Below are 56440 nucleotides of genomic sequence, written 5' to 3'. Positions count from 1 at the left end.
GCGCGCATGGGCCAGCCGCTGCCGGGCGTGGTGATCAGCGCCGATGCCCGACCGGAACTGGTCGCCGCGGTCCACGCCGCCGGCCTCGACTACCTGGCCAAGCCGGTCAAGCCGGCCGCCCTGCGCGCCCTGATCAGCCGCCACCTGCCCCTGAACTTACCGTAGGGCGGGTGAAACCCGCGAGCCTCGTGCTGCTCCCCTTCCTATATGGAGTGCAGGCTTCACCCGCCATACCAATCCAATAACAGGATAGATAGAAGCGGATTTTTGCGCTTTTTATCGCAACATAGTCGATAGATCATGCGTCCATCCCCGGCGGCGCATTCCAGCGCCGCCGGCAACGGAGTTTTCACCATGATCGAAGTACGCCCCTTCGCCACCCTCGGCCATGCCGACCACGGCTGGCTGAACGCCCGCCACCACTTCTCCTTCGCCGGCTACCACGACCCCGAGCGCGTCAACTGGGGCCGCCTGCGGGTATGGAACGACGACGAGATCGCCGCCGGCAGCGGCTTCCCGCCGCATCCGCACAATGACATGGAGATCATCACCTACGTCCGCGAAGGCGCCATCAGCCATCGCGACAATCTGGGCAACCAGGGCCGCACCGAGGCGGGCGACGTGCAGGTGATGAGCGCCGGCACCGGCATCGCCCACTCGGAGTACAACCGGGAGGACGTGACCGCGCGCATCTTCCAGATCTGGATCCTCCCCGACCAGCAGGGCGAGGCGCCGTCCTGGGGCGCCAGGCCTTTTCCCAAGGGTGAGCGCGCCGGCCGGTTCGTGGTCCTGGCCAGTGGCCGCGCCGGCGACGAGGACGCCCTGCGCATCCGCGCCGACGCCCGTCTCGCCGCCGCCACCCTGGCCGCCGGGCAGAGCGCCGAGTATCCGCTGGGCCACCTGCGCAAGGGCTACCTGGTGGCCGCCAGGGGTCGCATCGAGGTCAACGGCGTGACGGCCGAGGCGCGCGACGGCGTGGCCGTGGCCGACGAGGACCTGGTGCGCGTCACCGCCCTCGAGGACAGCGAGGTGATCCTGGTCGACGTGGCTTGATCCAGCGCAGCCGGAGGCGCTCCCGCCGGTCTAGAATGGCGGCACCCAGCCCTTGCGGACACCGCCATGCCCCCAGCCGCCGAACTCGCCCTGGACCTCGCCACCGCGCTCGCCGTCGGCCTGCTGATCGGTGCCGAGCGCGGCTGGCGCGCCCGCGACGGTGACGACGACCAGTTGATCGCCGGGGTCCGCACCTTCGGCCTGGTCGGCCTGCTCGGCGGGCTGGCCGCCCTGCTCGGCGAGCGCTTCGGCGTCGCCGCCTGGGTCGGCCTGCTGATGCTGGTCGGCGCACTGGTCCTGGCCGGCTACCTGAGCGAGGCGCTGCGCAGCGGCGACCTCGGCCTGACCAGCGAGATCGCGCTGATCCTCACCTTCGTCTTCGGCAGCCTGGTGTTCAGCCACGGCCGCGCGGTGGCCGCCGGCGGCGCCGTGGCAGTGGCCCTGCTGCTGAGCCTCAAGGAACCACTGCACCAGGGCCTGCGCCGGCTCTCGGCAGCGGAACTGTCCGGCGCGCTGAAACTGCTGTTCATCTCCCTGGTCCTGCTGCCGGTGCTGCCGGACCGGGGCTACGGCCCCTGGCAGGCCTTCAACCCCTACACCACCTGGTGGATGGTGGTGCTGATCGCCGCCATCGGCTTCGCCGCCTACATCGCCGTGCGCCTGGTTGGCACCCGCCACGGCCTGCTGGTCACGGCCCTGCTCGGCGGCATCGTCTCCTCCACCGCCATGACCATGACCCTGTCGCGCCTGCACGACAACCGCGCGCTGCACGCCCTGCTCGCCTGCGCCCTGCTGGCCACCTCGGCGCTGATGTTCCCGCGGGTGCTGCTGGAGGTCGGCCTGGTCAACCGCGCGCTGCTGCCGGAACTGGTCCTGCCGCTGTCGCTGGCGGCACTGGTGTACGCGGGCGGCGCGCTGGCCTGCTACCTGCGCGCCGGGCGCGAGGTCACCGAAGGCCTGGAGCCGCCGCTGAGGAACCCCTTCGAGCTGGGCCCGGCGCTGCGCTTCGGCGCCCTGCTGGTGCTGATCCTGTTCCTCATCGAGGGCGCACGGGAGACCTTTGGCAACGCCGGCATCTATGGCGTGTCGATCCTCTCCGGCCTGACCGACGTGGACGCCATCACCCTGTCACTGGCACGCAGCGCCCACAGCGACCTGGCGCCGGAACTGGCGGTGCGCGGCATCTACCTGGCGGCGCTGAGCAACAGCCTGGTCAAGGCACTGCTGATCGTGCTGATCGGCGGCCGCGCACTGGCCCTGCATACGGTACCGGTGATGCTGCTGGGCCTGCTGGTCGGCCTCGGCGCGCTACTGCTGTAGCGGCTGCTCGTCGGCGTCGGCCTCGTCGAGCAGCGACAGGCCGGAAGCGCGCTCGATCAGCTCGGGCGGCAGGCTCTTGCTGGCGCGGGCGCCGAGCAGCTTGAGAGTCTCAACCCGGTTGATCAGATTGCCGCGGCCCTCGCAGAGCTTGTTGCGCGCGGCGTCGTAGGCCTTGTCGAGCTGCTTGAGGCGGTTGCCCACCTCGTCCAGGTCGGCGATGAAGGCGACGAACTTGTCGTACAGCTGCCCGGCGCGCTCGGCGATGTCGCGGGCGTTCTGGCTCTGCCGCTCCTGGCGCCAGAGGCTGTCGATCACCCGCAGGGTCGCCAGCAGGGTGGTCGGGCTGACGATCACGATGTGCTGCTCGTAGGCCTCCTGGAACAGGCCGGGGTCGGCCTGCAGGGCGGCGGCGAAGGCAGCCTCGATGGGCACGAACAGCAGCACGAAGTCCAGGCTGTGCAGGCCCTCCAGGCGCTGGTAGTCCTTCACCGAGAGGCCGCGCAGGTGGCTGCGCAGGCTCACCACGTGTTGCTTCAGGGCATGGGCGCGGACCGCCTCGTCCTCGGCGGCGATCATCGCCTGGTAGGCGGTCAGGCTGACCTTGGCATCGACGACCACCTGCTTGTCGCCGGGCAGTTGGATCAGCACGTCCGGCTGGAAGCGCACGCCATCGGCGCCCTTGAGGCTGACCTGGGTCTGGTACTCGCGCCCCTTCTCCAGGCCGGCGTGCTCCAGCACCCGCTCCAGCACCAGCTCGCCCCAGTTGCCCTGGGTCTTCTGGCCGCGCAGCGCCTGGGTCAGATTGGTGGCCTCCTCGCCCAGGCGCTGGTTGAGCTGCTGCAGGCGCTCCAGTTCCTTGCCCAGGGAGAAGCGCTCGCGCGCCTCGTTCTGGTAGCTCTCCTCCACCCGCTTCTCGAAGGCCTGGATGCGCTCCTTGAGCGGGTCGAGCAACTGACCCAGGCGCTGCTGGCTGGTCTCGGCGAAGCGCTGCTCGCGCTCGTCGAAGATCTTCCCGGCCAGCTCGGCGAACTGCGCGCGCAGCTCATCGCGGGCGGCCTGCAGGTCGCTCAGGCGCTGCTGGTGGTTTTCCTGCTGCTCGCGCAGCTCGGCGGACAGGGCGGCGCGCTGGCTCTCCAGTTCGCGCAGCTGACTCTCCTTGCGCTCGCGCTCGACGCCCCACGCCTGCGCCGCCGCCTGGGCGGACTCGCGCTCGCGGCCTAGCAGCTCGCTTTCCCGGCGCAGGGCAGCCAACTCGGCCTGCTGGCGGGTGCTCTCCTGCTGCTGGCCACGCAGATCGTCGAGGGTGCCGTCGAGCTGGGCGCTCAGCCCCTCCTGGGCCAGGCGCGCCTGGCTCAGCCTTTCCTCCAGCAGTAGCCGCTCGGCGGCCTGCGCAGCCAGCCCGCGCTGCTGGCGCCAGAGCAGCAGCGCCAGCGGCACGGCGCCCAGCAAAAGGCCGAGCAGCAGGTTGGTCGGGTCGAGGGCGAAAGGAAGAGGCACGGGCGGGCTCGCTGTCGGTTCGGAATGCCCGGCAGTATACCCGCGCGGTCGTCAGGGGTTGAGGCGCTGCAGCAGGCGCGCGGCCTCTTGCGAGCCCTGGGCGGCGGCCAGTCCCAGCCAGTGACGCGCCTGCTGCGGCTGGCAGTGCAGACGCCCCAGTTCCAGCTGGGCACGCGCATCGCCGGCGCGCGCGGCCTGGCGCAGCAGTTCGAGGCCAATGCGACGATCACGGGCATTGCCGCAGTCGCGGCACAGCAACTGGCCGAGCCGGCTCTGGGCAGCCACCACGCCCTGGCGGGCCGGTTGCTTGAGCAGGCGGCCGGCGAAGTGCTTGATGCTGGAGTGATGCCCCAGTCGGGGACGATCCAGGAGCCAGAATGCCAGGCGAACCGGCAGGCGATTGCCAGAACCGGGCTGATGCTGAGCGGCAATTGAAACACGAGACTTCATGGAGGCAGGGGGCTGGCTTCGAGGCGCGCCACTCTACTCTCTTTTTTCGCCGGGTAAAGACTTGCCAAACACGCGGAAAAACGCTCTAGAACAATGACTCTAGAAATCCACAGAAGCTGTGGATAACTACGTGGACAAGTTGGTGGAAACCTTTCTCATCCCCCACTGTCCGTGGCTCTTCCTCAAACTGATGCTTTTTTCACCAATTAAAAATACCTTATTTTTCATATAGTTGAAAAATGATCACGAAGAATCAAGCAGTTACGAGATATTGTGACAGCAGTCTGACAAGGTGCATCATAGCTGTGCACAACCGCCAGCCTGGGTGCTGGCTTAGGGGGCGAGACGAGTCGAAGCGCCGGGGGAACGGGATATCGTTACCTGAAGCCGGTCTGGCGGAAGAAGTATGGCGTGGTCGCCGTCCTGAAAACCTCGTTCTGGTACAAGGCTGGAGGCGACTGGAGAAATACAGCTGAGGGGAATTGGTTGCGGGAGCCGGATTTGAACCGACGACCTTCGGGTTATGAGCCCGACGAGCTACCAGACTGCTCCATCCCGCGGCCGCCATTCTACTCACTGATAGAGTTCTGTCAATCGATTTTGTTGATTTGATCAGGAAATCAAATCGACAGAAAACAAAAAGGCCACTCCTTCGAGTGGCCTTTCAAATTGGTTGCGGGAGCCGGATTTGAACCGACGACCTTCGGGTTATGAGCCCGACGAGCTACCAGACTGCTCCATCCCGCGGCCGCCATTCTACTCAAAGAGGAAGGGCTGTCAACCTTTTACTCTGAAAAAATGTTTCTCCGTCAGATGTTTACAGCCGTGGGCTCATTCCGGAACGAACCTGCAGGCCGAAAACCCGGCGAACACCGGACATGGATTCTGGAAACCCGAACTCCAGCCTCTCCCAGATCGCACACAGCAAAAAGACCCCGAATATCGGGGTCTTTTTGCCAGCGCGCTCGCTACAGCTTGCTGCTGAAGTCGCGCACTTCCTGCTGGGCACGTTCCTTGGTCCAGCCGTAGCGCTCCTGCAGCTTCCCTTCCAGGTATTCGCTATGGCCCTCGACGATATCCAAGTCGTCGTTGGTCAGGTTGCCCCAGCGCTCCTGGATACGACCCGAGAGCTGCTTCCATTTGCCTTTGATGACATCGGAATTCATGAAATTGCCTCCAGATCACTGCCAGACCGGCAGCTCAGTAGGTTATTCGGTGGATTTCAGGCCATCGGCGGAAACGGCTTTCACGCCTTTGATGGTCTTGGCTTTTTCCACGGCCAGGTCACGCTCGGCATCGGTCGGCACCACACCGGAGAGCGATACCACGCCCTGGTTGGTCTCTACCTTGATGTCGAGGCCGCTGATGCTGTCATCGGCCAGGAAGCTGGCTTTCACCTTGCTGGTGATCCAGGTGTCGGTGACCGCCTCTTCCGCGTCATTGACGGTCTCATTGGCCGCCAGCTGCAGCGGCTGCGGCGCAGCGGGTTCTTCTGCAAAGGCGGCGTTGCCCAGCGGCAGGCCCATGGCGGCGGCAGTAACAGCGGCAAGAGTCCACTTGTTGAACGACTTTTTCATGGCGATCCACTCCTGATTGCTTCTTCTGAAGTATTCGCAGCCAACTCCTGGCTGCGCTTGCACAAGGGATATCGCAAGCGCTGTGCCAGCCTGATCTTAAAATTTTTCCCTTATTTATCAGTCAGTTAAAAAATACATGCGCTCAATCTGGCATGCAAAATGCCGCAAGCGGCCAAATCGGCCGTGCAGATTGCAAGGATCGGTGCCGTGCCATTGCGGCTCTGATGCCAAGCGGACTCCCAGAAACGAAAAAAGGGCCCCGTAGGGCCCTTTTCTCGCTGCGAGCTTAAGGCTTAAACGCCGGAAGCCTCGGCGGCGGCAACGTCCTTGATCGACAGCTTGATGCGGCCGCGGTTGTCCACGTCCAGCACCAGAACCTTCACTTCCTGGCCTTCCTGCAGCACGTCGGTGACTTTCTCGACGCGCTGATCGCTCAGCATCGAGATATGCACCAGGCCGTCCTTGCCCGGCAGGATGTTGACGAAGGCGCCGAAGTCGACGATGCGCTCGACGCGGCCGACGTAGATCTTGCCGATCTCGGCCTCGGCGGTGATCGCCAGCACGCGCTGCTTGGCAGCCTCGGCCGCTTCCTTGGTCTCGCCGAAGATCTTGATCGAACCGTCGTCCTCGATGTCGATGGAGGCCTTGGTCTCTTCGCAGATACCACGGATGGTGGCGCCACCCTTGCCGATGACGTCGCGGATCTTGTCCTGGTCGATCTTCATCGCCAGCATGGTCGGGGCGTTGGCCGACAGCTCGGTACGCGACTGGGCGATGACCTTGTTCATCTGGCCGAGGATGTTCAGGCGCGCTTCCAGGGCCTGATTCAGGGCGATCTCCATGATCTCTTCGGTGATGCCCTGGATCTTGATGTCCATCTGCAGCGCGGTCACACCGTTGGCGGTACCGGCAACCTTGAAGTCCATGTCGCCCAGGTGGTCTTCGTCACCGAGGATGTCGGTCAGTACGGCGAACTTGTCACCTTCCTTGACCAGGCCCATGGCGATACCGGCAACCGGCGCCTTCATCGGCACACCAGCGTCCATCAGGGCCAGGGAAGCGCCGCAGACCGAAGCCATGGAGGACGAGCCGTTGGACTCGGTGATTTCCGAGACGATACGGATGGTGTACGGGAACTCGTCGGCAGCCGGCAGCATGGCGGCTACGCCACGACGGGCCAGACGACCGTGGCCGATCTCGCGGCGGCCAGTGGCACCCATGCGACCACACTCGCCGACCGAGTATGGCGGGAAGTTGTAGTGCAGCATGAAGGGGTCTTTCTTCTCGCCCTCCAGGGTGTCGAGCAGCTGCGCGTCGCGGGCGGTGCCGAGGGTGGCAACCACCAGGGCCTGGGTTTCGCCACGGGTGAACAGGGCCGAGCCGTGGGTCTTGTCGAGCACGCCAACTTCGATGTTCAGGCCACGTACGGTGCGGGTGTCGCGACCGTCGATACGCGGCTTGCCGTTGACGATGTTCTCGCGCACGGTGCGGTATTCGATCAGGCCGAAGGCGTCTTTGACTTCGCCGGAGGACGGCTGGCCTTCTTCGCCGGAGAACTTGGCGACGACTTGGTCGCGCAGCTCGTCGAGACGGCTGTAGCGGTCCTGCTTGATGGTGATGGTGTAGGCCTGGGAGATGGCCTCGCCGAACTCGGCCTTGATGGCGCTGAGCAGAGCGGTGTTCTCGGCCGGGGCGGTCCAGTTCCAGCGCGGCTTGCCGGTTTCGGCAGCCAGTTCGCCAACGGCCTTGATCACGGCCTGGAACTCGTCATGGGCGAACAGCACGGCGCCCAGCATCTGGTCTTCGGTCAGCTCTTTGGCTTCGGATTCAACCATCAGCACAGCGTCCTTGGTACCGGCCACGACCATGTCCAGGCTGGAAGCCTTGAGCTGCTCGTAGGTCGGGTTCAGCAGGTAGCCGGTTTCCGGGTGGAAGGCCACGCGCGCGGCGCCGATCGGGCCGTCGAACGGGATGCCGGAGATGGCCAGGGCGGCCGAGGTGCCGATCATCGCGGCGATGTCCGGGTCGGTCTTCTTGCTGGTGGAGACCACGGTGCAGATGACCTGCACTTCGTTGAGGAAGCCTTCCGGGAACAGCGGGCGGATCGGACGGTCGATCAGGCGCGAGGTCAGGGTCTCTTTCTCGGAAGGACGCGCTTCACGCTTGAAGAAGCCGCCAGGGATCTTGCCGGCAGCGTAGGTCTTTTCCTGGTAGTGCACGGACAGCGGGAAGAAGCCCTTGCCCGGATCGGCTTGCTTGGCGCCAACCACGGTGCACAGCACGCTGACATCGTTGTCCACGGTAACCAGAACGGCACCGGAGGCCTGACGGGCGATGCGCCCGGTTTCGAGGGTGACGGTCGACTGACCGAACTGGAACTTTTTAATAACCGGAGTCACGGTATTTTCCTTCTCTTTGTTGCCTTGGGGGAAACTGCTGCAACAGGGGTCTACTGCCCCTGAAACCTGTTCAGAACTCGGCTCGTCGGAACCGGTTTTTGAACGGGTTTCAAATTCCGCTCTGTAGAAAGCCAGAAGCTGGAAGGCCGAAGCCACGGGCCGGTATCAACCGACCTGCGACTCCGAGCTTCCAGCTTCTCACTTCAGGTGTACGTCTTAGCGACGCAGACCCAGGCGACCGATGAGGGCGCTGTAACGACTGGTGTCCTTACCCTTCAGGTAGTCCAGCAGCTTGCGGCGCTGGTTGACCATGCGGATCAGGCCACGACGCGAGTGGTGGTCTTTGCCGTTGGCCTTGAAGTGGTCCTGCAGCTTGTTGATGTTGGCGGTCAGCAGGGCAACCTGCACTTCCGGAGAACCGGTATCGCCTTCAGCTTGCTTGTAGTCGTTAACGATCTGGGCTTTTTCTTCAACGCTCAGTGCCATGGTAATGGGCTCCTAGAGTGAACAGGCCGGGAGCGACTCCCGTGTTTTAAATGGAGGTATGACCGCGCCTGTTGACAGCCACCCTCTTGGCCGCGCCCGAACGAATTCGCCCGCGGTTCCGGTCATTCGACCGAATCAGTTGCCCAAGACCAGAGCCCGGGACTTTCCAACGGCATCAGGTGCCGGTGTAGATCAATCGCTTCGGCGCGATGCGCCCGTCTTCGCTCACTTCACCGATGCCGATGAAGCGACCGTTGTGATCCTGCACCCGGACCATGCCGAACTTCGGCGCTTCCGGGGCGCGTACCGGCTGGCCATGCAGCCAGTAGTACGAGCTGTGCTCGCTGAACTGCAGCAGTGGCCAGTGTTCCAGGCCACTGTCCGACGGCAGCAGGAAGCGATCCAGCGCCTCGTTGCCGCCTTCGGCGTGCACGCGCTCCAGTTCTTCCAGCGTCACCGTCTGTGCCAGGTCGAACGGCCCGGCCTGGGTGCGACGCAGCTCGGCGACATGGGCGCCACAGCCCAGCTCGCGACCCAGATCCTCCACCAGGGTACGGATATAGGTGCCCTTGCTGCAGGCAACGGAGAGACGCAGCTGCGCATTCTCCAGTCCCAGCAAATCCAGGCGCGCGATAGTAACAGATCGCGCCTCGCGCTCCACTACTTCGCCGGCCCGTGCCAGCTTGTACAGCGGCTGGCCGTCCTTCTTCAGGGCCGAATACATCGGCGGTATCTGCTTGATTTCACCACGGAAACGCGGCAGCTGCGCCTCCACGGCGTCCCGACCGACGGTCACCTCGCGGCGTTCGAGCACCTCACCCTCGGCATCGCCGGTGGTGGTGGTGACGCCCAGCTGGGCCACGGTCTCGTAGCCCTTGTCGGCATCCAGCAGGTACTGGGAGAACTTGGTGGCCTCGCCGAAGCACAGCGGCAGCACGCCGGTGGCCAGCGGATCGAGGCTGCCGGTGTGCCCGGCCTTCTCGGCATTGAGCAAACAGCGCACCTTCTGCAGGGCCTGGTTGGAACTCATGCCGCGCGGCTTGTCGAGGACCAGGATGCCGCTGACATTGCGGCGGATACGTTTTACCTGGGCCACGCTCAATCGTCCTGGTGCTTGCTGTCTTCGGAAACCGCACGCTCGATCAGCGCCGACAGATGGGCGCCGCGCGAGATACTCTCGTCGTAATGGAAATGCAGCTGCGGCACGCTGCGCAGCTTCATCGCCTTGCCCAGCAGCATGCGCAGGTAGCCGGCGGCATCGTTGAGCACTTCCAGGTTGAGCTTGATCTTGTCGGAGTCGTTCTCGCCCATCAGGGTGACGAACACCTTGGCGTGGCCGACATCACGGCTGACATCGACGGCGGTGATGGTGACGAAGCCCAGGCGCGGGTCCTTGACCTCGCGCGGGATCAACTGCGCCAGCTCGCGTTGCATCTGATCGCCGATGCGCTGGGTGCGGCTATATTCTTTGGCCATTTTTCCTACCTCTCCCACCGACACGGCCAGCGGGCTCAAAAGCGGCAAACGCCCGGCCGCGCTGATGCGGGGCCGGGCGTCCGGTGTTGCGGGCCGTCCCTTACAGGGTACGAGCCACCTGGACCTTCTCGAACACTTCGATCTTGTCCCCGACCTTGACGTCGTTGTAGCTCTTCACGCCGATACCGCACTCCATGCCGTTACGCACTTCGGCGACGTCGTCCTTGAAGCGACGCAGCGACTCCAGCTCGCCCTCGAAGATCACCACGTCGTCGCGCAGTACGCGGATCGGACGGTTGCGGTGAACGGTACCCTCGATGACCATGCAGCCGGCGACCGCGCCGAACTTCGGCGAACGGAACACGTCACGCACTTCGGCGGTGCCCAGGATGTTCTCGCGAACATCGCTGCCGAGCATGCCGGTCAAGGCTTTCTTGACGTCTTCGATGATGTCGTAGATCACGTTGTAGTAACGCATGTCCAGGCCTTCGGCCTCGACGATCTTGCGCGCGCCGGCATCGGCACGCACGTTGAAGCCGAAAAGCACCGCGTTGGAGGCCAGCGCCAGGTTGGCATCGGATTCGGTGATACCACCGACGCCGCCACCGACCACGCGCACCTGCACTTCGTCGTTGCCCAGGCCGCTGAGCGAGCCCTGCAGCGCTTCCAGGGAGCCACGGACGTCGGATTTGAGGACGATGTTGAGCGTCTTCTTCTCTTCCTGGCCCATGTTCTCGAAGATGTTTTCCAGCTTGCCGGCGTGAGCGCGGGCCAGCTTCACTTCGCGGAACTTGCCCTGACGGAACAGGGCCACTTCGCGGGCCTTCTTCTCGTCGGCCACCACGGTCACCTCGTCACCGGCATCCGGTGTGCCGTCCAGGCCGAGGATCTCGACCGGGATGGACGGACCGGCTTCCTTGATGGCCTTGCCGTTCTCGTCGAGCATGGCGCGCACGCGGCCATAGTTGACGCCGACCAGGACCATGTCGCCCTGACGCAGGGTACCGTCCTGGACCAGCACGGTGGCCACCGGGCCACGGCCCTTGTCCAGGCGCGACTCGACCACGACACCACGACCCGGGGCCGACGGAGTAGCGGTGAGTTCGAGCACTTCGGCCTGCAGCAGCACGGCCTCCAGCAACTCATCGATACCGGTACCGGCCTTCGCCGAGACACCCACGAACGGCGCGTCGCCGCCCCAATCTTCCGGAATCACATCCAGAGCGGCCAGGCCGTTCTTGATGTTGTCCGGGTTGGCTTCCGGCTTGTCCATCTTGTTCACCGCGACCACGATCGGCACGCCAGCCGCTTTCGCGTGCTGCACGGCTTCCTGGGTCTGCGGCATGACGCCGTCGTCGGCCGCCACCACCAGAATCACGATGTCGGTCGCCTGGGCTCCACGAGCACGCATCTGGGTAAATGCGGCGTGACCGGGGGTATCGAGGAAGGTGACCATGCCGCGGTCGGTTTCCACGTGGTAGGCACCGATGTGCTGGGTGATGCCGCCGGCTTCGCCCGCCGCCACCTTGGCACGACGGATGTAGTCGAGCAGGGAAGTCTTGCCATGGTCGACGTGGCCCATCACGGTCACGACCGGCGCACGGGAGAAGGCCTCGCCTTCGAACTTCAGCGATTCGGCCAGCTGCTCTTCGAGCGCATTCTCGCTGACCAGCTTGACCTTGTGGCCCATTTCCTCGGCGACCAGCTGCGCGGTCTCGCGGTCCAGGACCTGGTTGATGGTCACCGGGGAGCCCATCTTGAACATGAACTTGACCACTTCGGCGCCCTTGACCGACATCTGGGCAGCCAGGTCGCCAACGGTAATGGTCTCGCCGATCGCTACTTCACGCACAATAGGTCCTGTCGGGCTCTGGAACCCGTGCTGATTACGCTTCTTCGGCTTCATGCGACCGCCGCGACGACGATAGTCGTCGACTTCTTCGTCGGTGCTGCGCGGAGCGACGCGAGGAGTCGGGGCCTTGTCCTTGAGAGTCGGGCGATGCTGGGCATGCTTGCGATCGCGACGTTCGTCGTCGTCACTGCGTGCCGGCTTCTCTTTCTCTTTCTCGACGCGGCGAGGCTCTTCCTTCTTGGCGGCGGCAGGAGCGGCTTCGGCAGCCACGGCTGCGCCCGGGGACGCTTCCGCCGCGGGAGCAACGGATGCCAGGGCAGCGGCGTCCTGCTGCTTGCGGGCTTCGACCTCGGCCTGCTTGCGGGCCTCTTCCTCGGCCTTCAGACGGGCAGCCTCTTCGGCGGCACGCTGCTCTTCCAGCTCGCGCTGCTTCTCGGCCTCGATCTCGGCCGGGCTGCGCTTGACGTAGGTCTTCTTCTTGCGCACTTCCACACTGATGGTCTTGCTACCGGCAACCTTCAGGGTAGTGGTGGTCTTGCGCTGCAGAGTGATCTTGCGAGGCTCTTCCAGCTTTTCGCCGTGGCTACCCTTGAGGTGAGCCAGCAGGGCCTGCTTCTCGTTGTCGGTTACCACCTGTTCGGCGCTGGTGTGGGGCAAACCTGCCTCGCGCATCTGCTGCAGCAGGCGCTCCACTGGCGTATCGACCACTTGGGCCAGTTCTTTCACCGTGACTTGCGTCATGCATTTCTCTCCTCAGGCCGCTACCGCTTTACTCGAACCAGTGGGCTCGAGCGGCCATGATCAGCTTGCCGGCACGCTCTTCATCCATGCCGTCGATGTCGAGCAGGTCGTCGATGGACTGCTCGGCCAGGTCTTCGCGATTCACCACGCCACGAACCGCCAGCTCCTGGGCCAGGGTCTTGTCCATGCCATCCAGGGACAGCAGGTCTTCGGCGGGCTGGGCATCAGCCAGCTTCTCTTCGGTGGCGATGGCCTTGGTCAGCAGACGGTCCTTGGCGCGGGCGCGCAGCTCGTTGACGATGTCCTCGTCGAAACCGTCGATGCTGAGCATCTCTTCCATCGGCACGTAGGCGATTTCTTCCAGACTGGTGAAACCTTCCTCGACCAGCACCTGGGCCAGTTCTTCATCCACATCCAGCTCGTCGATGAAGTTCTGCAGGATGTCACCGGTCTCGGCCTGCTGCTTGGCCTGGATGTCGGCCTCGGTCATCACGTTCAGCGTCCAGCCGGTCAGCTGGCTGGCCAGGCGCACGTTCTGGCCGCCGCGACCGATGGCCTGGGCGAGATTGTCCTCGGCCACGGCGATGTCCATGGCATGCGTATCTTCATCGACGATGATCGCGGCCACTTCGGCCGGTGCCATCGCGTTGATCACGAACTGGGCGACGTTCTCGTCCCACAGCACGATGTCCACGCGCTCACCACCGATCTCGCCGGAGACGGCCTGGACACGCGAACCGCGCATGCCGATGCAGGCGCCCTGCGGGTCGATGCGCTTGTCCTTGGAACGCACGGCGATCTTGGCGCGCGATCCCGGATCGCGGGAGGCGGCCATCACTTCGATCAGGCCCTCGGCGATTTCCGGCACTTCGATGGTGAACAGCTCGATCAGCATCTGCGGCGCGGTGCGCGACAGGATCAGCTGCGGACCACGGTTCTCGGTGCGGATTTCCTTGAGCAGGGCACGCATGCGGGCACCGACGCGGAAGGTCTCGCGCGGGATGATGTCTTCGCGGGCCAGCAGCGCTTCGGCGTTGTTGCCGAGGTCGACGATCACGCTGTCGCGGGTGACCTTCTTCACGGTGCCGGAGATGATTTCGCCCACGCGTTCGCGATAGGCGTCGACCACCTGGGCCCGCTCGGCCTCGCGTACCTTCTGCACGATGACCTGCTTCGCAGTCTGCGCGGCGATACGGCCGAACTCGATGGACTCGACCGGCTCCTCGACGAAATCGCCGAGCTTGGCACCGGGCTCGCGTGCCTGGGCCTCTTCAACAGTCAGCTGGGCTGCCGGGTTTTCCAGATCCTCCTCGGCAACCACCTCCCAACGACGGAAAGTCTCGTAGTTGCCGGTCTGGCGATTGATCGCCACACGCAGCTCGACTTCATCGTCGAAGCGTTTCTTCGTCGCAGTCGCCAGAGCCAGCTCCAGCGCCTCGAAAATTACAGCGGCCGGCACACCCTTTTCATTGGAGACCGACTCTACAACCAGCAGTACTTCTTTACTCATCGTACGCCTCGCCTTTCGCAATCCATTGGATCCGCGGGATCCGCGTCTCAGTCAAAACGGGGAATAATGTTGGCCTTGTCGATCAGATCGATCGGCAACAGGAATTCGTGGTCATCCACCAGCACCACCACGTCCTGCTCCTCCACACCACGGAGGAGGCCTTGGAAATTGCGTCGCCCCTCGAAGGGCGAGCGCAGCTTGATCTTCACCTGCTCGCCGACATGCCCGGCGAACTGCTCGAGGGTGAACAGCGGCCGGTCCATGCCGGGCGACGACACCTCGAGGGTGTACTCGCTGCTGATCGGATCCTCGACATCCAGCACGGCACTGACCTGGCGGCTGACCGCCTCGCAGTCGTCGATCAGGATGCCGTTGGCATGATCGATATAGACGCGCAGGAGGGAATGCCTCCCCTGGGAGATGAATTCGATTCCCCAGCATTGGTAGCCGAGAGACTCGACCACCGGGGCCAACATGGCCTGCAACTGTTCCAGCTTGCTCGACACCCGAAGCCCTCCGCGCATGCCGTAGAAATAAAAAATGGGCGAAACGCCCATCCATCGAGCCACCCGAACCGGATGGCGGACTGTCAGCTAGCAAAAAGCCCCTGATAAGGGGCTTTTTTACTACTGGCACGGTGCCGGTGAACCAGCATCGATCAGAGAGCCCGAAAAGCTGTCGGACCGTCACCCCGCGCCAAAGCTGGGCCAAGAGTATACGGGCCTTGAGCACTAGGGTCAACCGAACCCCTGGAAACGACGAGGCCCGCAGAACCTGCGGGCCTCACCGAAATATGGTACCGAGGAGGGGACTCGAACCCCTACAGCCTATGGCCACTACCACCTCAAGGTAGCGTGTCTACCAATTCCACCACCTCGGCAAAGAGGGTATTACTGCTGCTCTGGAACCTGAGGTACGTCAGCCTTGTCGGCTGCCGGTTTTTGTTCTTCGAGCACTGGAACATCTTCTACCGCCGGCTTCTCCTGCTGCACTTCCAGAACCGCCGGATCCGGCAGACCAGCCTGCGTCAGATTATCAGCTTTTTCTTTAGCAAAGTAGGCTAAACCCAAGCTGGTAATGAAAAAAACCGCAGCGAGTATAGCAGTAAAGCGACTCATAAAGGTAGCGGAACCTTGGCTGCCGAATACGGTGCCCGAGGCGCCAGCGCCGAAGGAGGCTCCAGCATCCGCGCCCTTGCCCTGCTGCAGCAACACCAGGCCGACGACACCGATGGCGCCCAACAGATGTACGACGATTACGACTGTTTCCAGCATTTATCAGTTTCCTGCGGCACGACAGATCGCGCCAAACTCATCTGCGTTCAAGGAGGCCCCACCAATGAGCCCCCCGTCGATATCCGGCATGCCGAACAACTCGGCAGCATTGGCGGCCTTGACACTGCCGCCATACAGAATTCTTACGCCACGCGCCACTTCGGCATTCTCCGCCGCCAGTTGAGCGCGGATGGCTGCATGTACTTCCTGGGCCTGCTGCGACGAAGCGGTCAGACCGGTACCGATGGCCCAGACCGGCTCGTAAGCCACCACAGCCCGAGCGAAGGCACCTACGCCCAGCTCTTCGATCACACTGCCCAACTGGGCAGCGACCACTTCGAGCGTCTTGCCGGCCTGACGCTGCTCCAGCGACTCACCGATGCACAGCACCGGAACCAGGCCACAGGACTGAGCCGCGGCGAACTTGCGGCTAATCTGCTCGTCACGCTCGCCAAGGATCAGGCGACGCTCCGAATGCCCGACCAGCACCATGCTGCAACCCGCATCGGCCAACTGGCTCGGCGCGATCTCGCCGGTCAGCGCACCCTGCATGGGCTCGACCGCGCTATTCTGCGCGCCCACCGTAATGGCCTTGCCTTCCAACCCGGTCAGGACCTGAGTGATGTACAGACAGGGCGGCATCACCGCCACCTCGACACCACTCGGCAACGCCAGTTGACGAAGGCCCTTGATCAGCTCTGCGACGCTGGCGCGGGTACCGTGCATTTTCCAGTTACCAGCTACCAGGGGGCGACGCATGCCAGACCTCGTCGTTCAAAGTGGGCGCAGATGTTACCCAAGAGCTTATGCACTAGCAAGCCGAATCAGGCACAGACTTCGGCGACGACCTTGGCCAGTTCCTCGGCGTAGCCACGGACCTGCGCCTCGTCGTCGCCCTCCACCATCACCCTCACCAGAGGCTCGGTGCCGGACTTGCGCAGCAGCACGCGACCGCGCCCCGCCATACGCTCGGTGACATGCGAGCAGGCATCCTGCACGGCTACGTGACTCACCGGATCGACGTCACCGCTGAAGCGCACATTGATCAGCACCTGCGGGCACTTGCGCAGCGCCAGGCGCGCCTCGGCCAGGGTCTTGTCCGAGCGCTTGAGCGCCATCAACACCTGCAGCGCGGCGATGATCGCATCGCCGGTGGTGGTGTGCTGGCAGCAGACCAGATGCCCGGAATTCTCACCACCAAGCTGCCAGCCACGCCCCTGCAGCTCGGCCATCACATAGCGGTCGCCGACCTTGGCACGCACGAAGGGAATACCCAGCTCGCCGAGCGCCAGCTCCAGCCCCAGGTTGCTCATCAGTGTGCCGACCACGCCGCCCTGGAGCTTGCCGCGCTCGTGCAGATCACGGGCGATGATGTACAGCAGTTCATCACCATCGACCACGGCGCCAGTGTGGTCGACCATCAGCACCCGGTCGCCATCACCGTCGAAGGCGATTCCCAGGTCGGCCTGCTGGGCCAGCACCTCGGCCTGCAACGCCTCGACATGGGTCGAGCCGCAGGCGTCGTTGATGTTCAGGCCATTGGGTTGGGCGGAGATCACCGAAACCTGCGCGCCCAGCTCGCGGAACACGCTGGGCGCCACCTTGTAGGTCGCGCCATGTGCGCAATCGAGCACCACCTTGATGCCGGCGAAACTGGTGTGGTTGGGCACGCTGGACTTGCAGAACTCGATGTAGCGGCCAGCCGCGTCGTTGATGCGGGTGACCTTGCCGAGCTGCTCCGACTCGACCACGGTCATCGGCTGGTCGAGCAGCTCCTCAATCATCAGCTCGATCTCGTCCGGCAGCTTGGTGCCGAGCCCCGAGAAGAACTTGAAGCCGTTGTCATGGTGCGGATTGTGCGAAGCGCTGATGACGATGCCCGCCTCCGCCTGGAAGGTTCGGGTGAGGTAGGCGATGGCCGGCGTCGGCATGGGGCCGAGCAACATCACGTCGGCGCCTGCGGCCAGCAGGCCGGATTCGAGCGCGGACTCGAACAGGTAGCCGGAAATCCGGGTGTCCTTGCCGATCAGGATGCGGCACTTGCCCTGCTTCCTGAACGCCATCCCGGCAGCCCAGCCCAGCTTGAGGATGAACTCCGGAGTGATGGGGAACTGGCCGACATGGCCGCGGATACCATCGGTACCGAAATACTTTCTGCTCATGATCACTCCAACTACTTATTCTGCTGCCTGCACTGCGGCGATCATACGCACCGCATCAACGGTTTCCGCGACGTCGTGGACGCGCAGGATACAGGCGCCATTTGCCACCGCCAGGGCCGCCAGGGCGATGCCGCCGTACAGGCGCTCATGCACCTCACGCCCCAAGGCCTGACCGATCATGCTCTTGCGCGACACGCCGACCAGCAACGGCCGACCAAGCGCGCGCACCACGTCCAGATGCTTGAACAGGCTCAGGTTGTGATCGAGAGTCTTGGCGAAACCGAATCCGGGATCAAGAACGATCCGCTCGCGCGCGACACCAGCCTCGACACAGGCAGCCATGCGCTGCTCGAGAAAGGCGCATACCTCGCCCACCACGTCGTCGTAGCGAGGGTCCTGCTGCATGGTCCCAGGCTCGCCGAGCATGTGCATCAGGCAAACCGGCAGACCAGTGTCGGCCGCCGCCTCGAGAGCACCGTCACGACGCAGGGCGCGCACGTCATTGATCAGCCCCGCTCCCAGCCGAGCGCCCTCGCGCATGACGGCGGGCGTCGAGGTATCCAGGGAAATGACCACGTCCAGCTCCGCGGCGAGCGCCTCGACCACCGGCGCGACACGCTCCAGCTCTTCGACCGGAGAAACAAGCCGAGCACCGGGGCGGGTGGACTCCCCCCCGACATCGATCAGCGTCGCGCCGGCCGCGACCATCCGCTCGGCATGGCGCAAGGCTGCGTCACGCGCAGCGAAACGGCCGCCGTCGGAGAAGGAATCGGGAGTGACGTTGAGAATGCCCATGACATGGGACACGGAAAGGTCGAGAACCCGACTGCCACAGGACAGTCGGGTCGGGTACTGCGCAACGGTCATCGGTGAACCTTAGTGTTCGCCCGCCGGACCGCCGATCGGAGTTTCGGGACGCTCGACCTGCTCCTTCGGCGTCGGGGTGCCGGAGCCACCCTGCCAGTCGCGCGGCTCGCGAGGCGCACGCCCAGACATGATGTCGTCGATCTGCTCGGAGTCGATAGTCTCGTACTTCATCAGCGCGTCGGCCATCATGTCCAGCTTGTCGCGGTTCTCTTCCAGCAGGCGCTTCGCCGTGGAGTAGCTCTCGTCGATGATCCGGCGCACTTCCTGGTCGATCTGCTTGGCGGTCTCGCCGGACACGTTGGTGTGCTGACTGCCGGCGCTGCGACCGAGGAACACCTCGCCCTCCTCCTCCGCGTACATCAGCGGACCGAGTTTCTCGGACAGGCCCCACTTGGTCACCATATTCCGGGCGATCTGGGTAGCGCGCATGATGTCGTTGGACGCACCGGTGGTGACACCATCGAAGCCCAGGGTCATCTCCTCGGCGATGCGACCGCCGAACAGCGAGCAGATCTGACTTTCCAGAGCACGCTTGGACAGGCTGTAGCGATCTTCCTCTGGCAGGAACATCGTCACGCCCAAGGCGCGACCGCGCGGAATGATCGACACCTTGTAGACCGGGTCATGCTCCGGCACCAGGCGACCGACGATGGCATGACCGGCCTCGTGGTAGGCGGTATTGAGCTTCTCCTTCTCGGACATGACCATGGACTTGCGCTCGGCGCCCATCATGATCTTGTCCTTGGCCAGCTCGAATTCCTTCATTTCCACCAGGCGCTTGCTGGCGCGGGCGGCGAACAGAGACGCCTCGTTGACCAGGTTGGCAAGATCGGCACCGGAGAAGCCCGGAGTGCCGCGGGCAATGACCGCGGGCTCGACGTTGTCGCCTACCGGCACCTTGCGCATATGCACCTTCAGGATCTGCTCGCGACCGCGGATATCCGGCAGACCGACCACTACCTGGCGGTCGAAGCGGCCGGGACGCAGCAGGGCCGGGTCCAGCACGTCCGGACGGTTGGTGGCGGCGATGACGATGATGCCGTCATTCATCTCGAAACCGTCCATCTCCACCAGCAACTGGTTGAGGGTCTGCTCGCGCTCGTCGTGACCGCCACCCAGGCCGGCGCCACGATGGCGACCGACGGCGTCGATCTCGTCAATGAAGATGATGCAGGGAGCGTGCTTCTTGGCCTGCTCGAACATGTCACGCACACGGCTGGCGCCGACACCGACGAACATCTCGACGAAGTCGGAACCGGAAATGGTGAAGAACGGCACCTTGGCCTCGCCAGCGATGGCCTTGGCCAGCAACGTCTTGCCGGTGCCGGGCGGGCCAACCATCAGCACGCCGCGCGGGATGCGACCGCCCAGGCGCTGGAACTTGCCCGGGTCACGCAGGAACTCGACCAGCTCGCCGACTTCTTCCTTGGCCTCGTCGCAGCCAGCGACATCGGCCAGCGTGGTCTTGACCTGGTCTTCGGAGAGCAGGCGCGCCTTGGACTTGCCGAAGCTCATCGGACCACCGCGGCCACCGCCACCGCCCTGCATCTGGCGCATGAAGAACATGAACACGGCGATGATCACCAGGATCGGGAAGCTGGCCACCAGCAGCTGGGTCCAGATGCTCTGGCGCTCCGGCTGCTTGCCGACGATCTCGACGTTGTTGTCGATCAGGTCCTTGATCAGACCGCGGTCTTCGATGGCCGGGCGGACGGTCTCGAAGGTGGTGCCGTCGAGATTCTTGCCGCTGATGATGTAGCCATCGACAGTGACTTGCCTGACCTTGCCTTCCTGGACCTGCTGGATGAATTCGGAGTAGTTCAGCTTGCCGGCTTCGCTGGGGCTGGAGAAGTTGTTCATCACCGTGACCAGGACGGCTGCGATGATCAGCCACAGGATCAGGTTCTTTGCCATGTCGTTCAATTCGCTACCCTCTGAAGCGAGCCCCGTCCTGAAACGCGCTCCGCATGACGGCTGGTGGATTTACCAACCTAACTTACTACACAACCCCTGCTCCGGGGCAGGAACCGTCTGTAACCCTTTATGAGACCTCGATCATCGGACCGGGCCTCGTCCCCGCCAGTTCAAGTCTAGGCGCCGCGATAGCCACGGGCCAGCAGGCACTGCTCGCGTCGGCCGTACTCACACCACTCATATGGGGGCCACGCGGGAAAACACAAGGCCCACCGGATTGCCGCCGATCGCCTTACAAGCGGCACCAGCGAAGTCGCCCTGGCCCGGGAGTCTGCACGCCTCCAGGATGTTCTCTTTCAGCCGGCACGGGCTAGTCTTGGAACGGGTCACCGAGGCCCTCACCCGAATAGAAACGGGCGCGCCCGAGTCGGCTCGGGTAGACTACGCCGCTTTTCGACCGGCGCACCGGCATCGGAGTGGGCAGTGGCTCCAGCCGCCCCATCGAGCGGAACCGGCTTTCCTAGCAACAGGGTCAGATTATGGCGCTTACCAACGAACAGAAGAAACACTTCAAATCTATCGGCCACCACCTGAAACCGGTATTGACCGTGGCCGAGAATGGCCTGACCGAGGGCGTACTGGCCGAACTGGAGCGCGCGCTCAACGACCACGAGCTGATCAAGGTGCAGTTCCGCCTGACCGAGCGCGACGACCGCCGTGCCCTGATCGACGAACTGGCCGCCGCCGGCCGCTGCGAACTGGTCCAGGTGATCGGCAAGATGGCCCTGGTCTACCGCCGGAACCCCAAGCCGAACAAGAACCTGTCCAACATCCACCGCTATCAGGCCTGATAGCGGTATCGGCTCAATCGCTACGCCGCCCCGGCAGCGGCTGCAGCACCAGGACCAGGCCGCAGACGGCCATCACCAGATAGCTGAACAGCATCCAGCGCTCGGCGCCCAGTTCCCAGTGGCGCACGGCGAAGAACGCCACGGCCATGGCCAGCGAGAGCAGCAGCACCTGGCCACGCAGGTCCCGCCACAGACTGTTCAGCCCCTCGGCCTGCACCACCACCGCGCCCTGCAGCAGCACGCAGAAACCGGCGAAGCCGATCAGCAGCGGGCTCAGCGCCGCATTGACCTCCTGGATCAACAGCGGCGCAAAGCCCATCTTCTCCAGCGCGGGTAACACGACGAAGTGAAACAGCCAGAGGCCACCGACCCAGAAGGTCTGGGCCAGCTGCCAGATGGCCATGCCCGCGCGCGGCAGACGCTTAGATATGGCGGACTTCGACAATCTCGTACTCGACCAGGCCACTGGGGGTCTTCACCGCCACCACGTCACCCTCTTCCTTGCCCACCAGGGCGCGGGCGATGGGCGAGCTGACCGACAATTTGCCGATCTTGATGTCGGCCTCGTCCTCGCCAACGATCTGGTAGGTCACGGTCTCGTCGGTATCGCAGTTGGCGATGTCGACGGTGGTACCAAAGATCACCTTGCCGGTACGCGGCACGGTGGTGACGTCGATGATGTGAGCGTTCGACAGCTTGGCCTCAATGTCGCGGATGCGCGCCTCAGCCAGCCCCTGCTGCTCACGCGCGGCGTGGTATTCGGCGTTTTCCTTGAGATCGCCCAGTTCTCTCGCCTCGGCGATGGCCTGGCTGATCTTCGGGCGTTCGATCTTGAGGTTCTTCAGTTCTTCTTCCAGGGCGCGCGCGCCCTGGACGGTCATGGGGAACTTGCTCATGCCTTGATTCCTGCATGCAGATCCTGCAGCCGGCGCACGGTCTTCTCGGGACCGAACTTGAGCGCCTCACAGATCGCCTGCCCCGCCGCAATGGTGGTGGTGCAGTAGATCTTGTGCTGCAGGGCGTTACGACGGATGGAGTAGGAGTCGGCGATGGACTGGCGACCCTCGGTGGTGTTGATGATCAGGGTGACCTCGTCATTCTTGATCATGTCGACCACGTGCGGACGGCCTTCCGTCACCTTGTTGACGCGGCGCACCGGCAGGCCGACAGCCTCGATCACCTTGGCGGTGCCGGCGGTGGCGACCACCTCGAAGCCCAGAGCGACCAGGTCGCGAGCCACCTCGACGGCCTGCGCCTTGTCATCCTCGCGGACGCTGATGAAGGCGACACCCGCGTTCGGCAGGATCTCGCTGGCGCCCAGCTGGGCCTTGGCGAAGGCCTCGCCGAAGCTGTCGCCGACACCCATCACCTCGCCGGTGGATTTCATCTCCGGGCCGAGGATCGGGTCGACGCCCGGGAACTTGGCGAACGGGAACACCGCCTCCTTGACGCTGAAGAACGGCGGGATGATCTCCCGGGTGAAGCCCAGCTCGGCCAGGCTCTTGCCGGCCATGACGCGGGCGGCCACCTTGGCCAGCGACTCACCGATGCACTTGGAGACGAACGGCACCGTCCGCGAGGCGCGCGGGTTCACTTCGATGACGAAGATGTCCTCGCCCTGCACGGCCATCTGCACGTTCATCAGGCCGACCACACCGAGCTCCAGAGCCATCTTCTTGACCTGCTCGCGGATCTCGTCCTGGATGTGCCCCGGCAGCGAGTACGGCGGCAGCGAGCAGGCGGAGTCACCGGAGTGCACGCCGGCCTGTTCGATGTGCTGCATGATCGCGCCGATCACCACGGTCTCGCCGTCGCACACCGCGTCCACGTCCACTTCGATGGCGCAGTTGAGGAAGTGGTCGAGCAGCACCGGGCTGTCGTTGGAGACCTTCACGGCCTCGCGCATGTAGCGCTTGAGTTCTTCTTCCTGGTAGACGATCTCCATCGCGCGGCCGCCCAGCACGTAGGACGGGCGCACCACCAGCGGATAGCCGATGGCCTTGGAGTGAGCCAGGGCCTCGTCCTCGCTGCGCGCGGTGCCGTTGGCCGGCTGGCGCAGGTTGAGGCGCTGCACCATCTGCTGGAAGCGCTCGCGGTCTTCGGCGCGGTCGATGGCGTCCGGACTGGTGCCGATGATCGGCACGCCGGCCTCCTCCAGGGCGCGGCAGAGCTTCAACGGAGTCTGGCCGCCGTACTGCACGATCACGCCCTTGGGCTGCTCGACACGGACGATCTCCAGCACGTCCTCCAGGGTGACCGGCTCGAAGTACAGGCGGTCGGAGGTGTCGTAGTCGGTGGAGACGGTTTCCGGATTGCAGTTGACCATGATGGTCTCGTAGCCGTCTTCGCGCATCGCCAGTGCCGCGTGCACACAGCAGTAGTCGAACTCGATGCCCTGGCCGATGCGGTTCGGACCACCGCCGAGAATCATGATCTTGTCACGGCCGGACGGGTTGGCCTCGCACTCTTCCTCGTAGGTCGAGTACATGTAGGCGGTGTCGGTGGCGAACTCGGCGGCACAGGTGTCGACGCGCTTGTACACCGGCAGCACTTTCAGCTTGTGACGGTGACTGCGCAGGTTCTTCTCGGTGACACCGAGCAGCCTGGCCAGGCGCGCGTCGGAGAAGCCCTTGCGCTTGAGCTTGTACATCAGGTCGCGGTCGATGGACGACAGGCCGAGGGTCTTGACCCGCTCCTCGTCCTTGACCAGGTCCTCGATCTGCACCAGGAACCACTCGTCGATGCGGGTCAGGTCGAACACTTCGGCGACGGTCTTGCCGGCACGGAAGGCATCGGCCACGTACCAGATGCGCTCGGCGCCCGGCACGGTCAGTTCACGGCGCAGGGTGCTCTCGGCTTCCGGGTCGGCCAGGTCGAGCTTCGGATCGAAGCCGGCGACGCCCACTTCCAGGCCGCGCAGGGCTTTCTGCAGGGACTCCTGGAAGGTACGACCGATAGCCATGACCTCACCCACGGATTTCATCTGGGTGGTCAGGCGAGCGTCGGCCTTGGGGAACTTCTCGAAGGCGAAACGCGGGATCTTGGTGACGACGTAGTCGATGGCCGGCTCGAACGAGGCCGGGGTACGACCGCCGGTGATGTCGTTCTGCAGCTCGTCGAGGGTGTAGCCCACGGCCAGCTTGGCGGCGATCTTGGCGATCGGGAAGCCGGTGGCCTTGGAGGCCAGCGCGGAGGAGCGCGACACCCGCGGGTTCATCTCGATCACCACCATGCGGCCAGTGTTCGGGCAGATGCCGAACTGCACGTTGGAGCCGCCGGTTTCCACGCCGATCTCGCGCAGCACCGCCAGGGAGGCGTTGCGCAGGATCTGGTATTCCTTGTCGGTCAGGGTCTGTGCAGGTGCCACGGTGATCGAGTCGCCGGTGTGCACGCCCATCGGGTCGAAGTTCTCAATGGCACAGACGATGATGCAGTTGTCCTTCTTGTCGCGGACCACCTCCATCTCGTATTCCTTCCAGCCGATCAGCGATTCGTCGATCAGCAGTTCGCTGGTCGGCGACAGGTCCAGGCCGCGGGCGCAGATTTCCTCGAATTCCTCACGGTTGTAGGCGATGCCGCCGCCGGTGCCGCCCATGGTGAAGGACGGACGGATGATGCAGGGGAAGCCGACCTTCTCCAGCACACCGTAGGCTTCTTCCATGTTGTGCGCGATGCCGGAAACCGGGCAGGCCAGGCCGATGTCCTTCATCGCCTTGTCGAAGCGCGAACGGTCCTCTGCCTTGTCGATGGTGTCGGCGTTGGCGCCGATCATCTCGACGCCGAACTTCTCCAGCACGCCATGGCGCTCCAGATCCAGCGCGCAGTTCAGCGCGGTCTGCCCACCCATGGTCGGCAGCAGGGCGTCCGGGCGCTCCTTCTCGATGATCTTGGCCACGGTGGCCCACTTGATCGGCTCGATGTAGGTGGCGTCGGCCATGGCCGGGTCGGTCATGATGGTGGCCGGGTTGGAGTTCACCAGGATGACGCGGAAACCTTCTTCCTTCAGGGCCTTGCAGGCCTGGGCGCCGGAGTAGTCGAACTCGCAGGCCTGGCCGATGACGATGGGGCCGGCACCGAGGATCAGGATGCTTTTGATGTCTGTACGTTTTGGCATGTTCTTTACTCGAATCCTTGGGTCAGTCGGCGGGGCTTAGCGGCGCTTGGCCATGGCTTCGATGAAGCGGTCGAACAATGGGGCCACGTCATGCGGGCCCGGGCTCGCTTCCGGGTGGCCCTGGAAGCTGAAGGCCACCTTGTCGGTGCGCTCGATGCCCTGCAGGGTGCCGTCGAACAGCGACTTGTGGGTGGCGCGCAGATTGGCTGGCAGGCTGGCCTCGTCCACGGCGAAACCGTGGTTCTGGCTGGTGATCATCACCACGCCGCTGTCGAGGTCCTGCACCGGGTGGTTGGCGCCGTGGTGGCCGGTTTCCATCTTCACCGTCCTGGCGCCGGAGGCCAGGGCCAGCAGCTGGTGGCCGAGGCAGATGCCGAACAGCGGAAGCTCGGTCTGCAGCACTTCCTTGATCGCGGCGATGGCGTAGTCGCATGGCTCGGGATCGCCAGGGCCGTTGGAGAGGAACACGCCGTCCGGATTCAGCGCCAGCACTTCGCTGGCCGGAGTCTGCGCCGGCACCACGGTCAGGCGGCAGCCGCGCTCGACCAGCATGCGCAGGATGTTGACCTTGACCCCATAGTCATAGGCGACCACGTGGTAGGGCAGCTCGCTGGCGGCGATTTCCGGATGGCTGTCGTTCTTCAGGTTCCACACGCTGGAGCGCCACTCGTAGCGCTCGGTGCAGCTGACCACCTTGGCCAGGTCCATGCCCTTCAGGCCGGGGAAGCTGCGCGCCAGCTCCAGGGCCTTTTCCTCGGTGGCATCGTCGCCGGCGAGGATGCAGCCGTTCTGCGAACCCTTCTCGCGCAGGATGCGGGTCAGGCGACGGGTGTCGATGCCGGCGATGGCGACGGTACCGTTCTCTTTCAGGTACTCGTCCAGCGGCTGCTTGTTGCGCCAGTTGCTGGAAGTCAGCGGCAGGTCGCGAATGATCAGGCCAGCGGCCCACACGCGGCTGGATTCGGCATCTTCCGGCGTGGTGCCGGTGTTGCCGATGTGCGGATAGGTCAGGGTGACGATCTGCTGGGCATAGGAGGGATCGGTGAGGATTTCCTGATAGCCGGTCATCGCGGTGTTGAACACCACTTCACCAATGGTATGGCCGTCGGCCCCGATGGCTTCACCGCGGAAAATGCTGCCGTCGGCAAGGGCGAGTATGGCTGGCTTAGTCAAGAAGACCTCCCTTAGATCTGAAACTTGCACAAACGCAGGTTGTAAAAAAGCGGGATGACGTATTGACCGTCACCCCGCTTCTTTATCTGATTCATTCTGCGTAACTTTTAGTGGACACACTAAAGCGGGAAGCTTACAGGAAAAGCCCTTTTCGGTCCACAGCTTGCATGGACCGTTCAGGCATTTCAGTTCAGTCCCAATACGTCCTGCATGTCATAAAGGCCGGCCGGCTGGCTCTGCAACCATTGCGCCGCGCGCACCGCGCCCTTGGCAAAGGTCATGCGGCTGGAAGCCTTGTGGGTGATCTCGACGCGCTCGCCATCGGCGGCGAACAGCACGGTGTGATCGCCCACCACATCGCCGGCACGCACGGTGGCGAAACCGATGGTCTCGCGCTCGCGGGCACCGGTCTGGCCCTCACGACCGTAGACCGCGACCTTCTGCAGATCACGCCCCAGCGCATTGGCCACCACCTCGCCCATGCGCAGCGCGGTGCCGGACGGCGCGTCCACCTTGTGCCGGTGATGCGCCTCGATGATCTCGATGTCCACATCGTCACCCAGCACGCGGGCGGCGGTGTCCAGCAGCTTCAGGCACAGGTTGACGCCCACGCTGTAGTTGGCGGCGAAGACGATCGGGATCTGCTTGGCCGCCTCGACCAGCAGCTGCTTCTCTTCCGGCGAGAAGCCGGTGGTACCGATGACCATGGCCTTGCCCGCCTGACGGCAGGCCTCGAGGTTCTTCAAGGTCGCCGAGGGGTGGGTGAAGTCGATCAGCACGTCGAACCGATCCAGCACGGCATTCAGGTCGCCGACCAGCGTCACGCCGATCTTGCCCAGCGCCGCCAGCTCGCCGGCGTCGGCGCCGATCAGGCTGCTGTCCGGGCGATCGATGGCGGCGGTCAGCTGCGCGCCTTCCGCCTGGTCGACCGCCTCGATGAGGATCTTGCCCATGCGCCCGGCGGCGCCCATCACTGCGATACGTTGCATAACCTGTTCCTTAGAGCCTGCTTACGATCTCGCGAGCTAGAGCCAGGCTAGGCGCTACGTTAGTAACAGCCTATGGCTGGTCAAAGCGGCGAGGAAGCGGAGTTTACAAGTAGTAAATGAGCATTCCGAGACGCCGCGTCCCGGCCTGTTTTCAACGACGCCTGGCCGACGCGCAGCAGACCGTAGGCGGCTCCTAGAGATCGCCGAAGAAGCGCTTCATGCCTTCGAACCAGCCACTGGCCTTGGGCGAGTGGGAGCTGTCGCCTTCCAGCGACTTGCGGAACTCTTCCAGCAGCTCGCGCTGGCGCTTGTCCAGGTTGACCGGGGTTTCCACCGCCACACGGCACATCAGGTCGCCGGCACCGCCACCACGCACAGGGGCCACGCCCTTGCCGCGCAGGCGGAACAGCTTGCCGGTCTGGGTGCCTTCCGGAATCTTCAGCTTGACCCGGCCGTCCAGGGTCGGCACTTCCAGCTCGCCGCCCAGCGCCGCGTCGGCGAAGCTGATCGGCACCTCGCAGTACAGATGCTTGCCATCACGCTGGAAGATCGGGTGCTCGCGCACGTTGACCACCACATACAGGTCGCCGGCCGGCCCGCCATGGGAGCCCGCCTCGCCTTCGCCGGAGAGGCGGATGCGGTCGCCGGTATCGACACCGGCCGGCACCTTGACCGACAGGGTCTTGCTCTCTTCCACACGCCCCTGGCCGTGGCAGCTGCCACAGGGGTCGGTGATCATCTTGCCGCTGCCATGGCAGCGCGGGCAGGTCTGCTGCACCGAGAAGAAGCCCTGCTGCATGCGCACCTGGCCGATGCCGCCACAGGTGGTACAGGTCACCGGGCTGGTGCCCTTCTTCGCGCCGCTACCGTCGCAGGTCTTGCAGCCGACCAGGGTCGGCACGCGGATGGTCACGGTGGTGCCGCGCACCGCCTCTTCCAGATCCAGCTCGAGGGTGTAGCGCAGGTCGCTGCCGCGCTGGGCGCCGCCACGCGAGCCGCCGCCACGGCTGCCGCCGAAGAAGTCGCTGAACACATCGCCGAAGATATCGGAGAAGTTCGCGCCGCCTGCGCCGAAGCCGCCACCGCCGCCCATGCTCGGATCGACGCCGGCATGGCCGTACTGGTCGTAGGCCGAGCGCTTGGCCGCATCGGAGAGCACTTCGTAGGCCTCGTTGGCCTCCTTGAATTTCTCTTCCGCGGCCTTGTCGTCCGGGTTGCGGTCAGGGTGGTGCTTCATCGCCAGGCGGCGATAGGCCTTCTTCAGGTCCGCCTCGCTGGCGCCGCGCTCCACACCGAGCACTTCGTAATAATCACGTTTGGCCATAAATCCTCAACACCTTTGATTCCCAGGCTCCAGACACGCCAACGCGGGAGCAAGCCCCCGCGCGGAGAATCGCCGACCGGGCAAGGCCCGGCCGGCTGGCACCTCAGTAAGCGGGAGCTTACTTGTTGTCCTTGACCTCTTCGAACTCGGCGTCGACCACGTCGTCACCGGCGTCCTTGGCCTCATCCGCGCCCTGGGCGGCAGCGCCCGGTTGCGGCTGCTCGGCGTACATCTTCTGCGCCAGCGGCGTGGTGGCCTCGGACAGGGCATTGATCTTGGCTTCGATCTCGGCCTTGTCGTCACCCTTCAGCGCGGCTTCCAGATCGCCGATGGCCTTCTCGATGGCCGCCTTCTCGTCGGCAGTGGCCTTGTCGCCGGCCTCGGTCAGCATCTTGCGGGTGGCGTGGACCAGACCGTCGCCCTGGTTGCGGGCCGCGGCCAGTTCCTCGAACTTGCGGTCTTCCTCGGCGTTGGCCTCGGCGTCACGCACCATACGCTCGATCTCGTCGTCGGACAGGCCGGAGTTGGCCTTGATGACGATGGACTGCTGCTTGCCGGTGGCCTTGTCCTTGGCGCCCACGTGCAGGATGCCGTTGGCGTCGATGTCGAAGGTCACCTCGATCTGCGGCACGCCGCGCGGAGCCGGCGGGATCTCGGCCAGGTCGAACTTGCCCAGCGACTTGTTCTGCGCGGCCTGCTTGCGCTCGCCCTGCAGCACGTGGATGGTCACGGCGCTCTGGTTGTCGTCGGCGGTGGAGAACACCTGCGACTTCTTGGTCGGGATGGTGGTGTTCTTCTCGATCAGCGCAGTCATCACGCCACCCATGGTCTCGATACCCAGGGTCAGCGGGGATACGTCGAGCAGCAGCACGTCCTTCACGTCACCGGCCAGCACGGCGCCCTGGATGGCGGCACCGATGGCCACGGCTTCGTCCGGGTTGACGTCCTTGCGCGCTTCCTTGCCGAAGAACTCGGCGACCTTCTGCTGCACCAGCGGCATGCGGGTCTGGCCGCCGACCAGGATCACTTCGTCGATGCCGCCGACATCCAGACCGGAGTCCTTCAGGGCGATGCGGCACGGCTCGATGGTACGCGCGACCAAGTCTTCGACCAGGGCTTCCAGCTTGGCGCGGGAAATCTTCACGTTGAGGTGCTTCGGACCGGTCTGGTCTGCAGTGATGTACGGCAGGTTGACGTCGGTCTGCTGGGCCGAGGACAGCTCGATCTTGGCCTTCTCGCCGGCTTCCTTCAGACGCTGCATGGCCAGCGGATCACCCTTCAGGTCGATGCCGGACTCTTTCTTGAACTCGTCGACGAGATAGTCGATCAGGCGCAGGTCGAAGTCCTCACCGCCGAGGAAGGTGTCGCCGTTGGTGGCCAGAACCTCGAACTGGTGCTCGCCGTCGACTTCGGCGATCTCGATCACCGACACGTCGAAGGTACCGCCACCCAGGTCATAGACGATCACGGTGTGGTCGCCCTTGGCCTTGTCCATGCCGTAGGCCAGGGCCGCGGCAGTCGGTTCGTTGATGATGCGCTTGACGTCCAGACCGGCGATGCGGCCGGCGTCCTTGGTGGCCTGGCGCTGGCTGTCGTTGAAGTAGGCCGGCACGGTGATCACCGCCTCGGTCACGGCCTCGCCCAGGTAATCCTCGGCGGTCTTCTTCATCTTCTTCAGCACTTCCGCGGAAATCTGCGGCGGCGCCATCTTCTGGCCCTTCACTTCGACCCAGGCGTCACCGTTGTCGGCCTTGGCGATCTTGTAGGGGACCATCTTGATGTCTTTCTGCACGACTTCTTCGTCGAAGCGGCGGCCGATCAGACGCTTCACCGCGTACAGGGTGTTGTGCGGGTTGGTCACCGCCTGGCGCTTGGCGGACTGGCCGACCAGAATCTCGCCGTCGTTGGTGTAAGCAATGATCGACGGGGTGGTACGACCGCCCTCGGCGTTCTCGATGACCTTGACGTTACCGTTTTCCAGGATGGCGACGCAGGAGTTGGTGGTCCCCAGGTCGATACCGATGATTTTGCCCATGAATGTTCTCCCGAAACTTTGGATTTTCCGACGCCTCGTTTCTAGGGCGGCGGCAGCAATAAAACGCTTGACTCAGAAATGGGGGTGGCCCGGCGGATTTCAAGCCTGCTCGTCGATCGAGGGCGGCGGCGTGGTCGGCGACTTGCTCACCACGACCATGGCCGGGCGCAGCAGGCGGCCGTTGAGCAGGTAGCCCTTCTGGAACACCTTGAGCACGGTGTTCGGCTCGACATGGGTGCTCTCTTCCATCGCCATCGCCTGGTGGTGTTCCGGGTTGAACGGCGCACCATGCGGATCGACCGCCTCCAGCTGATAGCGCTTGAGGGTGTCGTGGAACAGCTTGAGGGTCAGCTCGATACCTTCGCGCATGGCCTTGCTCACCTCGTCGGTGGCGCTGCTCATCTCCAGGCCGCGCTCCAGGCTGTCGACCACCGGCAGCAGGTCGTTGGCGAACTTCTCCAGGGCGAACTTGTGCGCCTTCTCCACGTCCTGTTCGGCGCGACGACGCACGTTCTGCAGGTCGGCAGCTACGCGCAAGGCATTGTCCTGGGCCGCGGCCAGCTGCTCTTCGAGGGTCTGCACGCGGACAGCCAGCTCGTCGCCGGCGGCCGCCTCGGGTGCCAGTTGCTCTTCCGGGTTCGTCGTGTCCAGGGTCTGTTCGTCTGCCATTGGTTCCTCCTGTCTATAACGTCGGCGGGTCATGGCCCGCGCTTCTTGCCGCCTATATGGGGGCCGGTCGCACGCTTTCAAGGGTTATTGCCGGGACAAAACAAAACACTGTATAAATAGCCAGCACAACTTTTCTGGGAGCGCTCTCCATGCTGGTGCACCTGTCCGTTCACAACTACGCCATCGTCGAACATCTGGATCTCGAACTGGAACGCGGCATGACGGTGATCACCGGCGAGACCGGCGCCGGCAAGTCGATCATGCTCGACGCCCTCGGCCTGGCCCTGGGCGACCGCGGCGACAGCGGCGTGGTACGCCCCGGCGCCGACAAGGCCGACATCCTCGCCAGCTTCGACCTGGAGGACATCGCCGAGGCCCGCGCCTGGCTCGCCGAGCGCGACCTGGACAACGACGGCCCGTGCATCCTGCGCCGGGTCATCACCAGCGATGGCCGCTCGCGCGGCTACATCAACGGCACGCCCTGCCCGCTCGGCGACCTCAAGGCCCTGGGCGAACTGCTGATCGACATCCACAGCCAGCACGAACACCAGTCGCTGCTCAAGCCGGACACCCACCGCCGCCTGCTCGACGAGTACGCCGGCAGCCAGGAACTGGCACGCCAGGTCCAGCTGGCGGCCCAGCGCTGGCGCCAGACGCGCCAGGAGCTGCAGCGCCTTTCCTCCAGCAGTGACGAGCAGCGCGCCCGCCACCAACTGCTCAGCTACCAGTTGGAAGAACTGGAGAACCTGGCCCTGGGCGACAACGAGCTGGAACAGCTGGAACAGGAACACAAGGCCCTGAGCAATGCCGAACAGCTGCTCGGCGCCTGTCGCCAGGTGCTCGACCTGTGCAGCGAGAGCGATGCCGGCAACGTGCTCTCCGCCCTCACCGCCAGCCTCAATCGCCTCACGGCCTTCAGCAGTCAGCCCGGCACCCTCGGCGAAGCGACCAACCTGCTGGCCAGTGCGCAGATCCAGGTAGAGGAGGCGGTCGGCGAACTGAACCGCTTCCTCGACCACTTCGACGCCGACCCGCAGCGCCAGCAACAGCTGGAAGAGCGCCTGGACGCCATCTACAACCTGGCGCGCAAGCATCGGGTGCAACCCTTCGAGCTGGCCGAACTGCAGCAGCGCCTGCTGGAGGAGCTGGAAAGCCTCAACGCCGACGACGAGGCGGTGGAGCGTCTGGGCGAGGAACTGGCCGCCTACGCCCGTCACTACCAGGAAAAGGCTGCCGAGCTGAGTGCCCTGCGCCAGCAGGCCGCCAGCCGACTGGCCGAAGCCGCACAGGCGGAAATGCAGACACTGGGCATGCCCGGTGGTCGCTTCAGCATCCAGCTGCAGGCCGGCAGCGCGGAAGAACTGCAGCCCCACGGCTTGGAGCAGGTGGAGTTCCTGGTCAGCGCCAACCCGGGCCAGCCGCTGAAACCCCTGGCCAAGGTCGCTTCCGGCGGGGAACTGTCACGCATCAGCCTGGCGATTCAGGTGATCACCGCGCAGACCTCGCGGGTGCCGACCCTGGTGTTCGACGAAGTCGACGTCGGCATCGGCGGCCCCACCGCCGAGGTGGTCGGCCAGTTGCTGCGCCGCCTCGGCGAGCGCGGCCAGGTACTGACCGTGACCCACCTGCCCCAGGTAGCCGCACAGGGCCACCAGCACCTGTTCGTGCACAAGGCCCGTGGCAAGGAAAGCACTCAGACGGCAGTGACCGGCCTGGCGCCGGAGGGTCGGGTCGAGGAAATCGCCCGCATGCTCGGCGGCGTCGACCTGACCGAGGAATCCCTGGCCCACGCGCGCAAGATGGTGACCAAGGCCCAGGCCTGAGAGACCCGAAACGAAAAAGGCGCCCCAAAGGGCGCCTTTTTTCTATCCGAGCCGAACCTGCGCCTACTTCTTCTTGCGCACGTACAGCACCAGATTGTGATCGACCAGCTCGAAACCGTGCTGCTTGACGATGTCCTTCTGCAGCTTCTCGATTTCCGGGTCGAAGAACTCGATGACTTCACCGCTATCCACGCAGACCATGTGGTCGTGGTGGCCGCCATCGGCCAGCTCGAACACGGCATGGCCGCCGTCGAAATTGTGGCGCTCAACCAGACCGGCAGCCTCGAACTGGGTCAGTACGCGGTAGACGGTGGCCAGGCCCACGTCCTCGCCCGCGTCCATCAGGGCCTTGTACACATCCTCCGCGCTCATGTGGCGCTGTCCGGAGGTGGCCGAATCGAGCATCTGCAGAATCTTCACGCGGGGCAGGGTGACCTTGAGGCCGGCTTTACGCAGTTCGTTGTTTTCAACCATGGTCTGCTTTCTCGTGGTTGCTGCTTCGCAGCTCCCGTTAATGCGGGTATGATCGGAGTTTAATTTGCCCAGCCAAGATAGTGGAAGTCACCCACCGATGCAAAACACCAAGCTCTTGCTGCCCAGCCTCACCCTCGTGGGTCTGTTCGCACTCGCCGGCTGTTCGTTTCCCGGGGTTTACAAGATCGACATCCAGCAGGGCAATGTCGTTACGCAGGACATGATAGACCAGTTGAAGCCCGGAATGACCCAACGGCAAGTGCGGTTTATCATGGGCAACCCCATGATCACCGACACCCTCCACGCCAATCGCTGGGACTACCTGTACAGCATCCAGCCGGGCGGGCGTCAGCGCTATCAGGAGCGCGTCAGCCTGGTGTTCGATGGCAACGACCAGTTGGTCGGCCTGGCCGGCGACTTCATGCCGGGCGTCAGCCGCGACCAGGCGATCATGGGCGAAGGCAGCAGCACCAGCGTCAATCAGCAGCAGCCTCAACAGCCCGCGGAAGAGCCGGCCAAGCCGGGCTCACTGCTGGAGCAGATCCAGGACGAAGTGGACTCTGCCGAGCCGATTCCGGTGCCGATCCCGGAGCCGCTGGACCCGCAACCGCAGTAATCTGCTGCAACGAAAAAGCCCGGCCAATGCCGGGCTTTTTCATGGCTATGTCCCCGTTACGTGTTGGCAGCTGGGCGGCATTCCGATTGGCCGCGAAATTCGCGAATCCGCTCCCACAAGGCGTGCCACAACTAACGGGGACATAGCCTTTTTCATAGCCATGTCTTCCGTTATGTATGTGCCATCGTAGGGTGCGCCGTGCGCACCAGTGAGCCAACCCATGCCCCGGTGTACACAGCGCACTGCTAACGGGAGCCTCAATCGCCCTGCCGCGCCGCCTTGGCCCGTGCCGCACGCGCCTTGCGCACTTTCTTCGGGTCGGCGATCAGGGGCCGGTAGATTTCCACCCTGTCGCCCTCCTCCAGCACCCGCTCCTCGGGCCTGGCCAGCAGCCTGCCAAAGATGCCCAGCGATACCTGGGCCAGTTCGAGACCGGGAAAGTGAGCGTCCATTCCCGAACGCAACACTGCCTCGCGCGCCGTGGTGCCGGCCGGCACCCTGAGGCCGAGCAGCTTCTGCAGGCCCTCCAGCGCATGGACCACCTCGACGGCGATCTCCTCAGCCATGGAGCTGCTTGGCCCGCTGGCAGAAGGCGTCGACCATGGTGTTGGCGGCCTGGGTGAACAGCGGGCCAAGGGTCGCCTTGACCAGCGGGCCGGCGTAATCGAAGGTCAGATCGAGGCTGATCTTGCAGGCCTTCTCACCGAGGGCCTTGAACTCCCACAGACCATGCAACTGGGAGAACGGGCCTTCGACCAGGCGCATTTCGATGGAAGTGCTGGGCACCAGCAGGTTGTGGGTGGTGAACTGCTGGCTGATGCCGCCCTTGGCCACGGTCAGGGTGGCGCGCATCTCGCTCTCGCTGGACTCCAGCACCTCCGACGCCGAGCACCAGGGCAGGAACTTCGGATAGCCGGCCACATCGTTGACCAGGTCATAGAGGGCCTGCGCCGGATAGGGCAACAGGGCCGAGCGTTGGATACGGGTGCTCATCAGCCTTGGATTCCTGAACTGCCGCGCCGGCCTGCCGGCGCCACGGAGCGCGCATTGTGCGGAATTCGACCAGCCCCCTCAAGCGTACCTGTCGCCACGGGCGCGGCGACTCCCTATAATGCGCGCCCTATGGCCAAACAGAAGAAACACCCCACCGGAACCATCGCGCTTAACAAGAAGGCGCTGCACGACTACTTCATCGAGCACAAGTTCGAGGCCGGTCTGGTCCTGTCCGGCTGGGAAGTGAAGAGCCTGCGCGCCGGCAAGGCGCAGCTGGTAGACAGCTATATCCTGCTGAAAGACGACGAAGCCTGGCTGATGGGATGCCACATCACCCCGCTGAAGACGGCAAGCACTCACGTCATCGCAGACCCCACGCGCACCCGCAAACTGCTGCTGAACAAACGCGAACTGGACAAGCTGTTCGGCTCGGTCCAGCAGAAGGGCTACACCTGCGTGGCGTTGTCGATCTACTGGAAAGCCCACCTGATCAAGTGCGAGATCGCCCTGGCCAAGGGCAAGAAGGACTTCGACAAGCGCCATACCGAAAAAGAGCGCGACGCCGACCGAGAGGTCCAGCGCGCCATGCGCAGCAAGGGCAAGGAAGAATAGAAAAGGGCGGATCATCCGCCCTTTTTTCCGCGGGAGCGGCCTTGGCCGCGAAGCTACCGACCAGCCCCATTCGCAGGCAAGCCCGCCCTACAACCCCTGGCGCCGCTGCGCCCGTTCCAGCCGCTTGGCCTCCTGCTGCGCCTCGGCCAGCACTTCCTGCACGTAGTGGATATGGTGATGCGACAGGTCGCGTGCCTCCTCTGCACGCCGCTCGATGATCGCCTCGAACAGCGCCTGGTGCTGCTCGCGCAGGCGGTCGCGGGTCTCGCTGCGCTGCAGGTACATGCCGCCGATGTTGGTCACCACGTTGTGCTTGAGCAGGTCGAACAGCCCGCGGATGGTGTGCAGCAGTACCGCGTTGTGGCTGGCCTCGGCGATGGCCAGATGGAAGCGCGCGTCGGCCGCGCCCTCCTCCGCCCGGCTGGCCTTGCTGTCCGGCGCATAGCAGCGCTGCAGTTCGTCGAAGGCCGCCTGCAGGCGCTCATGATCGACCGGCGTGGCCCGCTGCGCCGCGTAGTAGGCGCAGGAGCCCTCCAGCGTGTGGCGGAACTCCAGCAGGTCGCGCTGGGCGTCGGGGTTGCTTTCCAGCAGGTGCAGCAGCGGATCACTGAAGGTCGAGCCCAGTTCCGATGCCACGTAGTTGCCGCCGCCCTGGCGGCTGATCAGCAGCCCCTTGGCCACCAGCTTCTGGATCGCCTCGCGCAGCGACGGGCGGGACACGCCGAACTGCTCGGCAAGAATCCGCTCCGCCGGCAGTCGCTCGCCGGGCTTGAGCGTACCCTCGAGGATCATCGACTCGAGGTGACTGACGATGTCGTCCGACAGACGGCGCTGTCGCACCTGACCGAATGTCATACCAGTTTCCATCCTGTTCGTTTGCCGCGTGGCAAGCATCCGGCTCGCTGTCCGCGGTGATTGCGGCGGCAGCCTACCCAGCCCCATACCTCCCGACAAGCCTGGTCTTTCGTCCACCCCACCCGACCAAAGTCGAAGGCGGGCAAATTGACATGGCACAAGCAGGGCTTTTACCCTGAGTCATCGCTTTTGTAAATTGGTAATACCAATTAAGGCGAAAACTGGATTGAGAGGACCGGACTCTGCCGCCAGGCCAAAAGCCTGACGCTCCCCGGGCCGAGGCACCTCCAAAAACAATTAGGGAGCCACCCGCATGCAAACCTGGCAACAGATCTATACCCCGCTCGGCAGCCTCGGCCTGTCGGCGCTCGCCGCACTGATTCCGATCATCTTCTTCTTCCTGGCGCTGGCCGTGTTCCGCCTCAAGGGCCACATCGCCGGCACCATCACCCTGGCACTGTCGCTGCTGGTAGCAATCTTCGCCTTCGGCATGCCGGCCGAAAAAGCCTTCGCCGCCGCCGGCTATGGCTTCGCCTACGGCCTCTGGCCGATCGCCTGGATCATCGTCGCCGCGGTGTTCCTCTACAAACTCGCGGTCAAGAGCGGCCAGTTCGAGGTGATCCGCAGCTCAGTGCTGTCGATCACCGACGACCAGCGCCTGCAGGTACTGCTGATCGGCTTCTCCTTCGGCGCCTTCCTCGAAGGCGCGGCCGGCTTCGGCGCGCCGGTGGCGATCACCGCCGCCCTGCTCGTCGGCCTCGGCTTCAACCCGCTGTACGCCGCCGGCCTGTGCCTGATCGCCAACACCGCGCCGGTGGCCTTCGGCGCCCTGGGCATCCCGATCACCGTGGCCGGCCAGGTCACCGGCATCGACGCCTTCAAGATCGGCGCCATGACCGGTCGCCAGCTGCCGCTGCTGTCGATCATCGTGCCGTTCTGGCTGGTGGCGATGATGGACGGCTGGAAAGGCGTGAAGGAAACCTGGCCGGCCGCCCTGGTCGCCGGCGGCAGCTTCGCCGTCACCCAGTACTTCACCTCCAACTTCATCGGCCCGGAACTGCCGGACATCACCTCGGCCCTGGTCAGCCTGATCAGCCTGACCCTGTTCCTCAAGGTCTGGAGCCCGCGCCGCGCCGAGGACAACGAAGTGGTCGGCGTCTCCGGCGGTGCCGCGGTGGCCGGCGGTTTCGGCGGCAAGAGCGGCGCCACCCCGTCGCCCTACAGCTTTGGCCAGATCCTCAAGGCCTGGTCGCCCTTCCTGGTGCTGACCGTGCTGGTCACCATCTGGACCCTCAAGCCGTTCAAGGCCCTGTTCGCCCCGGGTGGCGCGCTGGAGAGCTTCGTCTTCCTGTTCGCCATCCCGCACCTGGATCAGCTGGTGATGAAGGTCGCGCCGATCGTCGCCGCCCCCACCGCCATCCCGGCCGTGTTCAAGCTGGACCCGATCTCCGCCACGGGCACCGCGATCTTCTTCTCTGCGCTGATCTCCATGATCATCCTGAAGATCAACCTCAAAACTGGTCTGACCACTTTCAAGGAAACCTTCATCGAGCTGAAGTGGCCGATCCTGTCCATCGGCATGGTGCTGGCCTTCGCCTTCGTCACCAACTTCTCCGGCATGTCGACCACCATGGCCCTGGTCCTGGCCGGTACCGGCTCGCTGTTCCCGTTCTTCTCGCCGTTCCTCGGCTGGCTGGGCGTGTTCCTGACCGGCTCGGACACCTCGTCCAACGCCCTGTTCGGCTCGCTGCAGGCCACCACGGCGCACCAGATCGGGGTCAACGACACCCTGCTGGTGGCCGCCAACACCAGCGGCGGCGTGACCGGCAAGATGATCTCGCCGCAATCCATCGCCGTGGCCTGCGCCGCCACCGGCATGGTCGGCAAGGAATCGGACCTGTTCCGCTTCACCCTCAAGCACAGCCTGATCTTCGCCACCATGGTCGGCGTGATCACCCTGGTCCAGGCCTACTGGCTGACCGGCATGCTGGTGCATTGACCCCGCAAGCCGTCGCTCCCGCGAAGGCGGGAGCCCAGCCAGACCAGCCATGGTTTACCTGGGTCCCCGCCTTCGCGGGGATGACGCTGGAAGAGGCGAACCGCCGCACACCGACAAGCACACCACGATGAGACGCCCATGATCATTTCAGCCTCCACCGACTACCGTGCCGCCGCCCAGCGCAAGCTGCCGCCGTTCCTGTTCCACTACATCGACGGCGGCGCCTACGCCGAGTACACGATGCGGCGCAACGTCGAGGACCTGGCCGGCATCGCCCTGCGCCAGCGCGTGCTGAAGAACATGTCCGAGCTGAGCCTGGAAACCGAGCTGTTCGGCGAGAAGCTGGCCATGCCGGTGGCCCTGGCCCCGGTCGGCCTGACCGGCATGTACGCCCGCCGCGGCGAGGTGCAGGCGGCCAAGGCGGCGGCGGCCAAGGGCATCCCCTTCACCCTGTCCACCGTCTCGGTCTGCCCGATCGAGGAAGTGGCGCCGGCCATCGACCGGCCCATGTGGTTCCAGCTCTACGTGCTGAAGGACCGCGGCTTCATGCGCAACGCCCTGGAGCGGGCCAAGGCCGCTGGCGTCACCACCCTGGTGTTCACCGTCGACATGCCCACCCCCGGCGCCCGCTACCGCGATGCCCACTCCGGCATGAGCGGCCCCAACGCGCCGCTGCGGCGCATGCTGCAGGCCGTCACCCACCCGGCCTGGGCCTGGGACGTGGGTCTGCTGGGCAAGCCGCACGACCTCGGCAACATCTCCACCTACCGTGGCAATCCCACCGGCCTGGCCGACTACATCGGCTGGCTGGGGGCCAATTTCGATCCATCGATCTCCTGGAAGGACCTGGAGTGGATTCGCGAGTTCTGGGAAGGCCCGATGGTGATCAAGGGCATCCTCGATCCGGAAGACGCCCGCGACGCGGTGAAATTCGGCGCCGACGGCATCGTCGTGTCCAACCACGGCGGCCGCCAGCTCGACGGCGTGCTGTCCAGCGCCCGTGCCCTGCCGGCCATCGCCGACGCGGTGAAGGGCGAATTGAAGATTCTCGCCGACTCCGGCATCCGCACCGGCCTCGACGTGGTGCGCATGATCGCCCTCGGTGCCGACGGCGTGATGCTCGGCCGCGCCTTCGTCTACGCCCTGGCCGCCGCCGGTGGTGCCGGCGTGAGCAACCTGCTCGACCTGTTCGAGAAGGAGATGCGCGTGGCCATGGTCCTGACCGGCGCCAAGTCGATCGCTGACATCAGCCGCGACTCGCTGGTGCGTGAACTGGGCGTCTGACGCCCAGCCTTCCACGCCCTACCCGGGCGCGGAAACGCTGCCGGCGCACACCCGCGCCGCAGCGCAGCCAGGCGGGCAAGCCCGTCCGGCGTAGTCGACAATAACAAGCAGGGCCGCCACAAGCGGCCCGCACCTACCGTGATCGTCAATGGAGCACGCATGAGCCTGCCCGCCGCCTTCCTCGCCGAAGTTCACCGCCTGATCCCGCGCGAGCGCCTGTTCGACGACCCGTTGTCGACCCTGGCCTTCGGCACCGACGCCAGCTTCTACCGGCTGATTCCCAAGCTGGTGGTACGGGTCGAGTCCGAGGCCGAGGTGGTGCGCCTGCTCGAGCTGGCCAGCGCCCAGCGCGTGCCGGTGACCTTCCGCGCCGCCGGCACCAGCCTCTCCGGCCAGGCCATCAGCGACTCGGTACTGATCGTCCTCGGCGACAACTGGAATCACAAAGACATCCGCGCCGATGGCGCACAGATCCGCCTGCAGCCCGGCGTGATCGGTGCCCAGGCCAATGCCTGGCTGGCACCGCTGGGCCGCAAGATCGGCCCCGACCCGGCCTCGATCAACGCGGCCAAGATCGGTGGCATCGTCGCCAACAATTCCAGCGGCATGTGCTGCGGTACGGCGCAGAACACCTACAAGACCCTCGCCGGCCTGCGCGTGGTGCTGGCCGACGGCAGCGTGCTGGACAGCGAGGACGCCGCCAGCGTCGCAGCCTTCCGCGTCCGCCACGGCGAGCTGCTCGACACCCTGGCCGAGCTGGGACGGCAGACCCGCGCCAACTCCGTGCTGGCCGACAAGATCCGCCACAAGTACCGGCTGAAGAACACCACCGGCTTCTCGCTCAACGCGCTGGTCGACTTCGACGAGCCGCTCGACATCCTCAACCACCTGATGGTCGGTTCCGAGGGCACCCTCGGCTTCATCAGCGCGGTGACCTACGACACCGTGCCGGAGCACCCGCACAAGGCCAGCGCGCTGATCGTCTTCCCCGACGTGGAGAGCTGCTGCCAGGCCGTGCCGCTGCTCAAGCGCCAGCCGGTGTCCGCCGTGGAACTGCTCGACCGCCGCAGCCTGCGCTCGGTGGAGAACATGAAGGGCATGCCCGAATGGGTGCAGAGCTTGTCGGGCGGCGCCTGTGCCCTGCTGATCGAGTCGCGCGCCGCCAGTCAGTCGCTGCTGCACGAACAGATCGGCCAGATCATGGCCTCCATCGCCCACTTCCCGGTGGAGAAGCAGGTCGACTTCAGCGAGGACCCGATCGTCTACAACCAGCTGTGGAAGATCCGCAAGGAGACCTTTCCCGCCGTCGGCGCCGTACGCCAGACCGGCACTACGGTGATCATCGAGGACGTAACCTTCCCGGTGGAGCGCCTGGCCGAGGGCGTCAACCGCCTGATCGAACTGCTGGAGAAGCACCGTTACGATGAGGCCATCCTGTTCGGCCACGCCCTGGAGGGCAATCTGCACTTCGTCTTCACCCAGAGCTTCGACACGGAGGAGCAGAAGGCCCGCTACGAAGCCTTCATGCAGGACGTGGCGCAGCTGGTGGCGGTGGAGTTCGGTGGCGCGCTCAAGGCCGAGCACGGCACCGGGCGCAACATGGCGCCCTTCGTCGAGCTGGAATGGGGCAGCGAGGCCTACCAGCTGATGTGGACCATCAAGCGCCTGTTCGACCCGCTGGGCATCCTCAACCCGGACGTGGTGCTGTCGCAGGACCCGCAGATCCATCTGAAGAACCTCAAGCCGCTGCCGGCCGCCGACGAGATCGTCGACAAGTGCATCGAGTGCGGCTTCTGCGAGCCGGTCTGCCCATCCAAGGGGCTGACCCTGACCCCGCGCCAGCGCATCGTCATCTGGCGCGATATCCAGGCCAGGAAACGTGCGGGCATCGACACCACGGAACTGGAAGCCGCCTACCACTACCAGGGCGTGGACACCTGCGCCGCCACCGGCCTGTGCTCGCAGCGCTGCCCGGTGGGCATCAACACCGGCGACCTGGTACGCAAGCTGCGCGCCCGCGATGCCGAACACGGACACAGCGCCGACTGGCTGGCCGCGCACTTCCACCGCACCCTGCAGGGCGCACGCGTGCTCCTGCATGTGGCCAACGGCGCGCGCATGCTGATGGGCGCGCCGCTGCTGGGCAAAACCTCGGCCCTGCTGCACAAGGCCAGCGCCGGCCGCGTGCCGCAGTGGACGCCGGCCATGCCGCAGCCGGTGCGCAACCTCGATCTGCCGGCGTTCAGCGACGATGCGCGGCCACGGGTGGTCTACCTCGCCGCCTGCATCTCGCGCGCCATGGGCCCGGCCTTCGCCGACGCCGAGCAGACGCCGCTGATCGACAAGACCCGCCGCCTGCTGGAAAAGGCCGGCTTCCAGGTGGTGTTCCCCGAGGACTCGGACAACCTCTGCTGCGGCCAGCCGTTCGCCTCCAAGGGCTACCCGGAGCAGGCCGAGCGCAAGAAGCAGGAGCTGGTCGATGCGCTGCTCAAGGCCAGCCGCGGCGGCCTCGACCCGATCTACTGCGACACCAGCCCCTGCACCCTGCGCCTGGTCCAGGACGGCCTCGACCCACGACTGCAACTGCACGACCCGGTGAAGTTCATTCGCGAGCATCTGTTCGAGCGCCTGGAATTCACTCCGCAGGACAAGCCGGTGGCGGTGCACGTGACCTGCTCCACCCAGCACCTGGGCGAGGCCCAGGGACTGATCGATATCGCCAGGCGTTGCGCCAGGGAAGTGGTGATCCCCGAGGGTATCCACTGCTGTGGCTTCGCCGGCGACAAGGGCTTCACCACACCGGAACTGAACGCCCACTCGCTACGCTCGCTGAAGGACGCGGTGCAGATCTGCGAGGAAGGCATCTCCACCAGCCGCACCTGCGAGATCGGCCTGTCCACCCACAGCGGCATCGACTACCACGGGCTGGTCTACCTGGTGGATCGCGTCACCCGCCCCCGTGCCTCCGCGCACTGAGGCCCGGTCGCAAGAAAAGGTGAACCCCGGCGCGACGGCAAAAGTCCATCGATCAGGGCCTGGGACAACGGGCCCCTTGCCATCCCGGATGCACTGGCTCGCCGAGCGCCGCCCCGACAGGGCGCTCGTCGCGACCGGACCGCCCGCTTCGCCCAACCGCGAGCGAGCCACCGGGCCCCGATAGGACGGAAGAGGACCACCTCAATGAAACGTACTGCCCTGCTCTTTTCCTGCGCCCTGATGGCCGCGCCGGTGTTCGCCAACGACCTGTGCACCGTCAACCTGCAGAAGCTGGATGACGCCGTCACCACCAAGGCGACCCTGACCGATCCGCTGAAAACCCAGGTCGAAGACCTGCACAAGAAGGCCAAGGACGACCAGGCCGCCGGCAGGACCGAAGACTGCGCCTCCAATGCCGACCAGGCGCTGATGCTGCTGCAGAAGGCCGACTCGGGCGGCGAAGGCGGCGGCGCCAACTGATGTGCGCCGGCGGGGCCTCCGGGCTCCGCCGTTACCCGTTCCAACCCCGCCTATACTCAGGCCTCCACCATCCCCGGAGGTCGATCATGCGCCGCACCGCCATCCTGCTCGCCGCCCTGCTGCTGAGCACCCCGCTCCATGCCATGCACTGCCCCCAGGAAATGGCCAGGATCGATCAACTGCTCAAGACCGAACCGCCCGCCGACCCCGAGGTGCTGGCGGAAGTGCAACGCCTGCGCGCCGAGGGCGAGGAACTGCACAAGGCCGGCAACCACGAGGAGTCGGTGAAGGTGCTGGAGCAGGCGCTCAACCTTCTGCAGGCCAGCGAGTAGTCAGGCCTGCCGGCCGAGCAGCGACAGCACCAGTTGGCGCAACTGCTGGAGATCGACGGGCTTGAGCAGGCAGGCCTGAGCGCCCTTGGCGCGGGCTTCCGCCAGCAGCTCCTCGTCGACCGCCGCGCTCACCACCAGCACCGGCACATCGACCAGGCGCGGATCGCCGCGCATGTGGGCCAGTACCTCCAGGCCATTGCCGTCCGGCAGGTCCAGGTCCAGCAGCACCAGCGCCGGGGTCTGCTCGGCCAGCAGCAGCAACGCGCGGCGCACCGAGCCCGCCCCGTCGACCACGGCCATTTCCCGCAGCCCCTCCTGCAGCACCTTCATGCAGGCCGGATGGTCCTCGACACAGAGCAGCCTAGCCAGGGGCCGCGACGGCGGCGGCTCCGTAGTGCTTTCACTGCCTCCTTCGACCGGCGGTTCGGCTGCGCTGGGCAACTCGATCCAGAAACGGCTGCCCATGCCCGCCTCGCTGGTGACGCCCATCTCGCCGCCCATCAGCTCGGCCAGCTCGCGGCACAGCACCAGGCCGATACCGGTGCCGGGAATGCTGGAGTTCTCCCGCCCCAGGCGCTGGAACGGCTGGAACAATTGCGACTGCTGCTCGGCATCGAGCCCCGAACCGCTGTCGTCGACCCACAGCCGCACCCCGCCGGAGCGCACCTCGTAGCCCAGCCGGATCAGGCCCTGCGGGCTGTTGTACTTGATCGCGTTGGACAGCAGGTTGAGCAGCACCTGGCGCAGGCGCCGCGGATCGGCCATGACGAACAGCGGCGGGTTCGCCTCGGCCTGCACCTGCAGCTGCAGGCGGCGTTGCTGCACCTCCGGCTGGATCAGCTCCGCGCAGCCGCGCAGCAGCGGCCCGATATCCACCGGCTGCAGCTGCAGTTGCTGCTGGCGGCTCTCGATGCTGGACAGGTCGAGGATGTCGTCCACCAGCGAGGTCAGGTGACGGCTGGCGAGGACGATCTCCCGCGCATACTCAACCTCCTGGTTGCGCTCGGGCCGGTCCTGGGCCTCCAGCTCGATCAGTTGGGCGAAACCGTGGATGGCGTTGAGCGGCGTGCGCAGCTCATGGCTCATGCTGGACAGGAAGCGGCTCTTGGCCTGGCTGGCCGCCTGGGCCTCCAGGCTGGTGCGACGCAGCTCGTCCTGCACCTGCTTGAGCCGGGTAATGTCGACATGCGTACCCGCCGCCCGCATCGCGCGGCCCTCGGCGTCGCGCTCGATCACCTTGCCGCGGCTCAGTAGCCAAGTGTAGCGGCCCTGAGCATCGGCATAGCGGTATTCGGCCTCGAAGAAATCCACTGCCCCCTCGTCGGCCATGCTCAGCCTCAGGTGGCGCACCCGGGGCAGGTCGTCAGGGTGGACGCGCAGGTTGAATTCGGCGAAGGGCATGCAGTCGGTGGGCAATCCGAAGCGACGCACGAAGCGGTCGCTGATGCGGATGCTGAGACTGGCCGCATCGACCTCCCAGAGGCTCTCGGTGGTGCTCTCCAGCACCAGCTCCAGGGTGCGCTGGGCATGCCGGCGGCTCTCGTCACTGGCCTGCAACTGGCGGCCGGTCTGCTCCACTTCCACCGCCATCTCGGCCATTTCGGCGATCACCGTCGGCGGCGCCGCCGGCTTGTAGTCGCCCACCGCCAAACTGCGCATCATGCCGACGATACCGGTGATGGGCTGGGCCAGCTCGTCGCTCAGGCGCCGCGAGCGCAGCCACATCCAGGTGCCAAACAACAGGTAGAAGAATACCAGGCCGGCGATCAGCAGGTAGCCGATGATCTGGTACTGCTCGGCCAGGCGGTTGGTCTCGCTGAAGATGTTCGCCTCGTCCACCACCAGCATCAGGCGCCAGCCGGTCTGTGGAATCTCACTCCAGGCCATCAGCTGGCCGCGCCCGCCCAGCTGCACCTCGACGACGCCATGGGGCCGGGTGGCCATGATGTCGAGCAGCGGCCGCAGCCCTTCCTGTCGGTCCAGCTTGAAGTCGGCGGGTTTGAGCACCTCGCGGCTGACGGCCTCGGCGTAGGAATAGCTGGTCAGTTCGCGTAGGCCGAAATCCTTCTCGCCCGCGGCGGGCAGCGCCATGATCGCGTTGTCGCGCCCGACCAGCAGCGCATACCCTTGCCAGGGCACCTGCAGGTTGCCGATCTCGGCGAGCATCTGGCCCACCGTCACGTCCAGGCCGGCGACGCCCTCGAGGAAGTCGCCGCGATAGACCGGGGCGATGGCGGACATCATCCAGCCCTGGCCCGCCGGGTCGAGGTAGACCTCGGTCCATACCGGGCGCCGCTCGGGGTTGTGTGTGGCGTCGGCCAGGTAATAGAAGTTGTACTTCGGGATGTCCATGTCGTGCGGATACTGCTGCAGCACGTCGAAGTAGGGATAGATGCGGTTGTAGCTGTCCCAGCTGTTGAAGTAGACCGCCGCCACCAGCGGGTCCGCCTGGCGGATCGAACGCATCAGCGAATCCACCCGCGACAGGCGCAGGGCCTTCTCGCGATCCTGGCCGGCGGTCCTGGCGGAATAGAAGGAGGCGGCGCGACCGTCGTCGCTGCGGCTGTAGAACACCCCCTCCGGCGTACTGGTATGGCGCCGACGTTCCAGTTCATCGGGCTCGTAGCGCTGGTCACCCAGCGCCTCGGCCACGGCATCCCGGTAGATGCCCACCTGGGTCTCGATGGCACGCAGGCGGCCGTCGATAACCTGCCCTTCCCGGCGCACGGCGCTGCCCAGGTCCTGCAGGGCGCTGGTCTGCAGATAGCCGACCTGGGACTCGCGGATGGATTCGTTGGTGTAGAGATAGACGCCGATCAGCACCGACTCCACCAGCACCAGCGGAATCAGCGAACTCTGCAGGAAGGCCCGCCAGATCCAGCGGCGCAAGGGCTTGAGCGGTGCGGTCGGCATCCGTCGTCCTCTAAATCTGCTCAGATGTGGATGGCACGGGCTCGACGAGCGACGGTGCCGGTCGGGCATTGTAGCGGCAGCCGGTGGTCGACGCTGATGAACCTTTGCCGTACACTGCACGTCCAACCTCGCAAGACCCGTTCTGGGGCCGATTAGGATTCGACGCCGGTAGCAAAACTTGAGGGGCATGCCGAGTAGGTGACAGTTCTCGTAAATCCGCTGCCACAACTTCATAGTTGCCAACGACGACAACTACGCTCTGGCCGCCTAAGGGCGCCAGCTGACCCTAGGGGATGCCTGTAAACCCGAAGATTTGGTCAGTCAGATAGAACAGGATCGCCGCCAAGCTCGCTGCAGGTGTAACGGCTAAAACTCATGCAGCTCGCTCCAAGCGCCCTGCCACTCGGGCCGCGCGGAGTTAACTCAGTAGAGATGGCTAAGCATGTAGAACCGATAGCGGAGAGCTGGCGGACGGGGGTTCAAATCCCCCCGGCTCCACCAAATAAGCGTTAAAAATCAGGCACTTAGCGTTTCGAGAAAGTGCCTTTTTTGTGCCTGATGGGGCTGTTTTGGCTGGGTTATGCCAGCTTAATGACAGCATTGAGCCTGCCGGCCAGGTGGGCCGCACCCTCACCTGCAGGCGTCGTTCGCCGCCACCAGCTCACGCTCATAGCCGATGCGCTGACGGCGCTCAGCCAGCAGGGCGCGCACCTTGACCTCCAGCGTGTCGGACGCCTTGAGGCCATCGGATGCCCAGGCCGGTACCGGAGTCTCCGCGGTCCGGCACAGCACCAGCACCGGAACCTCCACCCGGACCAGCTTGGGCTCCGGGTCGACGGGAGGTTGGCTAGCGCAGCCGGCCAGCAGCAGAGCCGCCGCCATTACACATGGTGTAAAGCCGGTCATTCTGGTCATAGCCCCAGCTCCTGATTGATCACCGCCTCGGCCGCGGCGCAGGCATCGCCGCCAGTCCGCTCCTGCATCAAGCGATTGGCGGCGTGATAGTCCTGCTCGGCGTGCTGGCGGGCCTGCTGCTGGGCCGCCTGCGCGCGCTGCGCCCGTTCCTGATCGGCGGCCCGAAGGCCCGCGAGCGCCTGGTTCTGCTCGCCCACCAGCACCAGCAGGTTGGCGCGGGTCTCCCGGCACGCGGCCAGCTTGCCCGCATCCTCGAGCTGCACCTTGCGCAGATCAGCAAGTTCGCCCTGCAGGCCGACGACGCGCACCTGCTGACCCGCGCCGACTATGCCGGTCAGCACCAGGCCGGCAGCGGCGACCCACGCCCAGCCCGGCAGGAGTTTCAGCAGCGCGGTCATGCAAGCCTCCCGCCGGCGGCGACGTAGTGCGCGAGCAGGTCGTCCAGCTTCTGCTCGTGCTGGCCGTACCCGGCGCCAGGCAGGCTGGCCCATATCTTCCGCACCTTGTGGATGGCCGCGGCGATCCTGCCGGCCTGGATGTCGGCCAGCGCGCCGCGCTCCCGGATCTGCTGCAGTGCGATAAGGTCCTGGTTCTCGGGGGTGAAGCCGCCGGCCAGGCCCAAGCTCTTGCGGTACGCATCCCAGTAGCGGGCCAGCAGCTGGTAACGGCCGGCCGCCGTGGACTTGATACCCAGGCGCTTCAGGTCGATCAGCTGGCGCGGGTGATCGGCGTAACTGCGGAACAGGCCGCCGCCGACAAGCACGTCGTAGCCGCTGTCCATGGTGGGTTGCCGTCCGTTGTCGGTGCCCTCGGCCCAGGCGAGCATATCGAGGAAGGCGAGCACGTTTGTGCCGCCCGCTCGGGCAGCAGAGATTCGAGCCATAGGTGTACTCCAGAAATGAAAAGCCCGGCGCAGAGGCCGGGCAGGAATGGCAGTAGCGGGGTCAGGCGATGGCGGCGGCGCCCTGGGTCATAGAGAGCAGCAACAAGCGTGGGCTCGTTCAGCCAGGCGCACACTGCGCCGAGCGTGGCCGGGTTGTAGCTGGCGGGGCACGGCAAGCCGAGCGCGGCCGCATCCCACTCGCTGCAGAACGCCAGTTCAGGCATCTGCATGTTCCGGTTGAAGACCTGACTGGCCAGCAGCGTCGGCCAGCCGTATCGGTAGTGATCGGTGGCACGGAAGAACTCGACGATCCGCACCGGATCAGCCCAGGGCAGATCGATCAGGTCCCACTTGTCCGGGGCGAGGCTTATCTCGCCGTCGCCCAGCCCTACTCGCTTCTTCCGCACTCCCTTGTCCATGACCGAACTGCTGTAGCAGTAGCCGTCGACCACCAGTTCCGTGTGCGAGTAGATCGATTGCGTCCACCAGCGGATCATCGCGTTCCCGATGTCCCCCTGGCCCTTGTACAGCGCGAGCTGGACGGTGCTCATACGGCGCCCTCCGGGATGGGGCTGGGCGGCCAGGCGATCACCGGCAATGCGGCAATCAGCTCGGCATCGGTTGGGATCTGGCGCAGCCCGGCGCGGCACTCGGCCATGATCTGGTACGCGGTGAGATTGCAGGCGTCCATCCAGGCAGCGAACACCGCGCCCTCGGCCTGGAACGGTCCCTCGAACCCCGCACGCAGCGCGCATGTGAACCGGCTGTCGTAGCGGCGCTCGCCAGCCACCGCGTCAAGATGAGCATTCAGGATGCCGGTGAGCCGCTCGGCCTCCGTCTCGGCGATGGCTGGTGGCGCCCCGGTGCTGATCCACTCGCCGCCGCTGACCTCGCCCGTCTCCTCGTTCAGCGCGCCGCCCTGGTACGCCGGGTCATAGACAGGGCCGTCCCAGCCGGTGGCGACCCACCGCTGGCCGGGCTCGGGATAGATGGCATTCCCGAGGTACAGGCCATCCTCGTCAATCAGATACTTGATCATGGGTCATCCCAGCGGGTAGATGATGTCGAGAGCGAAGCGCGCGGTTGTACTCCCAATCGCCGGGCCGATCTTCACGTCACCATTGGGCTCAATGGTGCCAGAGAGGTTGCCAGTCCACTGGCCCGCAGTGCCGGTCAGGTCACCACGGGCCTGGAACGGCAGTGTGTACGTCGGGCGAAACAGGAGAGGCACACTCCAGAACACTGTACCCGCTGTTCTGGTCCCAATGTTGGCGTAGAGCTGTATCTGCATGGACTGGGCAGTAAGGCGGAAACGATTATTGGCCCCGGCAAGCGGGGTCCAACCCTGCAAGTACGACGTGATGGTCGTCCAGTCACTTACCGTAGGCGCATAGCCCCAAGCGGACCAGAAGTGGCCAGCGCCCCAGTCCAGCCGCATACGGGACAGGTGGGCGTTGTGGTAGATAACGTCCAGCTTCTGCACGAATCGGTTAGCGTCAACCTTACGCACCTCTACGATAGCGCCTGGCGTAGCGTAGGCGGCGGGGGCATTGGCCATAACCTGGTCAACGATCCAGATGCCCTCCACGTTCATGGCGTCGTAGTCTGCGGCACCCTCCCACACCCGGGCCTCGCCCTGGTTGTGCCGGTGGGCGACGATCGTTCCCGTGCTGTTCGTGGTGTAGATGTCGACGCCGCCGGCGGCACGGACAAAGTAGATGGAGTTCGCTTCCAGCACGGCGGGCAGCGTGGCGACCAGCTTGTGGTGCTTGACGGTCGGCATGCTGTCACCAGTTCGCTGTGTCCCAATCGGCGGGGATTGGGGCGCCGCTGAACCGTACCAGCCCGCCCGCCTCGCTGAACTTGTCGAGAGTGGCCTTGTTCGCGTGGGTGTGGGCCTGGCTCACGGCCGTGTCGATCTGCGCCGGGCTGGATGCGGGGCGGCCGTCGATGCTGGACCACTGGACCACCACGTCCATGCTCTCGTACTCGGCCAGCTTGTACGTGGTGTCGGTGTTGGCGGCGTAGGCGTACAGCGCAGAACCGCTGCTCACGGTGGGGTCGCCGGTTGCGTCGATCACCAAGATCATGGCGTTCCGGTCCAGGGTGGCGGTCAGGGCGTCCCGCGCGGCAATGTCGGCGACAATATCCAAGGCGCTGGCCTCGCCTGACCAGTTCGCCAGGGCGTCTTCGATCAAGGCATTGATCATCGCCGAGTTGCCAATGGAACGCGCCACCCCGGCGCTGTCGGTCACGTAGGACTCGCAGTAGCTGCCGTTCTCGACGAAGTAGAAAGCATTGGACTGCAGCACGCCCGGGAGGACGGCGACTTTGTGGAACTGAATCACGGCCATGGCTGGCTCCTTACCAATCGGTGGTGCCCCACTGCGGGGGCGGAACGTAGAGCCCGTCAGGGCGGTTGCTGATCTGGTTGCTGGGGTCAGGGCTGATCGTCGCGCCGTCAACGCCATTCCGGCCGGGCGGCCCTTGCTCACCAACCGTGGTGGCGATCACCTGGGCGTCTTCGAGGACGCCGATCACCTCGATCTCGTGCTCGCTATCCACAGCCGCACCTCCCACGATCGGGGCCGCCCTCGAAGAACGGCAGGACGCTGCCGTCGGCGAAGGTGACGTTGAAGGTGTAGGACCAGTCCGGCCCGAGGGCGGCGGTCTGCTCGGGCGTCAGCGTGCGCACGATCGTGCCGGGCGTCGTCAGCGCCAGGCCGTCGCCGGGCGTGAGGGTGATCACCGCGGCGCCGGTCAGCACCATGATCGGCGTGGCGCCGGCGAGGTCGACGGGCAGCTTGTACATCAGCTCGCCGCCGCGGGGCGTGTAGCCGGTTGCTGACGCCTCGTTGATCTCCAATGTGTCGCCATCCAGCCACTTGGCGCGGAGGGGCGGGGACGGCGGCTCGCGGTTGATGCCCTGCATCCCCGCGACTGCACGCACCCACACAGGCCAGTCACCAGCCAGGCCGTGGCCGGGCACAACGAGACGGGCCGGGGCGCCGGTGATGCTGCTGATCTGGTGATAGGCGAACACTGGCTGCATCAGCCGCACCACGTCGCGATAGGTCGTGCCGGGTCTGATCTTGAGGTTCTGGACTGCGGGTTCCATTGGATCTCCGGGCATGAAAAAGCCCGCACGCGGCGGGCCTGTGTCTTGTGGGTGGACGGGCTAAGGGTCGACGGTCTCTTCGTATGCAATGAGCGGGATGGCGATCAGCACCATCCGGCCGTTATCCAGTTCCGCGGTCCTGATGTGGGTAAACCCAGTGGACTGATACACCCGCGGCACCCCTGCGAGCGGGACGTTGGAATAGATGATGTCTTGGAAACCAAACTCGACGGTTACGCCGTCGGCCAGCAGCCACTCGCCGCTGCCCACTTCGCTGAAACCCAGCGCGCCGCTGATCGGGACAACGGTGGTCTTGGGCTGCAACTCAACCCAGTCCGATGCCTCGCCGTCGGACCAGACGCACAGCCAAATGCTGCCGTCTAGCTCACTGACGCACAGCGTACAGGCTGGCGCGATCACGCCGTCCACGCCCGGATAGCCTGGGATCGACAGGCCCGCCAGGTGCGTAATCTGCTCGGCGGTGAGGGTCAGGTAGATGACGCTCCCGGCCGGCCACTCTTGCTGATCCGTACCTTCGCAGCCGCGACCCAGCGCCGCGTTGCCGCTCTCGACCACGGCCTCCACGATCTCATATCGGGTGCGGCCATCGTCACGCAGCGCGAGCCGATAGCGGCCATCGGGTAGGTCGAGGCTGGCAGTCTCGGCGTATTCAGAGAGCGTGATCTCGCGCTCCCAGTAGTTCTCGAATCTGTACATGCTCATGCTCACACCCAGTTGTATCGGTAGTTCACGTCAGCTCGGCGCACTTCCCCGGTGACCGGGTTCCACGCACCAGAACTCCAGCACCGGAGCTGGTCCAGCGTATGCGCGCTGGCGTTCGGTATGACGTGATCCCCGCCGTGCAACCCCGAGGGGCTGACTGCGCCACTCTGGAATCGCCGCTGCTCCGGCAGCTGGGCGCGGTACGACATCGCGACCAGGGCATTGGAGAGATACGAGACGTTGAGGCTCATTGCGATGATGGGCGGGCCGCTCCCCACCGGCCCCTCGCCGGCGTAGTCGATAAAGCGCGCCCCGGTCGGGGTGTACCGCTGCAGATGCACCACCGGGTCGCGGCCGTTGAGGTTCCGGCCCGGAGAGTTGGAATAAATCTGCGAGCCATTCATCGAAACTTTCGACGACGGCTCTTGCCAGCCTCTGGTAAATATCGTCTCGGTGTCATTCACATACGTCAGAACTTCATGGCCCTGTATGCTGAAAGTTCGTGTCTCAAGGGTATAGTCATGACTGTTGACGTTAAGTCCCGATCCGAAACTTCTATCAAATTCATATCTAACTCTGAGTTTGACAAGCTCGACGGTAGTTGCGTCGCCCTTGTACCACGCCCAAAACGCCCACTCTTCATCGGTGCTGTAGCTGTAACTTCCGACGCTGTACGTCATCGAGTCGGTCCACCCCGAACTGCTCGGAGGTGTCCCATACGGCATAACCACCGGCTCGCCGAACGAGTACCAATAGATAACGTATGTAGGGGAGGACTCGCTGGTGGGGATGGCCGATAGCAACTGGTACATGCCCGGATACGTTGCGTGATATATCACGCTGATATTGTTGTTCTCCGGCTCAAGTATCACCTCGAAGATACAGACGCGTTCATAACCGCCAGTTCTTTTCAGCTCCAGCAAATAGAGCGCTCTGTCTCCCGATCCGCCCCGCATCATTAATGTAATGCGCGTATCGGTATACCCCCAATCCGACGGGACATTGGCAGGATTGAAGCCGGACGTGTATTGAAGAACAACTCTCTCGCCGCTTACTGACTCGACCTCCGCATATACGGTCAGCACCTTTTCAATCGGCGTATAGCCGGTGTGGCTGTAGATCATCCACCTGGCGCAGTGGTTTTTCCACCGCCTGCACCATGGCCGCGTATTCCTTACGGAAGCCGGCCACCTCCTTGGTAGCTTCGTCCAGGTCGGCTGTCAGCCGGATTTCTACGTCGTTGGTCATGATTCAGCCTTTCATGGCTCGCATGAAGAGAGACCACGGGTAGTCGAGAACCCGATGGTGGCCAATGCGCGTAAGCGTGACGATGGACTCGTCAAGAGCGCTCAGGAAGGCAGAGATGGGCTGGCCGCTCGAGCCAGCATCTCGAAAAAATCGGGGTTGGCCTCTTTGCAGCCTTCAACAACCAGGCGCAAGGCGCTCGGCGGTAGCTCATCCAACCGGCTAGCTGTAAGGTTGGTGAAGGTTGGCAGTTCTACGAGGCGCACTTCTTCAAACAGGAGGTCGCCAACAAAATCACCGCTCAACTTAGAAGCTATCAATCCGCGCAACTGGCCGACGGTCAGCAGAGCAGGAGGCCCTCGACTACATCGCAAAGCGGTTTTCCCTGTAGGCCAGCCAGCACCAAAACCCAGCCGGGGCTGGGTGCTTGGTCGCGAGGCGCTTATCGGGGGGTGTGCCGAGGCGAATACTGGTTGAGCTTCCGCCGCTGCTGCACTGCGTCGAACTCTGACCCGAACTCCTTCTTGAGCTTCCAGGTGCCCGTCGAGCCATCCTTGAAGTGATCGATCATTTCAATACCCGCCCGGGAACCAAGCCCGGTCAGATGCGTGTAAAGGTCGTGCCGCTTGAATATCTCGTGGAGACAGTCGAAGTGGTGGCAGACGAGATACACGTCGTACAACTGCGAGTCGCTGAGCAGGGTGCCGGCCGGCTCCTCCTTCGGTAGCCACTCCCCCTCCATGGCATAGGCCGCCACGAAGTTGCACGCCGCCTCAAACTGCGGCGCCGGTATCAGTTCGATGCGCGGCACGTTGAAGCGGGTGTGCAAACGGTTGCACATGGTTTGCTGGAAACCTCGGCGCTTCTCCAGCGGCACCACCTTCGCCTTGTCGCGAATCAGGCCCTTGAGCGCGGTCAGCTCAGTGACGCCTATGAACCTTGCGCGAATATCATCGGCATCTTGTGGCGCAACCTGCTGTAAGCGCTTCTCGCACTCGATGAAGTAGCGCCGAGCCTGGCGCCCTTTGTCGTTGCGCTCCACCATCGCAAGCTCTTTACCCATATCCAGAGTGACGTGGTACTCGCGGCCTCTGCGACCTCCAGAACTTTCGCCCAAAAATGACCGAAAGTCCTCGCCCTCCTGAAAACCGTACTCTTCGATGCGTCGAGAGACCCACTTGCGAAATTCAGTATCGATACCGAGGAAGCGATGAAGCGTACGCGCGTCGACCAGCTGGGCCTGTTCGTCATTGATGGAGCCAGTAAAAACGGGGATCAGGGCTTGAGCAGTTTGCATGGTGGAACTCCTTACCTGTTGGAGTTCGCCCCTCCTCGCCAAAAGGGGTGGCGAACTGTACGCGGGTTGGCGAACCGGGGGTAAGGAACCCGGCAGACATTTCTGTCTCCCACGCACAGCCCGCCATAACGCGGGCACAAAAAAACGCCTTGCGGCGCTGTGCGCCTCACCTTTCGGGTCGCCAAACCCATTTACCGCTACATGCTGCAGCAGCAGGGGAATCATGCATTCCGGCTCTAGCTTGCGTCAACAGTTTTGGCAAAGCCGTAATTCCGGCTTTGGCCCGAAACGACAGAGCCCGCGCTTATGCGGGCTCTATTCGCTGTAAAGATCCTTGAAGTAGAGGATGGTTGATCGATCCTCCTCTTTTTTCCCAGGCTTCTTTGTGCTGTTGATATTGCTCTGAATGAAGCCAATTCGCTCGTAGAACGCGAGCGTTCGTGGTCGGTTAACAGCGTTTACCGTCAGCAGTCGTACGGACACGTGATCCGTATAGACCATGCCCTGGATGAACTTGATGAGCTCCTCCCCGATGCCCTTTGACTGCTCGCCATCACGCACAGCCAGCTTGGTGATTTTCACCGCCGGAAAGAATTTGATGGGCGCATCGAAAGGCAAGCCAAGCTCAGTGAGTTCAACACCATTGAGCGAGATGCAGTCTGCCGACAGGCTGAAAAAAGCGATTGGCACCTCATCGCCATTCCTGAACACAACCGTCGTGGCGGTAAGACCGTACTCATCGTAGAGCGCAGCATCGTCCACCAAGAAACTATCGAGTTCCGGATCTGCGCAGGTAAACCGCTTCAGCAGCGCCTTATCAACCTCGCCCACCTTAGCGAGGCTGAACTCCTCCAGCGTCACGTTGCTTAGGACTGTTGACGTTTTTTAAAGGCGGCCTGAGCGGCGGCAGCATAGGCGGTAAGCGTATGGCGACGGGAATCGGTCAAGCGGACAGCGCCGACAATACGCACCAACTCACGGCTTTCTTCAACAGACAGCGGCTTAGTGGATTCGATAATCGGTTTAGCGGCCATAACTTTTCCAATAATTCAGGTTGATACCAAGCCGTCGGCTTGGGAGGGACTACAGCCCTTAATCTCTGTGACTCATTGCGAGTCATGCGGGTTCACGGGCGCATTTACAACGCCGGACATCTGAAAAGTCAAATG

General features: G+C 64.5%; 56 protein-coding genes, 3 tRNA genes and 1 other RNA gene (1 of these 60 cut by a window edge). 13 read left to right on the top strand and 47 right to left on the bottom strand.

The annotated features are described in order from the left end of the window. From N7640_RS08095 to N7640_RS08085, 3 genes are all read left to right on the top strand, one after another. On the top strand, positions 1 to 165 hold the 3' end of the coding sequence (locus N7640_RS08095; protein WP_279903406.1) for a PAS domain-containing hybrid sensor histidine kinase/response regulator. 3312 nt of this gene lie to the left of the window's left edge; only the last 165 of its 3477 coding nucleotides appear in the window; its start codon lies beyond the left edge, outside the window; the stop codon is at positions 163 to 165. A gap of 189 nt (positions 166 to 354) precedes the next feature. Next, a complete protein-coding gene (locus tag N7640_RS08090; RefSeq protein WP_279903405.1) occupies positions 355 to 1053 on the top strand; it encodes a pirin-like bicupin family protein in 699 nt (232 codons plus the stop codon). Positions 1054 to 1119: 66 nt separating this feature from the next. Beyond that, the gene (locus N7640_RS08085) at positions 1120 to 2373 is read left to right on the top strand and encodes an MgtC/SapB family protein (RefSeq protein ID WP_279903403.1); all 1254 of its coding nucleotides are present in this window, start codon (positions 1120 to 1122) and stop codon (positions 2371 to 2373) included. Here the strand turns inward: N7640_RS08085 and rmuC are convergent. The 19 genes from rmuC to ftsH all read right to left on the bottom strand — a co-directional run bounded on the left by rmuC (position 2362) and on the right by ftsH (position 20578). Next, entirely contained in the window at positions 2362 to 3744 is a 1383-nt protein-coding gene (gene rmuC, locus N7640_RS08080; protein ID WP_279903626.1) for a DNA recombination protein RmuC, read from the bottom strand. The genes N7640_RS08085 and rmuC overlap by 12 nt on opposite strands. A 177-nt stretch (positions 3745 to 3921) precedes the next feature. Continuing rightward, on the bottom strand, positions 3922 to 4320 hold the full coding sequence (locus tag N7640_RS08075) for a sel1 repeat family protein (protein WP_220811094.1): 399 nt from the start codon (positions 4318 to 4320) through the stop codon (positions 3922 to 3924). Positions 4321 to 4803: 483 nt separating this feature from the next. Next, a tRNA-Met gene (locus tag N7640_RS08070) sits at positions 4804 to 4880 on the bottom strand. 110 nt (positions 4881 to 4990) lie between these two features. Continuing rightward, positions 4991 to 5067 (bottom strand) — tRNA-Met (locus N7640_RS08065). Positions 5068 to 5288: 221 nt separating this feature from the next. Beyond that, a complete protein-coding gene (locus tag N7640_RS08060; RefSeq protein ID WP_043308795.1) occupies positions 5289 to 5486 on the bottom strand; it encodes a CsbD family protein in 198 nt (65 codons plus the stop codon). A gap of 42 nt (positions 5487 to 5528) precedes the next feature. Then, positions 5529 to 5897, bottom strand: a complete 369-nt coding sequence (locus N7640_RS08055) for a BON domain-containing protein (RefSeq protein WP_220811095.1) — start codon at positions 5895 to 5897, stop codon at positions 5529 to 5531. Positions 5898 to 6190: 293 nt separating this feature from the next. Further along, entirely contained in the window at positions 6191 to 8296 is a 2106-nt protein-coding gene (pnp, locus tag N7640_RS08050; RefSeq protein WP_279903401.1) for a polyribonucleotide nucleotidyltransferase, read from the bottom strand. A 216-nt stretch (positions 8297 to 8512) separates the two neighbouring features. Further along, complete coding sequence (gene rpsO / locus N7640_RS08045) at positions 8513 to 8782, bottom strand: 30S ribosomal protein S15 (RefSeq protein WP_021700421.1); 270 nt, start codon at positions 8780 to 8782, stop codon at positions 8513 to 8515. Positions 8783 to 8957: 175 nt separating this feature from the next. Then, positions 8958 to 9878, bottom strand: a complete 921-nt coding sequence (gene truB / locus N7640_RS08040) for a tRNA pseudouridine(55) synthase TruB (RefSeq protein ID WP_279903400.1) — start codon at positions 9876 to 9878, stop codon at positions 8958 to 8960. A 2-nt stretch (positions 9879 to 9880) separates the two neighbouring features. Continuing rightward, positions 9881 to 10258 (bottom strand): 30S ribosome-binding factor RbfA, encoded by a 378-nt coding sequence (rbfA, locus tag N7640_RS08035; protein ID WP_279903399.1) that lies wholly within the window; start codon positions 10256 to 10258, stop codon positions 9881 to 9883. 100 nt (positions 10259 to 10358) lie between these two features. Continuing rightward, positions 10359 to 12851 carry a translation initiation factor IF-2 gene (infB, locus tag N7640_RS08030; RefSeq protein ID WP_220811099.1) on the bottom strand — a complete coding sequence of 831 codons (2493 nt, stop codon included), beginning with the start codon at positions 12849 to 12851 and terminating at the stop codon, positions 10359 to 10361. A gap of 28 nt (positions 12852 to 12879) precedes the next feature. Beyond that, entirely contained in the window at positions 12880 to 14361 is a 1482-nt protein-coding gene (gene nusA / locus N7640_RS08025) for a transcription termination factor NusA (protein WP_279903394.1), read from the bottom strand. Positions 14362 to 14408: 47 nt separating this feature from the next. After that, positions 14409 to 14867: a ribosome maturation factor RimP gene (gene rimP, locus N7640_RS08020; protein ID WP_279903625.1), complete on the bottom strand. Its 459-nt coding sequence runs from the start codon at positions 14865 to 14867 to the stop codon at positions 14409 to 14411. Positions 14868 to 15155: 288 nt separating this feature from the next. Then, a tRNA-Leu gene (locus tag N7640_RS08015) sits at positions 15156 to 15241 on the bottom strand. 10 nt (positions 15242 to 15251) lie between these two features. Next, positions 15252 to 15635: a preprotein translocase subunit SecG gene (secG, locus tag N7640_RS08010; RefSeq protein WP_220811101.1), complete on the bottom strand. Its 384-nt coding sequence runs from the start codon at positions 15633 to 15635 to the stop codon at positions 15252 to 15254. 3 nt (positions 15636 to 15638) lie between these two features. Beyond that, positions 15639 to 16394 carry a triose-phosphate isomerase gene (gene tpiA / locus N7640_RS08005; protein WP_279903391.1) on the bottom strand — a complete coding sequence of 252 codons (756 nt, stop codon included), beginning with the start codon at positions 16392 to 16394 and terminating at the stop codon, positions 15639 to 15641. 65 nt (positions 16395 to 16459) lie between these two features. Next, a complete protein-coding gene (gene glmM / locus N7640_RS08000) occupies positions 16460 to 17797 on the bottom strand; it encodes a phosphoglucosamine mutase (RefSeq protein WP_220811103.1) in 1338 nt (445 codons plus the stop codon). 15 nt (positions 17798 to 17812) lie between these two features. After that, a complete protein-coding gene (gene folP / locus N7640_RS07995) occupies positions 17813 to 18664 on the bottom strand; it encodes a dihydropteroate synthase (protein WP_279903389.1) in 852 nt (283 codons plus the stop codon). A gap of 9 nt (positions 18665 to 18673) precedes the next feature. Then, positions 18674 to 20578: an ATP-dependent zinc metalloprotease FtsH gene (gene ftsH / locus N7640_RS07990; RefSeq protein WP_220811105.1), complete on the bottom strand. Its 1905-nt coding sequence runs from the start codon at positions 20576 to 20578 to the stop codon at positions 18674 to 18676. 539 nt (positions 20579 to 21117) lie between these two features. Here ftsH and yhbY point away from each other — a divergent pair. Beyond that, positions 21118 to 21429 (top strand): ribosome assembly RNA-binding protein YhbY, encoded by a 312-nt coding sequence (yhbY, locus tag N7640_RS07985; RefSeq protein ID WP_220811106.1) that lies wholly within the window; start codon positions 21118 to 21120, stop codon positions 21427 to 21429. Positions 21430 to 21442: 13 nt separating this feature from the next. Here the strand turns inward: yhbY and N7640_RS07980 are convergent, their stop codons facing one another. The 8 genes from N7640_RS07980 to grpE all read right to left on the bottom strand — a co-directional run bounded on the left by N7640_RS07980 (position 21443) and on the right by grpE (position 31733). Then, positions 21443 to 21832: a DUF4149 domain-containing protein gene (locus N7640_RS07980; protein WP_279903388.1), complete on the bottom strand. Its 390-nt coding sequence runs from the start codon at positions 21830 to 21832 to the stop codon at positions 21443 to 21445. 19 nt (positions 21833 to 21851) lie between these two features. Beyond that, entirely contained in the window at positions 21852 to 22325 is a 474-nt protein-coding gene (greA, locus tag N7640_RS07975; protein WP_220811108.1) for a transcription elongation factor GreA, read from the bottom strand. Continuing rightward, positions 22322 to 25543: a carbamoyl-phosphate synthase large subunit gene (carB, locus tag N7640_RS07970; RefSeq protein WP_279903386.1), complete on the bottom strand. Its 3222-nt coding sequence runs from the start codon at positions 25541 to 25543 to the stop codon at positions 22322 to 22324. The genes greA and carB overlap by 4 nt, the downstream gene beginning before the upstream one ends. Positions 25544 to 25579: 36 nt before the next feature. Next, on the bottom strand, positions 25580 to 26716 hold the full coding sequence (carA, locus tag N7640_RS07965; protein WP_279903385.1) for a glutamine-hydrolyzing carbamoyl-phosphate synthase small subunit: 1137 nt from the start codon (positions 26714 to 26716) through the stop codon (positions 25580 to 25582). 185 nt (positions 26717 to 26901) lie between these two features. Beyond that, on the bottom strand, positions 26902 to 27705 hold the full coding sequence (gene dapB, locus N7640_RS07960; protein ID WP_279903384.1) for a 4-hydroxy-tetrahydrodipicolinate reductase: 804 nt from the start codon (positions 27703 to 27705) through the stop codon (positions 26902 to 26904). 193 nt (positions 27706 to 27898) lie between these two features. Next, the gene (gene dnaJ, locus N7640_RS07955; protein WP_279903383.1) at positions 27899 to 29029 is read right to left on the bottom strand and encodes a molecular chaperone DnaJ; all 1131 of its coding nucleotides are present in this window, start codon (positions 29027 to 29029) and stop codon (positions 27899 to 27901) included. Positions 29030 to 29147: 118 nt separating this feature from the next. Continuing rightward, positions 29148 to 31064: a molecular chaperone DnaK gene (dnaK, locus tag N7640_RS07950; RefSeq protein WP_220811113.1), complete on the bottom strand. Its 1917-nt coding sequence runs from the start codon at positions 31062 to 31064 to the stop codon at positions 29148 to 29150. Positions 31065 to 31163: 99 nt separating this feature from the next. After that, a complete protein-coding gene (gene grpE, locus N7640_RS07945; protein WP_279903381.1) occupies positions 31164 to 31733 on the bottom strand; it encodes a nucleotide exchange factor GrpE in 570 nt (189 codons plus the stop codon). A 149-nt stretch (positions 31734 to 31882) separates the two neighbouring features. Between grpE and recN the strand changes: the two genes are divergently transcribed. Then, a complete protein-coding gene (gene recN / locus N7640_RS07940; RefSeq protein ID WP_279903379.1) occupies positions 31883 to 33556 on the top strand; it encodes a DNA repair protein RecN in 1674 nt (557 codons plus the stop codon). Positions 33557 to 33619: 63 nt separating this feature from the next. On the opposite strand, the gene fur is transcribed toward recN, so the two are convergent. Beyond that, positions 33620 to 34030 carry a ferric iron uptake transcriptional regulator gene (gene fur / locus N7640_RS07935; RefSeq protein WP_220811116.1) on the bottom strand — a complete coding sequence of 137 codons (411 nt, stop codon included), beginning with the start codon at positions 34028 to 34030 and terminating at the stop codon, positions 33620 to 33622. Between the two features lie 97 nt (positions 34031 to 34127). On the opposite strand from fur, the gene N7640_RS07930 reads away from it, so the two are divergent. Continuing rightward, complete coding sequence (locus N7640_RS07930) at positions 34128 to 34646, top strand: outer membrane protein assembly factor BamE (protein ID WP_279903377.1); 519 nt, start codon at positions 34128 to 34130, stop codon at positions 34644 to 34646. A 257-nt stretch (positions 34647 to 34903) separates the two neighbouring features. Here N7640_RS07930 and N7640_RS07925 read toward each other — a convergent pair whose 3' ends face one another. Continuing rightward, on the bottom strand, positions 34904 to 35212 hold the full coding sequence (locus N7640_RS07925) for an RnfH family protein (protein ID WP_279903376.1): 309 nt from the start codon (positions 35210 to 35212) through the stop codon (positions 34904 to 34906). Continuing rightward, positions 35205 to 35639, bottom strand: coding sequence for a type II toxin-antitoxin system RatA family toxin (locus N7640_RS07920; RefSeq protein ID WP_279903374.1), 435 nt, complete (start codon positions 35637 to 35639; stop codon positions 35205 to 35207). The genes N7640_RS07925 and N7640_RS07920 overlap by 8 nt, the downstream gene beginning before the upstream one ends. 129 nt (positions 35640 to 35768) lie before the next feature. Between N7640_RS07920 and smpB the strand changes: the two genes are divergently transcribed. Then, positions 35769 to 36251, top strand: a complete 483-nt coding sequence (gene smpB, locus N7640_RS07915; protein WP_220811120.1) for an SsrA-binding protein SmpB — start codon at positions 35769 to 35771, stop codon at positions 36249 to 36251. Positions 36252 to 36338: 87 nt separating this feature from the next. Here the strand turns inward: smpB and N7640_RS07910 are convergent, their stop codons facing one another. After that, complete coding sequence (locus N7640_RS07910; protein ID WP_279903373.1) at positions 36339 to 37106, bottom strand: FCD domain-containing protein; 768 nt, start codon at positions 37104 to 37106, stop codon at positions 36339 to 36341. A gap of 313 nt (positions 37107 to 37419) precedes the next feature. Between N7640_RS07910 and N7640_RS07905 the strand changes: the two genes are divergently transcribed. From N7640_RS07905 to N7640_RS07885, 5 genes are all read left to right on the top strand, one after another. Continuing rightward, positions 37420 to 39105, top strand: coding sequence for a lactate permease LctP family transporter (locus N7640_RS07905; protein ID WP_279903372.1), 1686 nt, complete (start codon positions 37420 to 37422; stop codon positions 39103 to 39105). A gap of 138 nt (positions 39106 to 39243) precedes the next feature. Further along, positions 39244 to 40389, top strand: a complete 1146-nt coding sequence (lldD, locus tag N7640_RS07900; protein WP_279903371.1) for an FMN-dependent L-lactate dehydrogenase LldD — start codon at positions 39244 to 39246, stop codon at positions 40387 to 40389. Between the two features lie 159 nt (positions 40390 to 40548). Next, positions 40549 to 43365: an FAD-binding and (Fe-S)-binding domain-containing protein gene (locus N7640_RS07895; RefSeq protein WP_279903370.1), complete on the top strand. Its 2817-nt coding sequence runs from the start codon at positions 40549 to 40551 to the stop codon at positions 43363 to 43365. A 204-nt stretch (positions 43366 to 43569) separates the two neighbouring features. Beyond that, a complete protein-coding gene (locus N7640_RS07890) occupies positions 43570 to 43845 on the top strand; it encodes a hypothetical protein (RefSeq protein WP_220811125.1) in 276 nt (91 codons plus the stop codon). Positions 43846 to 43931: 86 nt separating this feature from the next. Further along, entirely contained in the window at positions 43932 to 44177 is a 246-nt protein-coding gene (locus N7640_RS07885) for a hypothetical protein (RefSeq protein ID WP_279903369.1), read from the top strand. On the opposite strand, the gene N7640_RS07880 is transcribed toward N7640_RS07885, so the two are convergent. Continuing rightward, a complete protein-coding gene (locus N7640_RS07880) occupies positions 44178 to 47090 on the bottom strand; it encodes an ATP-binding protein (protein WP_279903368.1) in 2913 nt (970 codons plus the stop codon). A 144-nt stretch (positions 47091 to 47234) separates the two neighbouring features. Between N7640_RS07880 and ssrA the strand changes: the two genes are divergently transcribed. Further along, positions 47235 to 47591, top strand: a transfer-messenger RNA (tmRNA) gene (ssrA, locus tag N7640_RS07875). A gap of 129 nt (positions 47592 to 47720) precedes the next feature. Here ssrA and N7640_RS07870 read toward each other — a convergent pair. The 15 genes from N7640_RS07870 to N7640_RS07800 form a co-directional block, all read right to left on the bottom strand. After that, positions 47721 to 48005, bottom strand: coding sequence for a hypothetical protein (locus tag N7640_RS07870; RefSeq protein WP_279903367.1), 285 nt, complete (start codon positions 48003 to 48005; stop codon positions 47721 to 47723). After that, positions 48002 to 48403 (bottom strand): hypothetical protein, encoded by a 402-nt coding sequence (locus N7640_RS07865; protein ID WP_279903366.1) that lies wholly within the window; start codon positions 48401 to 48403, stop codon positions 48002 to 48004. Before N7640_RS07865 ends, N7640_RS07870 begins: the two co-directional genes overlap by 4 nt. Beyond that, positions 48400 to 48831, bottom strand: coding sequence for a glycoside hydrolase family 104 protein (locus tag N7640_RS07860; protein WP_279903364.1), 432 nt, complete (start codon positions 48829 to 48831; stop codon positions 48400 to 48402). Before N7640_RS07860 ends, N7640_RS07865 begins: the two co-directional genes overlap by 4 nt. Continuing rightward, complete coding sequence (locus tag N7640_RS07855) at positions 48714 to 49439, bottom strand: hypothetical protein (RefSeq protein ID WP_279903363.1); 726 nt, start codon at positions 49437 to 49439, stop codon at positions 48714 to 48716. The genes N7640_RS07860 and N7640_RS07855 overlap by 118 nt, the downstream gene beginning before the upstream one ends. Further along, positions 49436 to 49927 carry a hypothetical protein gene (locus N7640_RS07850; protein ID WP_279903362.1) on the bottom strand — a complete coding sequence of 164 codons (492 nt, stop codon included), beginning with the start codon at positions 49925 to 49927 and terminating at the stop codon, positions 49436 to 49438. The genes N7640_RS07855 and N7640_RS07850 overlap by 4 nt, the downstream gene beginning before the upstream one ends. A gap of 3 nt (positions 49928 to 49930) precedes the next feature. After that, entirely contained in the window at positions 49931 to 50671 is a 741-nt protein-coding gene (locus N7640_RS07845; protein ID WP_279903361.1) for a hypothetical protein, read from the bottom strand. A gap of 4 nt (positions 50672 to 50675) precedes the next feature. Beyond that, positions 50676 to 51242: a hypothetical protein gene (locus N7640_RS07840; RefSeq protein ID WP_279903360.1), complete on the bottom strand. Its 567-nt coding sequence runs from the start codon at positions 51240 to 51242 to the stop codon at positions 50676 to 50678. A gap of 10 nt (positions 51243 to 51252) precedes the next feature. Then, on the bottom strand, positions 51253 to 51453 hold the full coding sequence (locus N7640_RS07835) for a hypothetical protein (protein ID WP_279903359.1): 201 nt from the start codon (positions 51451 to 51453) through the stop codon (positions 51253 to 51255). Further along, on the bottom strand, positions 51446 to 52006 hold the full coding sequence (locus N7640_RS07830; protein WP_279903358.1) for a hypothetical protein: 561 nt from the start codon (positions 52004 to 52006) through the stop codon (positions 51446 to 51448). The genes N7640_RS07835 and N7640_RS07830 overlap by 8 nt, the downstream gene beginning before the upstream one ends. 60 nt (positions 52007 to 52066) lie before the next feature. Next, positions 52067 to 52729, bottom strand: coding sequence for a hypothetical protein (locus tag N7640_RS07825; RefSeq protein WP_279903357.1), 663 nt, complete (start codon positions 52727 to 52729; stop codon positions 52067 to 52069). 2 nt (positions 52730 to 52731) lie between these two features. Further along, positions 52732 to 53853 (bottom strand): hypothetical protein, encoded by a 1122-nt coding sequence (locus N7640_RS07820; RefSeq protein WP_279903356.1) that lies wholly within the window; start codon positions 53851 to 53853, stop codon positions 52732 to 52734. Next, complete coding sequence (locus N7640_RS07815) at positions 53819 to 53977, bottom strand: hypothetical protein (RefSeq protein ID WP_279903355.1); 159 nt, start codon at positions 53975 to 53977, stop codon at positions 53819 to 53821. The genes N7640_RS07820 and N7640_RS07815 overlap by 35 nt, the downstream gene beginning before the upstream one ends. Before the next feature lie 439 nt (positions 53978 to 54416). Then, positions 54417 to 55271 (bottom strand): antA/AntB antirepressor family protein, encoded by an 855-nt coding sequence (locus N7640_RS07810; RefSeq protein ID WP_279903354.1) that lies wholly within the window; start codon positions 55269 to 55271, stop codon positions 54417 to 54419. 315 nt (positions 55272 to 55586) lie between these two features. After that, complete coding sequence (locus N7640_RS07805) at positions 55587 to 56132, bottom strand: GNAT family N-acetyltransferase (RefSeq protein ID WP_279903353.1); 546 nt, start codon at positions 56130 to 56132, stop codon at positions 55587 to 55589. Between the two features lie 5 nt (positions 56133 to 56137). Continuing rightward, the gene (locus tag N7640_RS07800; protein WP_279903352.1) at positions 56138 to 56305 is read right to left on the bottom strand and encodes a hypothetical protein; all 168 of its coding nucleotides are present in this window, start codon (positions 56303 to 56305) and stop codon (positions 56138 to 56140) included. Positions 56306 to 56440: the final 135 nt, after the last annotated feature.

The organism is Pseudomonas sp. GD04015, from assembly GCF_029837675.1.
GTDB classification, from domain to species: Bacteria; Pseudomonadota; Gammaproteobacteria; order Pseudomonadales; family Pseudomonadaceae; genus Aquipseudomonas; species Aquipseudomonas paralcaligenes.
Note: the sequence above shows the minus strand (reverse complement) of the source record. Positions and strands in the feature narration are given on the sequence as shown.

Excerpts from the sequence above, each read along its gene's own strand:
- N7640_RS08090 (WP_279903405.1), top strand. The coding sequence starts at position 355 with ATGATCGAAGTACGCCCCTTCGCCACCCTCGGCCATGCCGACCACGGC.
- N7640_RS08085 (WP_279903403.1), top strand. The coding sequence starts at position 1,120 with ATGCCCCCAGCCGCCGAACTCGCCCTGGACCTCGCCACCGCGCTCGCC.
- N7640_RS08075 (WP_220811094.1), bottom strand. The coding sequence starts at position 4,320 with ATGAAGTCTCGTGTTTCAATTGCCGCTCAGCATCAGCCCGGTTCTGGC.
- N7640_RS08060 (WP_043308795.1), bottom strand. The coding sequence starts at position 5,486 with ATGAATTCCGATGTCATCAAAGGCAAATGGAAGCAGCTCTCGGGTCGT.
- N7640_RS08055 (WP_220811095.1), bottom strand. The coding sequence starts at position 5,897 with ATGAAAAAGTCGTTCAACAAGTGGACTCTTGCCGCTGTTACTGCCGCC.
- rpsO (WP_021700421.1), bottom strand. The coding sequence starts at position 8,782 with ATGGCACTGAGCGTTGAAGAAAAAGCCCAGATCGTTAACGACTACAAG.
- rbfA (WP_279903399.1), bottom strand. The coding sequence starts at position 10,258 with ATGGCCAAAGAATATAGCCGCACCCAGCGCATCGGCGATCAGATGCAA.
- infB (WP_220811099.1), bottom strand. The coding sequence starts at position 12,851 with ATGACGCAAGTCACGGTGAAAGAACTGGCCCAAGTGGTCGATACGCCA.
- nusA (WP_279903394.1), bottom strand. The coding sequence starts at position 14,361 with ATGAGTAAAGAAGTACTGCTGGTTGTAGAGTCGGTCTCCAATGAAAAG.
- secG (WP_220811101.1), bottom strand. The coding sequence starts at position 15,635 with ATGCTGGAAACAGTCGTAATCGTCGTACATCTGTTGGGCGCCATCGGT.
- tpiA (WP_279903391.1), bottom strand. The coding sequence starts at position 16,394 with ATGCGTCGCCCCCTGGTAGCTGGTAACTGGAAAATGCACGGTACCCGC.
- glmM (WP_220811103.1), bottom strand. The coding sequence starts at position 17,797 with ATGAGCAGAAAGTATTTCGGTACCGATGGTATCCGCGGCCATGTCGGC.
- folP (WP_279903389.1), bottom strand. The coding sequence starts at position 18,664 with ATGACCGTTGCGCAGTACCCGACCCGACTGTCCTGTGGCAGTCGGGTT.
- ftsH (WP_220811105.1), bottom strand. The coding sequence starts at position 20,578 with ATGGCAAAGAACCTGATCCTGTGGCTGATCATCGCAGCCGTCCTGGTC.
- yhbY (WP_220811106.1), top strand. The coding sequence starts at position 21,118 with ATGGCGCTTACCAACGAACAGAAGAAACACTTCAAATCTATCGGCCAC.
- N7640_RS07980 (WP_279903388.1), bottom strand. The coding sequence starts at position 21,832 with ATGGCCATCTGGCAGCTGGCCCAGACCTTCTGGGTCGGTGGCCTCTGG.
- greA (WP_220811108.1), bottom strand. The coding sequence starts at position 22,325 with ATGAGCAAGTTCCCCATGACCGTCCAGGGCGCGCGCGCCCTGGAAGAA.
- carB (WP_279903386.1), bottom strand. The coding sequence starts at position 25,543 with ATGCCAAAACGTACAGACATCAAAAGCATCCTGATCCTCGGTGCCGGC.
- dapB (WP_279903384.1), bottom strand. The coding sequence starts at position 27,705 with ATGCAACGTATCGCAGTGATGGGCGCCGCCGGGCGCATGGGCAAGATC.
- dnaJ (WP_279903383.1), bottom strand. The coding sequence starts at position 29,029 with ATGGCCAAACGTGATTATTACGAAGTGCTCGGTGTGGAGCGCGGCGCC.
- dnaK (WP_220811113.1), bottom strand. The coding sequence starts at position 31,064 with ATGGGCAAAATCATCGGTATCGACCTGGGGACCACCAACTCCTGCGTC.
- grpE (WP_279903381.1), bottom strand. The coding sequence starts at position 31,733 with ATGGCAGACGAACAGACCCTGGACACGACGAACCCGGAAGAGCAACTG.
- recN (WP_279903379.1), top strand. The coding sequence starts at position 31,883 with ATGCTGGTGCACCTGTCCGTTCACAACTACGCCATCGTCGAACATCTG.
- fur (WP_220811116.1), bottom strand. The coding sequence starts at position 34,030 with ATGGTTGAAAACAACGAACTGCGTAAAGCCGGCCTCAAGGTCACCCTG.
- N7640_RS07930 (WP_279903377.1), top strand. The coding sequence starts at position 34,128 with ATGCAAAACACCAAGCTCTTGCTGCCCAGCCTCACCCTCGTGGGTCTG.
- N7640_RS07925 (WP_279903376.1), bottom strand. The coding sequence starts at position 35,212 with ATGGCTGAGGAGATCGCCGTCGAGGTGGTCCATGCGCTGGAGGGCCTG.
- N7640_RS07920 (WP_279903374.1), bottom strand. The coding sequence starts at position 35,639 with ATGAGCACCCGTATCCAACGCTCGGCCCTGTTGCCCTATCCGGCGCAG.
- smpB (WP_220811120.1), top strand. The coding sequence starts at position 35,769 with ATGGCCAAACAGAAGAAACACCCCACCGGAACCATCGCGCTTAACAAG.
- N7640_RS07910 (WP_279903373.1), bottom strand. The coding sequence starts at position 37,106 with ATGACATTCGGTCAGGTGCGACAGCGCCGTCTGTCGGACGACATCGTC.
- N7640_RS07905 (WP_279903372.1), top strand. The coding sequence starts at position 37,420 with ATGCAAACCTGGCAACAGATCTATACCCCGCTCGGCAGCCTCGGCCTG.
- lldD (WP_279903371.1), top strand. The coding sequence starts at position 39,244 with ATGATCATTTCAGCCTCCACCGACTACCGTGCCGCCGCCCAGCGCAAG.
- N7640_RS07895 (WP_279903370.1), top strand. The coding sequence starts at position 40,549 with ATGAGCCTGCCCGCCGCCTTCCTCGCCGAAGTTCACCGCCTGATCCCG.
- N7640_RS07890 (WP_220811125.1), top strand. The coding sequence starts at position 43,570 with ATGAAACGTACTGCCCTGCTCTTTTCCTGCGCCCTGATGGCCGCGCCG.
- N7640_RS07885 (WP_279903369.1), top strand. The coding sequence starts at position 43,932 with ATGCGCCGCACCGCCATCCTGCTCGCCGCCCTGCTGCTGAGCACCCCG.
- N7640_RS07880 (WP_279903368.1), bottom strand. The coding sequence starts at position 47,090 with ATGCCGACCGCACCGCTCAAGCCCTTGCGCCGCTGGATCTGGCGGGCC.
- N7640_RS07870 (WP_279903367.1), bottom strand. The coding sequence starts at position 48,005 with ATGACCAGAATGACCGGCTTTACACCATGTGTAATGGCGGCGGCTCTG.
- N7640_RS07865 (WP_279903366.1), bottom strand. The coding sequence starts at position 48,403 with ATGACCGCGCTGCTGAAACTCCTGCCGGGCTGGGCGTGGGTCGCCGCT.
- N7640_RS07860 (WP_279903364.1), bottom strand. The coding sequence starts at position 48,831 with ATGCTCGCCTGGGCCGAGGGCACCGACAACGGACGGCAACCCACCATG.
- N7640_RS07855 (WP_279903363.1), bottom strand. The coding sequence starts at position 49,439 with ATGAGCACCGTCCAGCTCGCGCTGTACAAGGGCCAGGGGGACATCGGG.
- N7640_RS07850 (WP_279903362.1), bottom strand. The coding sequence starts at position 49,927 with ATGATCAAGTATCTGATTGACGAGGATGGCCTGTACCTCGGGAATGCC.
- N7640_RS07845 (WP_279903361.1), bottom strand. The coding sequence starts at position 50,671 with ATGCCGACCGTCAAGCACCACAAGCTGGTCGCCACGCTGCCCGCCGTG.
- N7640_RS07840 (WP_279903360.1), bottom strand. The coding sequence starts at position 51,242 with ATGGCCGTGATTCAGTTCCACAAAGTCGCCGTCCTCCCGGGCGTGCTG.
- N7640_RS07830 (WP_279903358.1), bottom strand. The coding sequence starts at position 52,006 with ATGGAACCCGCAGTCCAGAACCTCAAGATCAGACCCGGCACGACCTAT.
- N7640_RS07825 (WP_279903357.1), bottom strand. The coding sequence starts at position 52,729 with ATGAGCATGTACAGATTCGAGAACTACTGGGAGCGCGAGATCACGCTC.
- N7640_RS07820 (WP_279903356.1), bottom strand. The coding sequence starts at position 53,853 with ATGATCTACAGCCACACCGGCTATACGCCGATTGAAAAGGTGCTGACC.
- N7640_RS07815 (WP_279903355.1), bottom strand. The coding sequence starts at position 53,977 with ATGACCAACGACGTAGAAATCCGGCTGACAGCCGACCTGGACGAAGCT.
- N7640_RS07810 (WP_279903354.1), bottom strand. The coding sequence starts at position 55,271 with ATGCAAACTGCTCAAGCCCTGATCCCCGTTTTTACTGGCTCCATCAAT.
- N7640_RS07800 (WP_279903352.1), bottom strand. The coding sequence starts at position 56,305 with ATGGCCGCTAAACCGATTATCGAATCCACTAAGCCGCTGTCTGTTGAA.